Origin of the sequence: Christiangramia sp. OXR-203, assembly GCF_034372165.1 — a bacterium.
Taxonomy (GTDB): Bacteria; Bacteroidota; Bacteroidia; order Flavobacteriales; family Flavobacteriaceae; genus Christiangramia.
In genome coordinates, this window is sequence record NZ_CP139698.1 from 865072 (window position 1) to 922014 (window position 56943).

The following is a 56943-nucleotide window of genomic DNA, read 5'->3' on the forward strand; positions in this document are numbered from 1 at the left end:
TTCCTTTAATTTCCTGCCCTGTAAGAGCCTGAAAACGTTCAATTATCATATTAAAGTAGCGCTCCCTAATTTCATCGGTATCTTCAAGGTCTGGGGCAAGCGGAATTAAGAAAATTCCTGCTTCCATGCCTTCCGGAGCAACTGTAATATCAGTTTTTGAAGGGAAACTGGCATAGAATAGTGGATCTTCTGGCCAGGCAGCTTCATCATAGATGGCTTTAGCATGATCCTTAAAACTACTGTCAAAGAATAAGGTGTGGTGAGATACATTCTTCAGTTTTTTGTCAAAGCCTACATAAAAGAGTAGGGATGAAGGTGCAAAGGTTTTCTTCTTCCAGTACTTTTCAGAATATTGTCTATCGAATTCCGGAAGCAAAGTTTCTGTATGGTGATAATCTGCTCCAGAAAGTATAATATCAGCGGGATAAAGTTTCCCATCTATTTTTAGCGCTTTTGCTGCACGATCTTCAGTAGTAATAGCCTCGACATTAGCATTCAGGTGAAACTTAACGGCTAAGGACTCTGCAAGCTCTGTAATTCCTTCAATAACCTTGTACATGCCTCCGTGAGGATGCCAGGTGCCCAATCCAAAGTCGGCATAATTCATAAAACTATAGAAAGCCGGAGTATCACTAGGCTTTGCTCCCAGGAACAACACCGGGAACTCGAGGATCTGTCTTAATTTCTCATTAGAAAACTCTTTTCGAACATCTCCACTAATATTTGTAAAAAAGCGGCCTAATCTTGTTGCGGTCGCAGTTGTAACGAGTTCCATAGGGGAAACGCCAGGACGATAAACCAGGTCTTTAATGGCTATATCATAATTGTCGCGTGCTTTCGCAATGAACTTTTTTAGTTTTTCTGAGCTTCCTTTTTCAACCTCTTCAAAGGTTTCATAGATTTCTTGCAGGCTACCAGGAATTATAACAGAATCATCTTTACCGAAGTAAACTTCATAAGCTGGATCTAATTTGTTCAATTGGAAATAATCTGAAGCTGATTTTCCGAAGTCAGAAAAGAAACGTTCAAAAACATCTGGCATCCAGTACCAGGTAGGACCAATATCGAAAGTAAATCCGTCACGTTTTAATTGACGGGCTCTACCACCTACAGTATCATTTTTCTCGAATACTTCTACATCATAACCGGCCTGAGCCAGATAACAGGAAGCTGCGAGAGATGAAAAACCAGATCCTATGATATTTATCTTTTTTGGCATTGGGGAATTTTAGAGACTATTTATAAAATCTTTAATTGATGTCTGTACTTTAATATTTTCAGGAAGAGCAGCCTGATCAATTTCTTTCGTTCTTTGTCCAAATAGCAAGAATTCTCTTGGCTTATCCTGGCATAACTTCTCCTGAAAATCATTTACAAATTCTGAAACATCTGTATTCACGGGAGAGATGGTAAGATAACTTACGAATACCGGATCATTATGGATTTTCATGAGGTAGTCCATGTTGTCTAATGGTAAACTTGGACCAACGTAAATAACATTTTTACCTGCGTTTAAAAGCTCATAATTTAGATACAAAATCCCAATGTCATGGATTTCATTGTAAGGGAGAAAAAGGACGTATAATTTGTCATTATTCTCTTCCTCGCCATTGGATTTTAATTCGGCAATATTAATGTAGATCTTTTGTTTAATAAGTTCTATGATATAATGCTCATGAATTGGTTTGATGGTATCAGTCTGCCATAGCAAACCAATTTCTTCAAGCAGCGGAATAAAAACATCGTAGAAAACATCTCTAAAGGATAATTTAGAGACCAGATCATTATAAGTCTTTTGAAACAGCCTGTCATCAAAATTCATCATGGCCAGCTTGAAAGCATTTTTAGCTCTGTTCTCTACACTTGAAGAAGCTGAAATTCTTCTTACAAGCGCATGAACTTCATCTTCTTTCATTTTGGAGATACGTGATATCTTATACCCATGAATATTCAAAAAGGAAATATTAAGGAGCTTCTGTAAGTCTTCACCATCATAAGTACGAATATTGGTATCTGTTCGCTCAGGATCGAGAATTTTATATCTCTTCTCCCAGATTCTAATGGTGTGAGCTTTAATTCCACTTAAGTGCTCCAGGTCCTTGATGCTAAAATTTTGTTTGATATGTTCCATACTTCTTATAAGCTATTAAACAAATCTAAACAAAATTTAGAGTGAAAGTGATAGAGAAAAGTTAAAATGTTTAATAAAACATAAGTTACATTAAACAAAATTGAGATAGGGTATAAAAAAAAGCCTCAGCGGCTAATTGTATATTGTCTTTAAAGTAGTACCCGAGGCGGGACTTGAACCCGCACGCCCTAATGGACACATGGCCCTCAACCATGCCTGTCTACCAATTCCAGCACTCGGGTATGAGTTTATGGAATGTCTCCATAGGGCTGGTCACCAAGTTTCGATTAAAAATCGAATCGAGTAAAATAGTGATCTGGCTGGGGCTCGAACCCAGGACCCTCTCCTTAAAAGGGAGATGCTCTACCAACTGAGCTACCAGATCTTGAACAATAAAATAAGAACTTATTTGTGATCTGGCTGGGGCTCGAACCCAGGACCCTCTCCTTAAAAGGGAGATGCTCTACCAACTGAGCTACCAGATCATTAAAAAGCATCCGTCTTTTTGCGAATGCGGGTGCAAATATACATGCATTAATTTATTTTTCAAGACATAATTGCTATAATTTTACCATAGTTTTGCCTTTTGCTCATTTTAAGTGATTTACAGATGAAATTTTTTTTGATTGGATACATGGGAAGTGGTAAATCCACCGTTGGAAAACTGCTTTCTGAAGAGTTAAACCATAAATTTTATGATCTTGATCAGGAGATCGAAAAAGAATACGGCTTGGCGATCTCAGAAATCTTCGCTAGAAGAGGAGAAATCTTCTTCAGAAAAGCTGAAAGAAAAATGCTGCAGAAATTAATTGCCCTTGATGAAGACGCTATAGTTTCACTTGGTGGTGGAACGCCGTGTTATGGTGACAATATGGAGCTTATAAAAAATGCAGATTCGGTACGATCTATTTATCTTAAGCTGAACATTCAAACTTTATTGCAGAGATTGAAACAAGGGAAAGAAGACAGGCCAATGATAAGTCATTTGGAAACCGAGGAGCTACTGGAAGAGTTTATTAGAAAGCATTTGTTCGAAAGAGGCTTTTATTACAATCAAAGTGAACTAATTTTAGATTGTAATGGTAAAGATCTTTCTGAAATCACACAAGAGTTAATGGAGACTTTAAGATAACTCTACACGTTCATGATCTTTTTCAAATATAACTTTTACCGTTTCGCTTAGAGAGGTCGAAAGAGAGAGGCCTTTAAAATCAGCTTTCACCGGGTATCGTTTGTGATTCCGGTCCACAAGCACGGCAGTCTTGAAATTTTTAATTGGAACATCGAGAAAGTATCGTACTCCATAAATTAGGGTGGAGCCAGAATTCAATACATCGTCCACCAGGATCAAAGATTTATTTTGATATTCTTCAGGCCTTAAGGAAACACTTATAGGATCGAGCGGTGCTTTTTTGTTGATCACTACCTTACCCAAAGTAGTTTTTAAAGGTGAAATTTCATGAAGTTCCTTTTCAAGTTTCTGGGCTAGAATATATCCATTATTGGCGATTCCTGCGATAATGATCTCCTTCTCATCTACATTGCTTTCATAGATCTGGTAGGCTATTCTCCTGATTTTATGCTTGATCTCTTCCTGGTTGAGAATTGAATGCTTGGCTTTCATAGATTACTTTTTTCGGAATTTAAAGAATAGTTCATTCCCTAAACGTGGTTTTATGGAATTGTATGCTTTTTCCAGAATTTCAATATGATAATACGGACGAAAATAAGTTAAATATTCTTCACGACTGCCGCCATAAGGTGGACCGTCTTCCTTTAATTCAAAATCGAATAGTAAACCTGCCAATATACCTCCAGGACTTAGAAGCTCACTGGTTTTATGTGCATACGCATTTCGTTTTGAAACTGGTAAGGCGCAGAAAAAGGTTTGTTCCAGAATTAGATCGAAGGAATTTTCAATTTCAAAAAAATCCTGGTGCAGCATTTGTTGTCCAGGAAATTCAGGATTACGACGTGAAAATGAGTTTAAAGGAATTTCAGCAATATCACAGAGAAACACATTTTTGAAACCACTTTTGAAAAGATATTCAGCTTCATATGCATTGCCTGCGCCGGGAATCAGGATTTTTAGATCCCTGTCTTCAATACCGTCTGTAAATTCCATAATCGGCGGAGAAACAGCTCCAAGGTCCCATCCGGTTTGATTATTTATATATCTATCGTTCCAATAATCTTTAGTCATCTGTTTTCTTCTCTATACCATCATCCTTTTTTTCGCCCAAGCCGTCATTTGTATTTTCAAACCAGTCATCAATATCACGACGGTCTTTCTTAGTAGGTCGGCCAGTACCTTTTTTTCGGTAATAGTCTTTGGAGTATTTTAAAAGATCCAGTTTCTCAAAGGCTTCTTTCGGGGTAATATCATGAACATAAATATTCACAAGTTTCGCACCAACACGACTTTTGGGAAGATCGAGGATCTCCAGCTCATAATTGATCTGATTTTTACGAACTCTTAGTTTATCACCAGGAAATACGTCTTTGCTAGGTTTCAGGATCTCATCGTTCAATCTTACCTTTCCTTGCTTGCAGGCAGTTGTTGCCAGACTTCGGGTTTTAAAATAGCGTACGCACCATAAAAACTTATCAACTCTCATACTTATACCTTCAAATCGCCGTTCAATATTGAACAAAAATACAAGATTATTGTATCTTGCGGCTCCAAAATAAAATTCTGATGAGAATAAACAAATTGATGCTGATTGGTCTTACGGCTTTTCTTGCATTTGCATGTAATAATGATGATGATGGTGGTCTCGCCCAGGTGGAAGTTCGTGACCGTACAGAGGTTGCGGTCGAGGATGACCAGGCACTTTTAGACTACCTTTCGACGCACTTCTATAACTACGAAGATTTCGAAAATCCTTCCGAAGATTTCAACTATCAGATCGTATTCGATACGATCGCTGGGGAAAATGCAGACAAGCAGCCGATTATCAATTCAGATAAATTAATAACAAAAACTGTAAATCATGAAGGTGTAGACCAGAATCTATATGTACTAAAAGTACGTGAAGGCGCTGGAGCGAAACCTACCTTTGCAGATTCTACCTTTGTTACCTATGAAGGAGAACTTCTTACAGGAACTGTTTTTGACTCTAACTTAAGAAACCCTGTTTGGTTTAATCTTTCACCATATTTTGGGATCGTTGATAACCGTGTAACACCTCTTGGCGGAGTTATTAAAGGATTTCAGGCTGGATTAACTGAGTTTGGTGCAGCTACTGGCTTTACAGTCAATGCAGATAATACTGTAGAATGGAATAATGACTACGGGATTGGTGCCATTTTTATGCCTTCCGGGCTGGCTTATTACTTTAATTCACCGGAAACCATACCAGTATACTCACCGCTAGTTTTTCAAATTAGTAGTTATGTGGTGAACCAGGCAGATCATGATAATGATGGTATTCCTTCATTTATGGAAGACCTGGATGGAGATAATGATGTGACTTCAGATGATACAGATGAGGACGGACTTCCAAACTTATCAGATCCGGATGATGATGGTGATGGTACTCCTACAAGGGATGAAATCGAAATTACTGAGGATGGAACTTTGATCTTAACCGACTCAGATAACGACGGAACTCCAGATTACCTGGATCCAGACGTGTTTCAATAGTAGAATAGCTATTACAAATTAAAATGGAAAACCTGGCGATCGCTGGGTTTTTTATTTTCCGCCCGCAGATTGCAGATCCAGAATGCAGGCATCATCAAGCTGAGGAAGATTATTATTATCGATAGTATTGATGACACCGCTACCAAATTCGATACTGGCTTTCATTAGGCATTTATCGGTAATACAGTGTGCGGTGTTATTCGGGTCCTCGTGATCTGTAACTGGCTCGACGCCCAGGTTGACAAGGCCAAATAAGTGTCCGAATTCATGATTCAACGTAGCGGCCTCAATAATTGCTTTACTGGGTGCATTGAACTTGCTTGCAAAGTTTTTGATGGTTTCCCCGTAGAGGATAATCGAAGTATTTCTAAATGCTGTTCCCAGGGTGATCTTAGTTTCGGAATCGTTGATCTTCTTGCCAGCTGCAAAATAGATCCAGACACCAATTTCATCGCCTACCGTATAAACCGTGCGCGTATTGGTTTCTACCGTTCTTAAATCATCTTCATCGAATGGAGTGAGTCCGGAACTTGCAACAGAGCGTAAATTAATGGTAATTCCATCGGGTTTATAGACTCTGCTTTCCAGGAAATTTCTAAAGGCATCGATTGCATCAGTCTCTGGTCTGAAACCTTCAGCATAGACGATCTCAATATTCATTGAAGTAAATTCAGTATCACTTAATAGATCTGAAGCAGATGAACCAGTAACCTTTAAGTTAGCCGCTCTATTATTTCCTTCTTCGGAATCATTATCAGAATCCTTACTACACGATACTGCCAGGCTACTCAAAAACAGGATCAAAAAAGCTTTGTAAATTTTATCCATTCTGTATTAGATCTTGCGCAAAAATATGAAAAATAACGAGTTAGACTTTCTTAAGAATCGCCAGGTAATCATAATGCTCTCCTTCAAGAACGATCTCACAGGAAAAATTGTTGTTGTGTGCTGCCTTCTGAAGAATTTCTTTATCTACATATAACCAGTCAAAAGGATCTGAAGTTTCTCCTTTATAACTTAATTCATAAGTGAGTTCTCCGTAATATTCTTCTGAATCGATAAACTCATCATCGAAAAGATAAATAAGATCTGAAGAATCAAGAATCAGCTGCCCGTCATCATTCAGCAGCTTATGACAGTGCTGAAGGAAATCATCGATATTATCAAGTTTTCCAATGATCCCGGTTCCATTCATTAACATAAGAATGCTATCAAATCTTTCCGAAGAGATATTATAGAAATCCTGAACAACCGCGTGGTTGAGTCCGCGTTCTTTTGCGATCTCTATAGCTCCGGAAGAAGTATCGATAGCCTTAACCTCCAGTTTGAGCTCATTTTGAAGATAAAGGGCATGACTGCCGGCCCCGCAGCCAACATCAAGAATACTGCCTTTACAAAGTTTTAGTGCTTCCTGTTCTGGCTTTGGCATTTCTTCAAAATTCCGAAACAGATAAGCGACGGGTATTTCATCATTATCAAAGTCTGGTGAATGCACCGTGATGGGAGTTTCATCTTTTTCTTTGTAGTAGCCTGCAATGGCTTTGCCGAATATATCCTTATTTTTGTCCAATGGATGAAGAGCTTAAAAGTTTACCTAATCGCGCCAAAGATAAGAAGAAGGAAAATAGAAAATTCTTTTCGCGACTAAAGAAGCGTCCTCCTAAGGATCTCGACAAGCTCATGGTAGAATTGCACGAGGAAGAATTCTCCAGAACCGACTGTTTGCAATGCGCTAATTGCTGTAAGACTACGGGACCTTTATTTACACAAAAAGACATTGGAAGAATCAGTAAACATTTTCGAATGAAGCCCGGAGATTTTATCGATACTTACCTAAGGCTGGATGAGGAGAACGATTATGTGTTGCAGCAGGTGCCATGTCCTTTTTTAGGCGAGGATAATTACTGCGGTATTTATGATCAGCGACCGAAAGCCTGCCGGGAATATCCTCATACAGACCGCAAGGATTTTCATAAAATATCCTCTCTCACTATAAAAAATACTAGCATTTGTCCGGCGGCTTTCAATATAGTCGAGGAAATGAAAAAAAGATTAAAATCGTAACACTTAGGTCTAAAAAAATTATATTTTTGGGAAAACCTTAAGGATGAAAAGTCTTATTCTTCTCCTGCTTTTATGTGGGTCTAATCTCTTTGCAAATAACTGGTATACAGATCTCGAAGCAGCGCAAAATGCAGCTATCGCCAGTAACAAATTAATATTGGTAGACTTCTGGGCTACCTGGTGCGGTCCATGTAAAGCTATGGATCGTGATGTTTGGAGTGATCAGGAGATCCAGGAAGTGATGCAAAACTATATCCCTTTAAGAGTTGATTTCGACACTCAGCGACAATTGAACATGGAGTATGGGGTAAAAGGAATTCCGTATGTGGTGATCATGGATGCCAATGGAAAGGTAATCCATAACAATCTTGGCTATACCAATAAACTGGAGACCATGAGAGTTCTGGAAAAGTTCAAATTAAATACTTCGTTTTTGCAGGTAGAGTTGGCTTATTACAAAAGAAAACCAAGTTATTCTACGGCTCTTAGACTAGCACAGAAATACCTGGATTATAGTTTATATCTGGATAAGGATCTTCGACGACCGATTCTAAATATAACCGAAGAATATCTTAATGAAGCTCAGGATCTGCTGGACGAAAAACAGTCTAATTATAAGATGATTAGTCAGAAACTGGATTTACTTGTGACCAATGTTGATCTCTATCAGGGTAATTACAGAAAGGTTGAAAGGTTTTTAAAGAAGAAAATTGACGAAGAAGAATTGCGTAAATATAACTGGGGGTTATATACTTTTCTAAATTACTGCATGGCCGTAGAAAATGGAGAAGAGGCACAAATTAGTAAGTGGACCGAAGAATTGGAAAAACTAAACAATTCAGATATTTATAAAACCAGGGCTAAAAATCTGCAGGAAACGAGCTGATCATCTAGGGATATATCAAATATTTTACGCGTGTCTTTTGAAATGCTTCCAGTCCTGGCTTCCAGAATGACCGAATTTCTTCAGCAGAGAGACCTTTTGTAATTTGATCTTTCAGTAAAGATGTTCCTGAAAGTTTTACAAAGAAATCATTAAAAAATTGTTCCTGATCTTCAGTGTTTTTATACGCTTCTATCAACCATTCCAGGTTGATGGAATTCAATGTCTCCGCAGTGCTTAAATTGCGCCCGTAACATTCCTTGTTGTCATGCTTTGGATATTTTGCACCCTCCATAGACTTGGGAGTATACGCGTAATCAAAATATTCCTGGTCCAGAAAAGGTGAGCCAAAAACCTGGAATTGAAGCTTAGTACCGCGACCGGCATTCACATTCGTTCCTTCAAAAAAGCAAAGACTTGGGTAAAGATTGATCGATTTAGCATTGGGGAGATTTGGAGATGGCTTTACAGGTAGATTGTAGCTCATCTTACGCTGGTAGGTTTGCATAGCAATTGTTTCCAGTTCACACTGAATTCCGTTCTCAAGCCATTTTTCTCCGTTGATCATTTTTGCATACTCAGCAATGGTCATTCCATGGACTACCGGTACTGGATGCATTCCCACAAAGCTCTGATGTTGTTTTTCGAGAATTGGACCATCGATATAATGTCCATTAGGATTTGGTCGGTCAAGAATTAGAACCGGAATTCCCTGTTCTGCACAGGCCTCCATGACATAATGCATGGTCGAGATATACGTATAAAATCTGGCTCCAACATCCTGGATATCGAAGATCATTAATTCTATATCTTTCAGGTCTTCAGCAGTTGGTTTTTTATGGCTTCCGTAGAGAGAAATAACCGGAAGGCCACTAATTGGGTCCTTACCGCTTTTAACGGTTTCGCCAGCATCTGCAGTTCCGCGAAAACCATGTTCGGGAGCGAAAACCTTTGTTATCTGAACTTGCCTGCTTAATAAAGTGTCTACAAGATGAGTGTATTCTCCGTTCTTTGTTTTTACTACGGAAGTTTGATTTCCTACAATCCCGATAGTCCTGTTTGCTATCTTCGGAAGTATAAGATCCATTCTGTTTGCGGCTGGTAATACTTCAGAAGGAACCGAATCTGAAAGTTTTTCTTGTGAGACAACTTTAGAATTTTCCGAAGAGCTTTCGCTATGAGCGTTTCCACAGGAAAGAATTCCCAAAACAAAGAATAATAATGTACTTTTGACCAACCTCTTAATCATAGCAATTTGAATTTCGAGTACTTTATAGTAAAGCGCCTTATTAGCGCGAAAAAATATAAAAGTAGCATATCTGCTCCTATAATAAAAATAGCGATTACCGCAATTGCTATAGGGGTTGTGATGATGCTCGTGTCTTTTGCGACCGGTCTTGGACTGCAGGAAAAAATAAGGGATAAGATCGCTGCTTTTAACGGTCATATTAGCATCTCCAGCTATGATAACAATAGCTCCAAAGTTTCATTAACACCCGTATCTATAGATCAGGACTTTTATCCTGAGTTCACCAGTGTGGAAGGGATCGATCACGTGCAGGCAGTTGCAAGTACTTTTGGCGTTATACGAACAGAAGAAGATTTTGAAGGGATCGTAGCCAAAGGTGTAGGAGCCGATTACAAATGGGATTATTTCGAGGAATTTCTTACGCAGGGTAGATTACCCAATTATTCTGAAAACCTTAATAACGAAATTCTCATCTCTGAATATCTTGCGAACAGGCTTAAGCTGAAGAATGGAGACCGCGTAGCTACGTATTTTATGCGTGATGATAGTGATCTTCCTCTACAGCGTAGTTTTGAAATTGTAGGTGTTTACGAATCCGGTTTTCAGGAATTTGATGAGCTTTATATGCTTACAGATATCAGGCATATCCAGAGAATAAACCGTTGGGAAGAGGATGAGATCGGTATTTTTGAAGTTTTCGTAGAAGATTTTGATGAACTTGATTCCAAGGGCAACGAAGTTTATGAGAATACAGGATCTTTCCTGGATACTCAAACTATAAGTCAGAAATACTATTCCATTTTTGAGTGGTTGTCCCTGTTTGATTTTAATATGGCTCTTATTCTGGGAATTATGATCCTTGTTTCAGGAATCAATATGATCACCGCATTATTAGTTTTGATACTGGAAAGAACCCAAATGATCGGGATGTTGAAAGGACTTGGAGCAGCGGACTGGAGTATTCGAAAGATCTTTCTATATAACGCTGCTTATCTGATTGTGCTGGGACTTTTCTGGGGAAATTTAATTGGAATTGGTCTGCTGGCGCTTCAGAAGTATTTTAAACTGATTCCGCTGGATCCCCGAACTTATTATGTAACCGAAGTTCCAATTTATCTAAGCTGGGATTATATTCTACTCGTAAATGCCGGAACTTTGATTCTCTGCATGCTTATGCTGCTAATTCCATCAGTGATCATCTCTAAGATCTCTCCGGTTAAGGCGATCAAATTCGATTAATAATTGCAGCTCTCATAGTTGACGTTGTAAAGCTTGGTTTAAGGCCAAAGGTTTTTTTACATTTGCAGACGTTAAAGAAAAATGAAAGCATGGATTACGCTGAGAATATATTAGGAACCATTGGGAATACTCCTATGGTTAAGATGAACAAGATCGTTGAAGAAATCGATGCGCTTGTACTGGCAAAATATGAAACTTTTAATCCCGGGAATTCGGTAAAGGATAGGATGGCTGTGAAAATGGTAGAGGATGCCGAAGCCAAAGGTTTATTAAAGCCAGGAGGAACCATCATTGAAGGAACTTCAGGAAATACAGGAATGGGACTGGCACTTGCAGCGATCGTTAAAGGTTATAAGATGATCTGTGTGATGAGTGACAAGCAGAGTAAGGAAAAAATGGATATTCTTCGCGCAGTTGGAAGTGAAGTGGTTGTATGTCCTACAGATGTGGAGCCAGATGATCCACAATCTTATTATTCTACTTCGCGCAGACTTGCAGAAGAAACTCCAAATAGCTGGTATGTGAATCAATATGATAACCTTGCTAACCGTGAAGCTCATTACGAATCTACAGGACCTGAGATCTGGAAACAAACAGACGGGAAAGTGACCCATTTTGTTGTTGGAGTAGGAACTGGTGGAACTATTTCTGGAGTTGGTAAGTATTTGAAAGAAAAAAATCCCGATATTAAGGTTTGGGGAATAGATACTTACGGTTCAGTATTCAAAAAATATCACGAAACTGGTGAATTCGATGAGAAGGAGATCTATCCTTACGTGACCGAAGGAATTGGAGAGGATATTTTACCTAAGAACGTTGACTTTGATGTGATCGACGGTTTTACGAAGGTAACAGATAAAGATGCAGCAGTCTATACGCAGAAATTGTCTAAGGAAGAAGGGTTTTTCTTAGGTAATAGTGCAGGTGCAGCGGTAAAAGGACTGTTACAATTAAAAGAACATTTTACTAAGGATGATGTTGTGGTAGTGCTTTTCCATGACCACGGAAGCCGATATGTTGGTAAAATGTATAATGATGACTGGATGAGAAAAATGGGTTATATTGACTAACACCAGTTATAGAATGTAGGAACTAATTGATTTTTTATATGACTAAGAATGCGTGGTTTTTAACCAGTTTATTCTTTATGCTGTCGCTTTCCATAAATGCGCAGGATGATGAAAGGAAAGAATCAGATCTTAAAGTGACTTTAGATCTAAACAATCCTACCAGGGAGATCAATGATGGTGTTACCATGGTGAATGTTGAAGGAGGGAAAGCTCCTTACACTTACAAATGGACAAAGCAAAGCACTTCCCTTCAATCTAATAAATCTACAGGTATCACTGAAGGTCAGGAAGAATCGGTAACAGTGACCGATGCAAACGGAGTAAGTGTTACCAAAAAGTTTAAAATACCTGCTGAAGCGATCACAGAAGTCGTTAACAGTAAAGTGCAGCCGGCAGTAGATTTTCTGGGTGGAATATTATTCTGGGATCCATTTGCTGCAGTTGGGATCTACGACCCGGTTGTTTATACCAATGATAGAGAGATACCAATCCCAAACTGGGATGCCACAACTAGTAAAACCTTCAGTTTAAAGCAATGGTTGGTTGAAGATGGTGGCGCGGTAGAAGCAGGTGATAAAATTGCTATTATAGAAAGTGAATCTGGGGAGGAGAAAGAGATCTTTTCCGAAGTTGATGGTACGATGAACTACCTCGTTCTGGAAGGCAACGAGATTTTCGACCCGAATGATCAGGATGATGTTATTGAGCAAAATGCTCATATGATCGCCAAAATTGAATTTGATGAGCCACAGCCTTTGCATCATCCCAATGGTGATGTGATTACCAACTCCATTCCTTTTATAGTGATCTGGCTTATACTCGGAAGTATATTCTTTACTATAAGACTTGGTTTCGTAAATATTCGTGGTTTTTCTCATTCTATTCAATTGGCCAAAGGGAAATACGACGATCCTGATGCTCCGGGTAGAATTACGCATTTCCAGGCAATGGCCACAGCAGTTTCTGCAACCGTTGGTCTTGGAAATATTGCTGGTGTTGCCGTTGCAATTTCACTTGGTGGAGCAGGGGCAACCTTCTGGATGTTTTGTGCCGGATTTTTCGCGATGTCTCTAAAATTTACCGAATGTACATTAGGAGTTAAATACAGGGAGATCAATGAAGACGGTAGAATCTTTGGTGGACCTATGAATTATCTTCGTTACGGTCTTGAGAAAAGAAATATGAAAGGTCTTGGGAAATTCCTTGCCAGTCTCTTTGCAATATTAGGAGTTGGAGCTTCTTTTGGCGGTGGTAATATGATACAGTCTAACCAGGCATTTAAAATAGTTTCTGAGCAATTACCTTTGCTGGAAGGTCAGGGATTCTTATTTGGGGTTGGATTTGCCATCCTGGTTGGAGCGGTGATCCTTGGGGGAATCAATAGTATTGCCCGGGTCACTGGAAAAGTAGTACCTGTTATGGCGATTATCTATATCCTTGGTTGCGCGGTTGTGATCGGGGTGAATATTGAAAATATTGGTGCAGCATTTTCAGCAATTTATAACGGAGCCTTTTCGGCAGATGCTTTAAAAGGTGGTTTTATCGGGGTTTTAATTGTTGGTCTGCAAAGAGCAGCATTTTCCAGTGAAGCCGGGGTTGGTTCAGCAGCTATCGCGCATAGTGCTACCAAAACCAATAATCCTATTGCAGATGGATTTACTTCATTAGTGGAACCTTTTATCGACACCATGGTCGTGTGTACTATGACAGCATTGGTGCTTATTTTTACCGGAATGCATGAAGTAGGCGGTGGAATGAAAGGTGTTGAATTGACTTCAGATGCTTTTGGAAGTGTTATTTCCTGGTTCCCGGCAATCCTGGCACTTGCGGTTTTCTTATTTGCATTTTCCACGATGGTTTCCTGGTCTTATTACGGGATGCGATCCTGGACCTATTTATTCGGGCAAAGCAAGAAATCTGAAATTATCTACAAAGTCTTATTCCTGATATTTGTAGTTGTAGGAGCATCAGTAAGTCTTGGAGCAGTATTGAGCTTCTCAGATATGATGATTCTCGCGATGTCATTCCCTAATATTATTGGATTATATATCATGTCTGAAGAAGTCAGGGCAGATATGGAGATCTACTGGGAGCGACTCAAAAATGGAGAATTATTTATCAATCCTAAATTCAGAGATGCCTGATAAGGTTTTTACTGAAAGATCTATAAAAACTCTTCCTTCTACGGAAGAGTTTTTTGTTTCAAATCATCAGAGGTTTGCAGAAAGAGAAATAGAATGGCTCCAATAAAATAGAGCAGAACATCAATAAGATCTGCAGTATATCTATCTACGAACTGCGGAAGTATTAATTCAAAATAAATGGCATAGAAAAAAGTAAGTGTGAGCGCTTGAGCAATACTTATTTTGATCAATCTATCCTTAGTGAGGTAATGCACCGTTTTCAGACATATAGTCAGAATGATAGGCATGCATAAAAAGTCATTGAGGTATGATGTAGTCCATACTGGGAAGGTCACTCCATTTAATTTCAGAGCTTCAAAAAGTATAAATATCAGGAGGAATAGTATAAAAATGATGTTCAGTAATCTCATAGGAGCGCAACAGATACTATGAAGGCAATTACAATACCTATTCCAAGTACAATGAGCCAGACCGTGTACCCGGTTTTGGCAAGGAAGCGTACAATAGGATTTTTATGTTCCTCAGCAGGTTCCGGGGCTGACTTCCGTTTGTATTCTCCGGGTCTTCGACTGGATTTTAGTTTAGTTTTCTTCGGATTTTTCTCCATGTTGTACTGCTCTTTGATCGAATTGTTCAGTTGTGTGAACTGTACTGCTGAAAATCAATTGATCTGTTAATTGAATTCTAAGATAAAAAAACTGGTCATCCAGCCATTCCAATTAATGAAGCTTTATGAAAACTTGAGTCTTCAGAATTATACTGAATTCTATTTCAGAATAAATTTATATAAAGTATTTTCATTGCTGAAATTGAACTTATGAAAAATCTATACTTTTTACTTTTAGCAATACTCATGGTATCCTGCAATGCTACCATGGATACTACCAGCAACGAAACTCCAGATAATCCAAAATATACCTACTTGGCACTCGGTGATTCATATACAATAGGGGAGAGCGTTCGGGAAACTGATAGATGGCCGGTACAATTAACGGAGCAACTTCGAAATAGAAATTATGAGATGGCGGCGCCTATGATCATTGCAAAAACGGGATGGACGACTTCAGATCTATTGCGGGGAATGGACCAGAACCTGGAAGTGCAACGCGATTTTGACCTGGTTTCTATTTTGATTGGGGTTAACAACCAGTATCAGGGAAAGCTTATTACAGAATACGAGGAAGAACTGCGCCAGATCTTCAGGCGCGCGATCAATCATTCTAAAACTCTGGAAAAAGGAGTTTTTGCCGTAAGTATTCCGGATTATGGTTATACACCTTTTGGATCTTCAAACCAGGAGAAAATAAGTGCTGAAATCGACAGGTTCAACCAGGTTTTTAAAAGAGTTGCAGATGAATTTGGAGTAGTGTTCTATAACATTACCCCAATTTCAAGAGATAGTAGCAACCCTGAATTGGTAGCAAGTGATGGTTTGCATCCAAGTGCTTTACAGTATCAACTTTGGGTAGAATCATTTGTGTCTCAGGTAGCAGAAAAATTGCCTAATTAAATTTTTTAGCACTTCATTTTCAAATGAATAATTTGATAAATTCGGAGAGTGAAGGAAGACTTTCTTTATTATCTCTGGAAGTTTCAGAAATTTGATTCCGAATGTCTTAGAACTTCGGAAGGAGAATCTTTACAAATCATTTCGACAGGTTCTCAAAACGACTTATCCGGCCCGGATTTCTTCAATGCTCACTTAATAATCTCAGGAATCAAATGGGCTGGCAATGTTGAAATGCATCTAAAGTCATCAGACTGGTACCTACATCACCATGAAACAGATCCTGCCTACGAAAATGTGATCCTGCATGTGGTATGGGAACACGATGAGAACATCTTCCGAAGAGATGGTAGCCTTATACCAGTATTAGAATTGAAAAATATTATAGCTTTTTCGCTGATCTCAAATTACCGGCACCTGCTGGAAAGTCGTCATAATAGTATCAATTGTGAAGACAGTTTTTCTGAATTTTCCACTTTTGAGATCGAACATTGGCTCGAAAGACTATATTTTGAAAGACTTGAAAGAAAATCAGAACTGATATTTGAAGTATTACAACGTTCCAACAATGATTGGAATACAGCCTGCATGATCCTAATCTTTCGAGCTTTCGGTTTAAATATCAATGGCGATTATTTTTCAAACCTGGCAGAAAATCTGGACTATTCTCTAGTTGCAAAATTAGGAAGAGATCAGTTTTCCCTCGAAGCACTATTTATGGGGTATTCTAATTTGATCCATGGAGCAGATCAGTATTCAGAAGAACTACTGACAGAATTCCAGTTTCTACAACATAAGTTCTGTATACCTTTGATCGATTCTAAACCAGAATTTTTCAGATTAAGACCAGATAACTTTCCTACAATCAGGTTGGCCCAGCTCGCTAGTTTGTATGCTCAGCGACCATCATTCTTTTCAGATATTATTGCTGCGAAAGATTTGAATGAAATAAGATCCCTTTTTACTATTGAAGTTTCTGTTTACTGGAAGACTCACTACAATTTCGATAAATCCCATAAATCTAGATCAAAAAAGTTGAGCAACTCTTTTTTAGAACTATTGTTGATCAATTTTGTAATCCCATTGAAATTCGCATTCTCAAAAAGTTCCGGAGAACCAGCGTCCAGTCTCTATGAAATAGTAACAAGCCTAAAAGCCGAAAAGAACTCGATAGTGAATATGTTCAATAATTTAAGACAGGGTACAGTCAGGAATGCACTGGAATCGCAGGCGGCGCTTGAGCTCAAGAAGAATTATTGTAGTAAGGGTAGATGTTTGCAGTGTGAATTAGGCGCTAGATTATTGAGAAAATCTGTTAAATACGTTTAAATTTGTAATATGGCAGGCATGGTATCAAATATGAGACATTACCTTGAAAAGCACGGATTCTACGTATCCACCAGGATGGCAGATAAGATGGGAATTCGCGCAAAGAATGTTCGGTTGTTCTTTATATATGCAAGCTTTTTTACCATGGGTGCAGGTTTTATTGTATACCTGATCCTTGCTTTCTGGCTCAAACTTAAAGACCTAATCTACACGAAGAGAACCTCTGTATTTGATTTATGAGACAATTGATAGATTCCAGGATCAGGCTGGCCGTAGTCTTGATTATTATGGTGTTCGTTACCGGAATCGTTGGTTTCAGGTTCTTATATGATTATACATGGATTGATGCGCTCTATATGACCATCATTACCGTAAGTACTGTAGGATATGGGGAAGTCCAGCCTATGGGGGGCCTACGGAAAGTTATTTACTTCCTTTTTTATTATTTCCGGACTGTTCATCTTTGGTTTCGGTCTCTCTACGATCACAGAACATATTCTGAATAAGAACAATATTGGTAATCTAAAACGTAATAAAATGAAGAAGAGGATAGACTCCCTGAACGATCATATCATTGTTTGCGGTTACGGTCAGAACGGGAAACAGGCAGTTCAGAAATTACTGGACTATCGAAAGGATTTTGTTATCATAGATGATCATGAGGAAGTCTTTCAGAATCTGGAAAATGACAGACTGAATTATATTGTAGGAAATGCTACCGAAGATGAGGTGCTTAGCCTTGCTGGTGTGGAAAGAGCATCCACTTTGATCTGTGCTCTTCCCAGGGATGCAGATAACCTGTTCATCGTACTTTCAGCAAGACAGTTAAAAAAGGATCTGAAGATTATTAGCAGGGCTACGGAAGAAAACAGTTATAAAAAGTTGAAACTGGCCGGTGCAGATAACGTCATTATGCCCGATAGAATAGGGGGGAGTCATATGGCTTCCCTTGTAGTGGTTCCAGATCTGGTCGAATTTCTGGATAATCTTTCTGTTTCTGGAGAGCAGGACAGTATTAATGTAGAACAGATCTCATTTTCTAAAATTTGCACAGATGGAGTGGAAAGGTCAATTTCTGAAACCGATATTCGAAAAAAAACCGGTTGCTCTGTTATTGGCTATAAATCACCGTCTGGAACCTATGTGGTAAACCCGGAACCATCTCAACGTATCGAGCGTGATTCTAAGTTGATTATGATTGGCAGGCCTGATCAAATTGAGTATTTAAAAAAGTATTATTCGGTTTAGAAATCGGACTCATATTTTAATAAACATCTAGTTTTCTTTAACATGACATTCACAATTTAACTCCCAAAAGTTTGTTTTAGCCCAATTTTTTAGCATATTCACGCGCTGAAAATTTAACTTCATTATAAATAACCAAATTTCCATATGAGAAAGTATTTGCTTTCAATGTTCTTTTTATTTTCGATTGTAGGACTATCTGCACAGGAACTAGACGTAAAAGCCCAGGTAGGAAACCCCTCCAAAGTAATAAATAATGGATTCATTGAACTGGATGTAACAGGAGGGACTCCTCCTTACCAGTATAAATGGTCCAACCAGGGAACCAGCCTGGAATCTAATAAGACCGCTGGTCTTACAGAAGGTGTTCCATATACTGTAGTAGTTACTGATGCTGCTGGAAACAAATTTGAAGGTGAGTACCAGGTAGAGGCAGAAGCAATTACCGAACACTTCAACGGAACTTTTTCTCCTATTGTAGCCAGTATGGGAAGCGTACTTTTTTGGGATCCATTTACGGCTATGGGAGTTTACGATCCTGTTATTTATGCTGATATAAAAAGAATTGAAGCTCCAACCTGGAGTGCTTCTGAAGATGCTAAATTTGTTCTTGAAGAATGGCTGGTCGAAGATGGCGAGCATGTGAATGAAGGAGATCCTATTGCGGTTGTTACCAAGAATGGTGAAAGCATCGAAGTGCTTGCGAACGCTGATGGTACACTAGATCAGTTTCAAGCGGAAGGTGAAGTAATCTACAACTCGGAAAATAAGCAACATGTTATTGAGCAGGGAGCTCAGTATTTTGGTAGCATTATATATGATGAGCCGGTAGCGCTTCTTCATCCAAATGGAGACCCTCAAACTAAAAACATCCCATTTATTGTGGTTTGGCTTGTACTGGGAGCATTGTTCTTCACGATCAGGTTAGGTTTTATTAATATTAGAGGTTTTAAACACTCTTTACAATTAGCTAAGGGTAAATATGACGATCCAAACGCTCCTGGACAGGTAACTCACTTCCAGGCACTGGCTACTGCCGTTTCTGGTACTGTAGGTCTTGGTAACATTGCTGGTGTGGCAGTGGCGATCTCATTAGGAGGTGCCGGTGCGACGATGTGGATGATCCTTGCGGGACTTCTTGGAATGTCTTCCAAATTTGTGGAATGTACTCTAGGTGTGAAATATAGATTTATAAATGCTGATGGTCGTGTTTTTGGTGGTCCAATGAACTACTTGAGATATGGACTCGAAAAAAGAAACAAAAGAGGTCTTGGTAAATTCCTTGCCGCGTTTTTCGCGATACTTGCGATCGGTGCATCTTTTGGTGGTGGAAACATGTTCCAGGCTAACCAGTCTTTCTCTATTCTTGCTGGAGAATTTCCAATGCTGGAAGGAAACGGATTTATCTTTGGGATAGTTGTAGCAGTACTGGTAGGTATTGTAATTATTGGTGGTATTAGCAGTATTGCTAAGGTAACTGGTAAGATCGTTCCAATCATGGCAGCAGTTTATGTGCTGGGTGCATTAGTTGTAATAGGTGTAAATATTGAAAATATTGGTCCTGCATTTACTGCAATCTGGGATGGAGCTTTTAATCCGAGTGCTTTAAAAGGTGGAGTTATTGGTGTTCTAATCGTAGGATTCCAGCGTGCAGCTTTCTCTAATGAGGCTGGTGTTGGTTCTGCAGCGATTGCGCATAGTGCAGCGAAAACGAATCACCCGCCTTCTGAAGGTTTTGTGGCTCTGTTAGAGCCATTTATTGATACCGTAGTAGTTTGTACGCTAACTGCTTTAGTATTGATCTTTACAGGGATGCACGAAGTAGAAGGTGTTGGAGGTGTAGAATTAACTTCAAGTGCTTTTGGAAGTGTTATTTCATGGTTCCCATATGTTCTGGCAACAGCAGTATTCTTATTCGCATTTTCCACGATGATCTCCTGGTCTTACTACGGAATGAGAGCCTGGACTTACCTGTTTGGAAAAAGTAAAACGAACGAAATTATTTATAAGGTTTTATTTCTAATTTTCGTGGTAGTTGGAGCCTCTGTTAGTTTAGGAGCAGTGCTGGATTTCTCAGATATGATGATCCTGGCCATGTCCTTCCCTAATATTATAGGTCTTTATATTATGATTGGCGAGGTTAGTAAGGATCTTAAGGATTACTCAAGGAAGCTTAAGGCCGGAGAGTTGTTCCATAAAACTGAAGAGCCAGCCGCATAGGCTCTCTCTAATATGAAATTTTTAAAATCCCATTTTGCGCTTTCAAGAAGTCAGCAGAATGGGATTTTTGTTTTGGTACTGGTTATAATTATCCTGCAATTGATTCTCTTCGGAATTGATTATATCTCTAAAGATAGCGAGCCTGTTAATGATGAAAAACTTCAGAATTTCCAGAATCAGCTGGATTCTATCCGTAAGCTGAAGCCTATAGTGAAGGATACCATCTACCCTTTCAATCCAAATTATTTGTCAGATTTCGAAGCATATCAAATAGGATTGAGCGTAGAAGAGATCGATAAATTATTGAAGTACCGTGCTACCAATAAATGGATTAACTCTGCTGAAGAATTCCAGGCGGTGACCGGAGTAAGTGATAGTTTGATGACTATAATAAAACCTTCTTTTCGGTTTCCCGACTGGGTGAAGAACTCCTGGAAGCTTCAGAAACCCGTAATAGGAACGGCTGTTGATATTTCGATCGCCGACCTTAATACTGTCTCAGCTGAAGATCTTCAGGTGGTAAATGGCATTGGTGAAAAACTTTCAGAAAGGATCGTAAAATACAGAAACAGTATTGGCGGTTTTCTTTCCGAAGAACAATTGAAGGATGTGTACGGACTAAGTCCTGAGGTGATCGCCAGAATTAATGAGAAGTTCCAGGTTATCAATAAACCACAGATAATCCTCCAGAATATAAATTCTATCACAGAAGCTGCACTGGCAGAATTGCCTTATTTTAACCCGGCTCTAGCCAGGAAAATTATAAATTATAGAACCATCAATGAAGGGATTCGGTCTTTTGAAGAATTGACAAAAATCAGTGGGTTTCCTTCCGATAAAATCGACAGAATTAAATTATATTTGTCAGTACAGTGATTTTTGTTAGAAAATCGATCTGAAATTGTAAATATAATAATTGCTAATACGGCCTTTTAGCCGGGAAAAAATATATAAAAATGAGTAGATATTTTACAGAGGAACATGAACTTTTCAGGAAGAGTTTCCAGGAATTTCTTCAGAAAGAAGTAGTACCTCACGTAGATAAATGGGAAGAAACCGGTACCATTGAAAGGTTTATATGGAAGAAGTTTGGAGAAATGGGTTATTTCGGTCTTCATCAACCGGAAGAGTACGGAGGAATGGCTTTAGACCTTTTCTATACGATTATATTTCTTGAGGAACTTCAGAAAGTAAATTCAGGTGGTTTTGCAGCAGCTATGTGGGCGCATGCTTATCTTGCTATGACGCACTTAAAAGTGGAAGCCAGTCATGAACTCAAAGAGAAATACCTTACGCCTGCAATTGAAGGTGAAATGATTGGTTGTCTTGGAATTTCAGAACCATTCGGAGGATCTGATGTTGCTGGTATGAAAACTACGGCTGTTAAGAAGGGGGATCATTATGTGATCAATGGTTCAAAGACTTTCATCACCAATGGAGTATATGCAGATTTTTATGTGGTAGCTGCTAAAACAGATCCTGAAAAAGGGAATAAAGGAATGAGTATGTTCCTATTGGATAAAGAGTTTGCAGGAATTTCAGCAAATAAACTGAATAAACTAGGCTGGAGAGCATCAGATACTGCAGAACTTGCATTTGACAATGTGAAAGTACCTGTTGAAAATTTACTTGGTGAAGAGGGAATGGGCTTCAATTACATCATGCAACATTTCGCTCTGGAGCGTTTGATCATGGGTGTAAATGCGCACGCACGCTCAGAATTTGCACTAAAATACACGATGGGTTATATGCAGGAGCGGGAAGCTTTTGGGCGTTCGCTGGATAAATTTCAGGCTTTGAGACATACCATTGCTGAAATGGTGAGTGAAGTTGAGGTGATCAAAGAATTTAACTATGCCACGACTCAACGTTTGAATGATGGAGAATATGTAGTAAAAGAGGCTAGTATGTCTAAACTGCTTGCGACTAAAATTTCAGATGAGGTAATGTATAAATGCTTGCAAATGCTAGGTGGATATGGATATATGGAAGATTACCCAATGGCAAGAATGTTTCGTGACAGTAGGTTGGGACCAATTGGCGGTGGAACTTCTGAAATTCTAAAAGAGATTATCGCAAAAATGGTAATTGATAAGAAGGAATACAAGCCTGCAGCTAAATAGCATTTTTGCGAAAATTCATTTTTCGCGCAAAAATGGTAATTGATGAGAAAGAATATATGCCTGCAGCTAAATAGCATTCTTGTGAAAATTCATTCTTCGTCCGAAAATCGTAATAGAAAAGAAGGATTATAAGCAGCTGCTAAGTAAGCGAATTACTGAAATTTAGGAAAATAGCCCTGGAATTTCCGGGGCTATTTTATTAAACTCTTATAAAAGGTTCTCCTGATCTTTTCTCCGTCAATAAAAAATTCACTGGCTTCTTTATCTGTATAAAATTGATAAGTTAGCGATTCATTAAGTGCGACTTCCTCTTCAGTAGCCCCCTGATCAATCTTCTGGAGAACACTTTCCCTGATGCTTTTCAGCATAGCCAAATAGTTTAAATAATCCTTATAGGTTGCCAGGTTACCATGCCCGGGAATTATTTGTGTGTTCTCATTGATGATGGACAAGCCCTTTTCCGCAGCCTCAATGTCGCCATCTACACTACCGCCGCTACTCAAATCTATGTAAGGAAACATTCTATTGAAAAAAGTATCTCCAGTGTGCAATACATTGCTTTGAGGTAGGTATACGAGCGCATCACCATCTGTATGAGCATTATGTACATGCAATACCATCACATCATTTGCATTTATATGCAGATTCAACTGGTCATTAAAGGTAATAACTGGAATGCCTGCAGTACTGTCTGTCGCTTTCTCTTTCAATCGCTCGCGAACATTTTCATGTGCTAGAATAAGCGCTCCCTGATCATCAAAGTTTTCATTTCCACCGGTATGATCTCCATGATGATGTGTGTTCACCAGAAATCGAACAGGCTGTTCGCTAATTTTGGCAATAGCCGTGATCAATTTATCTGATAGTGCAGCGAATTGATCATCTATCATGAACACCCCATCCGGTCCTGTAAGTATGCCAATATTTCCGCCAGCACCCTTTAAGAGGTACACTTCTTCGGTAATCTGTTGCGTTTTAATTTCTACCTGATCCATATTCTGGAAGGCAAAACTGCTAAAACTGCATGCTAAACCGAATACTATTGATGTTGTAAGTTTTTTCATGAGATATTCATTATCGACGGAAGTTAGGTAAAATAGGCGTAGATCATATTCATACTGAAATAAATCGCTAAAACATTGGAGGTTGAAATAAATGATTTATCTTTGCAGCCGATTCCAAAAGAGAGGAGGTTATGACACTATGTTAATTATACCAGTTAAAGACGGAGAAAATATAGATAGAGCTCTTAAGCGTTTCAAGCGAAAGTTCGACAAGACAGGAACTATGCGCCAGCTAAGAAGCCGCCAGCATTTTACGAAGCCATCTGTAGAGCGTAGAGCTCAGATTCAAAAAGCGGAGTACATCCAGCATTTGAGAGACGCAGAAGATATCTAGAGATATCCAGGCTTTTGCAAAGCTTAAAATTATAAGAACTGTTGCTAGTTTAAAGTTTACTAACTTTGACTATCAACAGTTTTTTTATGCCTTTTAAATCCTTTCTTGAGTATCTTCAGTTAGAAAAAAATTATGCCGAAACTACGATCAGGGCATATAGGGCAGATCTTACACAATTTCAGAAATTTATCAACCAGGAATTTTCCGAAGATAAGATTGAGAAAATAGCATACAACCAGATTCGAAACTGGATTGTGGAACTTTCAGATTCTGGTATTTCAAACCAGAGTATCAATCGCAAAATGTCTTCTCTCAAAGCCTACTATAAATTTCTTCTGAAAACTTCGGCGATAGAAAGTTCTCCACTCGCAAAACATCGATCTTTAAAAGCTTCAAAGAAAATCCAGGTTCCGTTCTCTGAAAAAGAAGTGGTCGCTGTACTGGAAGATTTTAATGATGATACTTTTGAAGGGCTGAGAGATAAATTGATAATCGAGCTATTTTACTCTACAGGTATAAGAAGGGCAGAATTGATCAACATAAAAGAGCAGGATCTTGATTTAGGGAGTAATATGCTAAAAGTCCTGGGAAAAAGAAATAAGGAGCGATATATACCGTTACTGCAACAGGTGGTTCACACGGCAGAACGATATTTGACAATCAAGCGCTCAAGCCCATTATTGCGAGATTGCCCTTACTTGTTCGTTACGGCGAAGGGACACAAAAGCTATGAAAGCCTTGTTTATAGAATTATAAATAATTATTTTAGTAAGGTGTCTGGTAAGGTAAAGAAGAGTCCGCATATACTGCGTCACACTTTTGCCACGCATTTATTGAACCAGGGAGCAAATATGAATGCTGTAAAAGAATTGCTGGGACATTCAAGTCTGGCATCTACGCAAGTTTACACGCATAATAGTATTGCTGAATTGAGTAAGATTCATAAGAGTGCTCATCCCAGGAACAATAATAACTAACCGCTCTTTATTTGTTTAATTAAATTCAACCTGATTATGAAAATGAATCTGCAGTCTGTGAACTTTAATGCTGATCCAAAGCTAATTGACTTCACTCAGAAAAAACTAGATAAACTGGAAAATTATTTTGATAAAATTATCCATGCGGATGTATTTTTTAAAGTTGAAAATACCAGTGGAAAGGATAACAAAATAACTGAAATCTTATTGAGTATTCCAGGGGGTGAGCTCATGGTTAAAAAGACCTGTAATAAATTCGAAGCCTGTGTGGATGAATGTGTTAGTTCATTACAAAGGCAGCTCATCAAGAAAAAAGAAAAAATGAGTACTCATGTTTAGGAGATTTTTTTTCTAATAATGTTTTGATAAAGAAATAATTTATATACATTTGCAGTCCGTTAGAAATAGCGGACTTTTTTATGCGGAATTTTAAGCATAAAAGGCCGATGTAGCTCAGCTGGCTAGAGCAGCTGATTTGTAATCAGCAGGTCGTGGGTTCGAGTCCCTCCATCGGCTCTTGAAATACTGAAAACACCGAAGTTTCTGAAGAACTTTCAAGTTTAAATCATTGTTGATGAATAGCTTGTAAAATATTTGACAGAAATTTTAAAAAATGCTTTGGATGGTGCTGTAAAATTACTTTAATTTGCAGCCGTTAAAAAAACCATTGTAAGCTAAGCTGTTTCAGTAATGGTTCTATGAAATAGTGGTAATTTTTGGGGAGATACTCAAGCGGCCAACGAGGGCAGACTGTAAATCTGCTGACTACGTCTTCGCAGGTTCGAATCCTGCTCTCCCCACAAAGCTTTTTATGAAGATCGCGTAGAAAATTCATTTTCTAAAGCGATTGAATAAAAAGCTTAGTAAGGGGTCACCCTTACGGATCATCAAATTTATTTGATAATCCTTTAAATATATGTAATGCGGGAGTAGCTCAGTTGGTAGAGCGTCAGCCTTCCAAGCTGAATGTCGCCGGTTCGAACCCGGTCTCCCGCTCTAAATTTAATTGAATCAGGATTTATCCGGTCACTATAACCGACTTTTATCGGTTTGCTCTTTAAGGGTTAAAATGACTGAAGTACCTCGAGCCTGATCTTTTCCATAAGCCTGATAGGTTTATGGATATCGCTGTTTAAAACAGTCAATTGTCTGGCCGACGTAGCTCAGGGGTAGAGCGTTTCCTTGGTAAGGAAGAGGTCACGGGTTCAATTCCCGTCGTTGGCTCTAGTTTTGTATAAAATTGAACACTAATATATAACTAAGATTAAATAAGTATTAATTATGGCAAAGGAAACTTACGATCGTTCCAAACCGCACCTAAATATTGGTACAATTGGACACGTAGATCACGGAAAAACTACTTTAACTGCAGCTATTACTAAAGTAATGGCTGATGCTGGATATTCAGAAGCTAGTGCGTTTGATCAAATTGACAACGCTCCTGAAGAAAAAGAAAGAGGTATTACAATTAACTCTTCTCACGTTGAGTACTCAACAGCTAACCGTCACTACGCTCACGTTGACTGTCCTGGTCACGCCGATTACGTAAAGAACATGGTAACTGGTGCTGCTCAAATGGACGGTGCTATTCTTGTTGTGGCTGCGACTGATGGTCCTATGCCTCAAACTCGTGAGCACATCCTTCTTGGACGCCAGGTAGGTATTCCAAGAATCGTTGTATTCTTAAATAAAGTTGACCTTGTAGATGATGAGGAGCTTCTTGAGTTAGTTGAAATGGAAGTAAGAGATCTTCTTTCTTTCTACGAGTACGATGGTGATAATGGTCCTGTAATTTCAGGTTCTGCGCTTGGAGCACTAGAAGGAGATGAGAAATGGTCTAAGACTGTTCTTGATCTTATGGAAGCAGTTGATAACTGGATTGAACTTCCAGAACGTGATGTTGATAAGCCTTTCTTGATGCCTATCGAAGATGTGTTCTCTATTACAGGTCGTGGTACAGTAGCGACTGGACGTATCGAAACTGGTGTTGCAAACACTGGAGATCCTGTAGAGATCATTGGTATGGGAGCTGGAAAACTTACTTCTACTATTACTGGAGTTGAAATGTTCCGTAAGATTCTTGATAGAGGTGAAGCTGGTGATAACGTAGGTATCCTACTAAGAGGTATTGAGAAGTCTCAGATCTCTAGAGGTATGGTAATTACTAAGCCAGGATCTGTAACTCCACACGCTAAATTCAAAGCTGAAGTTTATATCCTTAAGAAAGAAGAAGGTGGACGTCACACTCCATTCCATAACAACTACCGTCCACAGTTCTACGTACGTACAACTGATGTAACTGGAACAATCAATCTTCCTGATGGTGTAGAAATGGTAATGCCAGGTGATAACCTTACAATTACTGTTGAGCTTATTCAGCCAATCGCAATGAATACTGGTCTACGTTTCGCAATTCGTGAAGGTGGTAGAACTGTAGGTGCTGGACAGGTAACTGAAATTCTAGACTAAGAATTTTCTATATATAAAAAGGTATCCCGTGACAAGCGGGGTACCTTCACTTATATTTACGGGTTTAGCTCAGTTGGTAGAGCACTGGTCTCCAAAACCAGGTGTCGGGAGTTCGAGCCTCTCAACCCGTGCAAATATTTTTTTAGAACATGGCAGGATTTGTTAATTACATTTCAGAATCATATAACGAGTTAAAAAACCACGTTACCTGGACAAGCTGGTCTGAAGCTCAGAGGCTAACAGTGATTGTTGCTGTATTCTCGATTGTTTTTTCATTGGCAATTTGGGGTGTTGATACGCTTTTTAGTGGAGCGATTGAGCAATACTTCGAATGGGTTAAATCTTAAAACAAAAGAGTAATGGCTGAAGCAAAGGAGAAAAAGTGGTATGTGGTTCGCGCTGTAAGTGGACAGGAAAATAAAGTTAAGGACTATATAGAGAAAGAAATTGCTCATATGGGTCTTGAAGATTTCGTGGACCAGGTTCTTGTGCCTACTGAAAAAGTAATACAAATTCGTAACGGGAAAAAAGTAAACAAAGAAAGAGTTTATTTTCCTGGTTATGTAATGATTCAAGCTAATATCAGCGGTGAGATTCCTCACATTATCAAAGGAATTAATGGCGTTATTGGTTTTCTAGGTGAAACTAAAGGGGGAGACCCGGTGCCACTTAGGAAATCTGAAGTGAATAGAATGCTAGGAAAGGTAGATGAGCTATCTGTGAAGACAGATAATGTTGCAATTCCATTCACAATAGGAGAAACAATCAAAGTTATCGATGGTCCGTTTAATGGTTTCAATGGAACTGTTGAAAAGATCAACGAAGAAAAGCGTAAGCTTGAGGTGATGGTTAAGATTTTCGGAAGAAAAACACCATTAGAGTTAAGTTATATGCAAGTAGAGAAAGTATAAAAAATTACTGTTACATATATTTTTTGATAGTTTTTTCAGCTTCCACTCAATAAACTATCATTTAAAAATTTGAAAAATGGCAAAAGAAGTAAGTAAAGTTGTAAAACTACAAGTTCGCGGAGGTGCTGCTAACCCATCACCACCAGTTGGACCTGCTTTAGGTGCTGCCGGAGTGAACATCATGGAATTCTGTAAGCAATTCAATGGTAGAACTCAGGATAAGCAAGGAAAGGTACTTCCAGTAGCAATTACTGTTTATAAGGATAAGTCTTTTGATTTTGTGATCAAAACACCACCTGCAGCAGTGCAATTGATGGAAGCGGCAAAGACTAAAAAAGGTTCAGGTGAGCCGAACAGAAAAAAAGTAGCTAGTGTTTCTTGGGATCAGGTTAAAGCGATTGCAGAAGACAAAATGCAGGATCTTAACGCATTTACTGTAGAATCTGCAATGAAAATGGTTGCCGGAACAGCTCGTTCGATGGGAATAACTGTAAAAGGTGAAGCACCGTTTTAATCCAAAAAGAAATTAGAAAATGGCAAAATTAACTAAAAAGCAAAAAGAAGCTCAGGGAAAAATCGAGAACGGTAAAACGTACACGGTTGCTGAAGCGTCTGCTTTGATAAAAGATGTTACCAACGCAAATTTCGATCCTTCTGTAGATCTTGCAGTTCGTTTAAACGTAGATCCACGTAAAGCTAACCAAATGGTTAGAGGTGTTGTAACTCTTCCGCATGGAACAGGTAAGGACGTTAAAGTTCTTGCGCTTGTCACTCCAGATAAGGAAGAAGAAGCAAAAGAAGCTGGTGCAGATTTCGTTGGATTAGATGAATACCTTGAAAAAATCAAAGGTGGTTGGACAGATGTTGATGTGATCATCACTATGCCTAGCGTTATGGGGAAACTTGGACCACTAGGACGTGTCCTTGGACCAAGAGGGCTTATGCCTAACCCAAAGACCGGTACAGTAACTATGGATATTGCTAAGGCAGTATCTGATGTGAAGGCCGGTAAGATCGACTTTAAAGTTGACAAAACAGGAATTGTACACGCTGCAATTGGAAAAGCGTCTTTCGATGCTGAGAAGATCGCAGGTAATGCAAGAGAATTATTAACTACGCTGGTAAAATTGAAGCCTCAGGCATCTAAAGGTCTTTATATAAAGAGTATTTATATGACTAGTACCATGAGCCCGAGTGTAGAGATAGATACTAAAAGGTTTACTGAGCAATAATTTACGATTATGACAAGAGAAGAAAAATCACAAGTTATAGAAGACTTAACTGCCCAGCTAGCCGGATTCCAAACTATCTATTTAGCTGACATTTCTGGCCTTGACGCTGGAAGTACTTCTAACTTACGTAGAGCTTGTTTCAAAGCAGACGTTAAGTTATCGGTAGTTAAAAATACGTTGCTTGCTAAAGCTATGGAGGCATCCGATAAAGATTTCGGAGAACTTCCTACAGTTTTAAAAGGTAACACATCAATTTTGCTTTCGGAAACTGGAAATGCTCCAGCGAAAGTAATTAAGGATTTCAGAAAGAAATCTGATAAGCCTCTACTTAAAGGTGCTTTTGTTGAAGAAGCTATCTACGTAGGTGATGATTATCTTGAGACATTGGTTAACATCAAGTCTAAAGAAGAAGTTATCGGGGATATCATTGGATTACTTCAGTCTCCTGCTAAAAATGTTGTTTCTGCACTTAAATCAGGTGGTGGAAAGATCGCAGGAATCCTTAAGACCCTTTCAGAAAAGGAAGGATAATATAGTACGCACTTTTTAACAATTATAATTAAAGAACTTTTTAAAAACGATAGAAAATGGCAGATTTAAAAGATTTCGCAGAACAACTAGTTAACCTTACTGTAAAAGAAGTAAACGAGTTAGCTGATATTTTGAAAGAAGAATACGGTATCGAGCCTGCAGCTGCTGCTGTAGCTGTTGCTGGTGGTGCTGCTGCTGGTGGTGAAGAAGCTGAAGAGCAAACAGAATTCGACGTAATTCTTACAGCTCCAGGTGGGTCTAAGCTTGCTGTAGTTAAACTTGTAAAAGAACTCACAGGTCTTGGTCTTAAAGACGCTAAAGCATTAGTAGATGGTGCTCCAGCTCCAGTAAAAGAAGGAGTAGCTAAAGACGAAGCAGAAGCTCTAAAATCACAATTAGAAGAAGCAGGAGCTGAGGTTGAGCTTAAATAAGCTTAGCACAAGCAATATTATTTAGGTTTAGACCTCAGGAATTACTCCTGGAGGTCTAAACCATTTTGCGTATATAGAACTCAACGTTTAACAAGCGCACTATTTTTTATATAATAAATTATAATCCCGTCCATTGATGTTAGCAAAGCAAACTGAAAGATTGAGTTTCTCTTCTGTTAAGAACAAGCCTGCTTATCCGGACTTTCTGGATCTGCAGATTAAGTCTTTTCAGGACTTCTTTCAATTAGAGACAAAATCAGAAGCGCGGGGAAATGAAGGTCTTTACAACACCTTCCTAGAAAACTTCCCCATTACGGACACCCGTAATCAATTTGTACTAGAATTCTTAGATTATTTTGTGGACCCACCAAGATACTCCATACAGGAATGTATCGAACGTGGATTGACCTACAGTGTACCACTTAAGGCTAGACTTAAGTTATACTGTACCGACCCTGAACACGAAGATTTTGAAACAATCGTACAGGACGTATACTTGGGAACTATCCCATATATGACACCTAGTGGAACTTTCTGCATTAACGGTGCTGAACGAGTAGTAGTTTCTCAGCTACACCGTTCTCCAGGGGTTTTCTTTGGACAATCTTTCCATGCAAATGGAACAAAACTTTATTCTGCTCGTGTAATTCCTTTCAAAGGATCATGGATAGAATTTGCGACCGATATCAATAGCGTTATGTACGCTTATATTGATCGTAAGAAAAAATTACCTGTAACAACTCTTTTCCGTGCAATTGGATTTGAGCGCGATAAGGATATTCTTGAGATCTTCGACCTTGCGGAAGAAGTGAAGGTGTCTAAAACAGGACTAAAAAAATACCTTGGTCGTAAATTAGCGGCTAGAGTACTTAATACATGGTACGAAGATTTCGTAGATGAAGATACTGGTGAAGTTGTTTCTATCGAGCGTAACGAAATTGTTCTTGACCGTGATACTGAACTTGAAAAAGATCACATAGAAGAAATACTTGAAACCGGATCTAAAACTATCCTACTTCACAAGGAGGATAACCAGACTGGTGATTATGCGATCATTCACAATACATTACAAAAGGATCCTACTAACTCTGAAAAAGAGGCAGTAGAACATATCTACCGTCAGCTACGTAATGCTGAGCCGCCAGATGAGGAAACTGCTCGTGGAATTATCGACAAGCTTTTCTTCTCAGATCAGCGTTACAGCCTTGGAGAAGTTGGTAGATATAGAATGAACAAAAAACTTGGTCTAGAAGTTGAAATGGATAAGCAAGTGCTTACCAAATTAGACATCATTACCATCGTAAAATATCTTATCGAGCTTATTAATTCTAAAGCTGAGATTGATGATATTGATCACTTATCTAACCGTCGTGTTAGAACTGTAGGTGAGCAGTTATCTCAGCAGTTCGGTGTTGGTCTTGCACGTATGGCAAGGACAATCCGTGAGAGAATGAACGTTCGTGATAACGAGGTGTTTACTCCAATCGATTTGATCAATGCGAAGACATTATCTTCTGTGATCAACTCATTCTTTGGAACAAACCAGTTATCTCAGTTCATGGACCAGACGAACCCTCTTGCAGAAATCACGCACAAGCGTAGACTTTCAGCATTAGGACCAGGCGGTTTATCAAGGGAAAGAGCAGGGTTTGAGGTACGTGATGTTCACTATACTCACTACGGAAGACTTTGTCCGATTGAAACTCCTGAGGGTCCAAACATTGGTCTTATTTCATCACTTTCGGTTTATGCTAAAGTAAACGGAATGGGATTCATCGAGACACCATATAGAAGTGTTACTGATGGTAAGATAAATATTTCCGAAGAGCCTATTTATTTAAGTGCTGAAGAGGAAGAAGGTAAAAAGATTGCTCAGGCCAACATTCCTTTAAAGGATGATGGTACTATAAATACAGATCGTGTAATTGCACGAATGGAAGGTGACTTCCCGGTTGTAGATCCAAATGAGATCCACTATACCGATGTTGCACCAAACCAGATATCCTCCATATCTGCATCTCTAATTCCATTTTTGGAACATGATGATGCCAACCGTGCGTTGATGGGATCAAACATGATGCGTCAGGCTGTACCATTGTTAAGAACAGATTCTCCTATCGTTGGAACTGGACTTGAAAGACAGGTTGCAACAGACTCTCGTGTATTGATAAATGCCGAAGGTGAAGGAGAGGTTGAGTATGTTGATGCAAACAAAATTGTGATCAAGTACGATCGTACGGACGAAGCAAGAATGGTAAGTTTTGATGATGATTCAAAATCTTACAATCTTATCAAATTCCGTAAAACTAACCAGGGATCCTGTATCAACCTGAAACCAATCGTTAGTGTTGGGGACAGAGTTACTAAAGGACAGGTTCTTTGCCAGGGTTATGCAACCGAAGAAGGTGAGCTGGCACTTGGTAGAAACATGAAGGTTGCCTTCATGCCTTGGAAAGGTTATAACTTTGAGGATGCGATCGTAATTTCAGAAAAAGTGGTAAGAGATGATATTTTCACCTCTATCCATATTGATGAGTACTCTCTTGAAGTTAGAGATACAAAACTGGGTAACGAAGAATTGACTAATGATATTCCTAATGTTTCTGAGGAGGCTACTAAAGACCTTGATGAGCACGGAATGATTAGAGTTGGTGCTGAAGTAAAGCCTGGTGATATTCTTATTGGTAAGATCACTCCTAAAGGAGAAAGTGATCCTACTCCAGAAGAAAAATTATTACGTGCGATCTTTGGTGACAAAGCTGGTGATGTAAAAGATGCTTCTCTTAAAGCTTCTCCATCGCTAAGTGGTGTTGTTATCAATAAGAAATTGTTCGCAAGAGCGATTAAGGACAAACGTAAGAGAGCTCAGGATAAAGAAGATGTTGCTGCATTAGAGAAAAAGTATGATGCTAAATTCGCTAATTTAAAAGCTGAACTTATTGAGAAGCTATTCGCTATTATTGGTGGAAAGACTGCTCAGGGAGTACAGAATGATCTTGGTGAAGAAGTAATGCCGAAAGGTAAGAAGTACACTCTTAAGATGCTTAACGCTGTAGACGATTATGCTCACTTAACTACGGGTACATGGACTACAGATGATCATCTTAATGAACTTGTAGCTGATCTTTTACATAATTATAAAATCAAGGAGAACGATCTTCAGGGTAACCTTAGAAGAGAGAAATTTACCATATCTGTTGGAGATGAACTTCCATCAGGAATTCTTAAACTGGCTAAAGTTTATATCGCTAAGAAGCGTAAACTTAAAGTAGGGGATAAGATGGCAGGACGTCACGGTAACAAAGGTATTGTTGCAAGAATCGTTCGTCAGGAAGATATGCCATTCCTTGAGGACGGGACACCAGTAGACATCGTGTTGAACCCGCTTGGGGTACCATCGCGTATGAACATTGGACAGATCTACGAAACAGTTCTTGGATGGGCTGGACAGAAGAACGGGAAGAAGTACGCAACACCAATTTTTGATGGTGCTACTATTGAAGAGATCAATGATCTAACCGACAAAGCCGGAATACCTAGATATGGTCATACTTATCTTTATGATGGTGGAACCGGGGAAAGATTTGATCAGCGTGCAACTGTTGGTGTGATCTACATGCTTAAACTTGGTCATATGATCGACGATAAAATGCATGCTCGTTCTATTGGACCATACTCACTTATTACTCAGCAACCGCTTGGTGGTAAGGCACAATTTGGTGGTCAGAGATTTGGAGAGATGGAGGTTTGGGCTCTTGAAGCTTACGGAGCATCTAGTACTCTAAGAGAAATTCTAACAGTGAAGTCTGATGACGTTATTGGAAGAGCTAAGACTTACGAGGCTATTGTGAAGGGTGAGCCAATGCCGGAACCAGGATTGCCGGAATCTTTCAACGTACTTATGCACGAATTGAAAGGTCTAGGTTTGGATATTAAACTTGAAGAATAACATTCTGTTTTTACCGGGACGTTACGGCGTCCCGTTTAAACTGAATATTCACAATAATTAGCAGCAGTTATTATGGCTAGAAATAATGATAAAAATACAGTACAGAGGTTTAACCAGATCTCTATAGGTTTAGCTTCTCCAGAGTCCATCCTTGCGGAATCTCGTGGTGAAGTTCTTAAGCCTGAAACGATCAATTACCGTACGCACAAACCAGAGCGTGACGGTTTGTTCTGTGAGCGTATTTTTGGTCCTGTAAAGGATTATGAGTGTGCCTGTGGAAAATACAAAAGAATCCGATACAAAGGAATCGTTTGTGACCGTTGTGGTGTGGAAGTTACAGAGAAAAAGGTTCGTAGAGATCGTGTAGGTCACATCAACCTTGTAGTACCTGTAGCACATATCTGGTATTTCCGTTCTTTACCTAACAAAATTGGTTATTTGCTAGGTCTGCCGTCTAAAAAACTTGACATGATCATCTACTACGAAAGATACGTAGTGATCCAGGCAGGTAATGCGACAGATGAAGAAGGAAAAGCTCTACAAAAAATGGATTTCCTTACTGAAGAAGAATATCTGAATATTTTAGATGAACTTCCTCAGGAGAACCAATACCTGGACGATAGCGATCCAAATAAATTTATCGCTAAGATGGGAGCTGAATGCCTTATCGAGATCCTTAAGAGAATCGATCTTGACGAGCTTTCATATGAACTAAGACACAAAGCGAACAACGAAACTTCGAAGCAACGTAAAACTGAAGCACTTAAACGTCTTCAGGTTGTGGAAGCTTTCCGTGATGCGAATAAGAACAGAGAGAACAATCCAGAGTGGATGATCATGAAAGTTGTGCCGGTAATTCCGCCAGAACTTAGACCTTTGGTGCCTCTTGACGGTGGTCGTTTTGCGACTTCAGATTTAAATGATCTTTACCGTCGTGTAATTATTCGTAACAATCGTTTGAAGAGATTAATGGAGATCAAAGCTCCTGAAGTGATCTTACGTAATGAGAAACGTATGCTTCAGGAATCTGTAGATTCATTATTCGATAATACAAGAAAATCTTCAGCAGTAAAAACTGACTCTAACCGTCCTCTTAAATCACTTTCAGATTCATTGAAAGGTAAGCAGGGACGTTTCCGTCAGAACTTACTTGGTAAGCGTGTGGATTATTCAGCACGTTCTGTAATCGTTGTAGGACCAGAACTTAAAATGTTTGAGTGTGGTCTTCCGAAGAATATGGCAGCTGAGCTTTACAAGCCTTTTATCATCAGAAAACTGATAGAAAGAGGAATTGTAAAAACAGTGAAGTCTGCGAAGAAAATCATAGATAAAAAAGAACCTGTAGTTTGGGATATTCTGGAAAATGTGCTTAAAGGGCATCCGGTACTATTAAACCGTGCTCCTACGCTTCACCGTCTGGGAATCCAGGCATTCCAGCCTAAACTTATTGAAGGTAAGGCAATTCAGCTTCACCCACTTGCATGTACTGCATTCAACGCCGATTTCGATGGTGACCAGATGGCAGTTCATTTACCACTTGGGCCAGAGGCTATTCTGGAAGCACAGTTATTAATGCTTGCTTCTCATAACATATTGAACCCTGCAAATGGTTCTCCAATTACAGTACCTTCTCAGGATATGGTCTTGGGTCTTTACTACATGACCAAACATAAGATTGGTACGAAAGAGGAGCCAGTAAAAGGTGAAGGACTTACGTTCTATTCTGCGGAAGAGCTAGTTATTGCTTACAACCAGAAGCGTGTAGACCTTAATGCAGGTATTAAGATTAGAACCAAAGATTTCAACGAAGCAGGAGAATTGGTCATGATGATCAAGGAAACTACCGTTGGTAGAGTATTATTTAATGAAGCAGTGCCTGAAAAGGCTGGTTACATAAATGAAGTACTTACTAAGAAATCACTTCGTGAGATTATTGGGAATATTCTAAGAATTACTAGTGTTCCTGAAACTTCAGAATTCCTTGACGAGATCAAAGGTCTTGGATATGGATTCGCTTTCCGTGGTGGACTTTCCTTCAGTTTAGGTGATATTATTATCCCTGAAGAGAAGCAATCCATGATTGATGAAGCTAACGAACAGGTTGAAGGTATTATAGGAAACTATAATATGGGTCTTATTACCAACAACGAACGTTACAACCAGGTAATTGATATCTGGACTTCTACCAACGCAGGTCTTACAGATCTTGCAATGAAGCGTATTCGTGAAGACAAGCAAGGGTTTAACTCTGTGTATATGATGCTTGATTCTGGTGCGCGTGGTTCGAAGGAACAGATTCGTCAGTTAACCGGTATGCGTGGATTGATGGCTAAGCCTAAGAAATCTAACTCTGGTGGTGGTGAAATTATTGAAAACCCGATTCTTTCTAACTTTAAGGAAGGACTTTCAATTCTTGAATACTTTATCTCGACTCACGGTGCTCGTAAAGGTCTTGCCGATACAGCATTAAAAACTGCCGATGCTGGTTACTTAACCCGTCGTCTGGTAGATGTTTCACAAGACGTAATTGTTAATGAAGATGATTGTGGAACTTTAAGAGGTGTAGAAGTTAAGCCACTTAAAAAGAATGAAGAGATTGTAGAATCATTAGGAGAGAGAATCCTTGGACGTATTTCTCTACATGATGTGGTAAATCCTTCAACAGAAGAACTTATCGTTGGAACGAACGAAGAGATTACTGAAGAAATTGTAGCTAAGATCGAAGCTGCGCCAATCGAAGGTGTTGAAGTACGTTCACCACTTACCTGTGAGGCGAAGAAAGGGATCTGTATCAAGTGTTACGGTAGAAACCTTGCAACTAACAAGATCGTACAAACAGGTGAAGCTGTTGGTGTTGTTGCTGCACAATCTATTGGAGAACCTGGTACACAGCTTACACTACGTACATTCCACGTTGGAGGTATTGCAGGTAACATTTCTGAAGACAATAAGCTTGAAGCAAGATTTGATGGTGTTGCAGAGATCGAAGATCTAAAAGTTGTTAAAGGTGAAGCCCCTGATGGTGGAACTGCAGACATCGTGATCTCTCGTACTGCTGAACTTAAGATTAAGGATAAGAAAACAGGTGTTGTATTAAGTAATAACAACATCCCTTACGGTTCTCAGATCAATATCGAGAATGGCGCCAAGGTAACTAAAGGTGATGTCATCTGTACCTGGGATCCATATAACGGTGTGATTATTTCTGAATTTGCCGGTAAAATCAAATACGAAAATGTAGACCAGGGTGTTACTTACCAGGTTGAGATCGATGAGCAGACAGGATTCCAGGAGAAAGTGATCTCTGAATCCAGAAACAAGAAATTGATCCCAACACTACATATCTTAGGGAAGAAGGATGAAGTGATTCGTTCTTATAACCTACCAGTAGGAGCTCACCTTATGGTGGACAACGCTGAAAAGATTGGTGTAGGTAAAATTTTGGTGAAGATTCCACGTAAATCATCTAAAGCAGGTGATATTACCGGAGGTCTTCCAAGAGTTACTGAACTTTTCGAAGCACGTAACCCGTCTAATCCAGCTGTAGTATCTGAGATTGATGGTGTTGTTTCCTTCGGAAAAATCAAAAGAGGTAATCGTGAGATCATCGTAGAATCTAAACTTGGAGAGGTTAAGAAATACTTGGTTAAATTATCTAACCAGATCCTCGTACAGGAGAATGACTACGTGAGAGCAGGAATGCCACTTTCTGATGGATCTATTACTCCTGAAGATATCTTGAATATTAAAGGACCAAATGCGGTACAACAGTATCTTGTAAACGAAGTTCAGGAAGTTTACCGACTACAGGGTGTGAAGATTAATGATAAGCACTTTGAAGTTGTTGTAAGACAAATGATGCGTAAAGTAAGAATTGTTGATCCAGGTGATACGATCTTCCTTGAAAATCAACTAGTTCATAAAGCTGATTTCATTGACGAAAACAATAAGTTATTCGGAATGAAAGTAGTTGAAGAAGCTGGTGATTCAGAAAGACTGAAAGCTGGACAGATCATTACTCCAAGAGATCTAAGAGATGAGAATTCAATTCTTAGAAGAGAGGATAAGAATCTTGCAACTGCAAGAGACGTGATCACTGCAACTGCTAATCCGGTACTTCAGGGTATTACGAGAGCATCACTACAGACTAAGTCATTCATCTCGGCTGCTTCCTTCCAGGAAACAACTAAGGTGTTGAACGAAGCTGCAGTAAACGGTAAGATCGACAAACTTGAAGGATTGAAGGAAAATGTAATTGTTGGACATAGAATTCCAGCAGGTACAGGTATGAGAAAGTACGATAGTATTATCGTTGGTTCTAAAGAAGAATTTGACGAAATGCTTGAGAAGAAACAGGAAGTTAATTATAACTAATTCCCTGATAAGTTTATCTTAAAAGGCTCCGCTCACCGCGGGGCCTTTTTTATTTATACTCATCTTTGTAATATGAAGAAATTTATGAAAGAGATACTGCAGTATTCTCATGAAACTAACCTTGAAATCATTTCGAAATTTAACGATGGAGATCTACACTATGTGATCGCGGAAAGCTCAAAAAAACTCATTTCCCATATATTAAATTCTCAGACCTTATGGAATAATAGAATTACTGATGGTGAAGTGATTGATATCTGGAAAGTTTGGGAACCTGAGAAATTAAAAGAGATCGAAGAGCGTAATTATCAGACAGCCGTCGAAATCCTGGACGATAGAGAACTGGACGAAAATATATCATTCTCAGATACTAAAAATGAATCCCATCAGAATTCAATCAGCGATATTATATTTCACGTTGTGAACCGTGCTACTTATTATCGTGGACAGATCGCTGCAGAATTCAGGGAAAAGAAGATCGAGCCTGTAAGTGCCGATTTTGTTAGCTACAAAAGAAAAGCCTAAGCATTATTTTATATCTTATGAGCTTAAAATTTAAATTATGAGTGACGACAATAAAAAGAATCAGGATAAAGGTAAGATCAATATAGAATTAGACGAGGCAGTTGCAGAAGGAACATATTCCAATCTCGCAATTATCAATCATTCAGTATCAGAATTTGTTGTTGATTTCGTAAATATCATGCCGGGTAGGCCTAAAAGCAAAGTGAAATCAAGGATTATCCTGACTCCGCAGCACGCTAAGCGTTTATTAAAAGCTCTTGGAGACAATATCCAACGCTTTGAGAAAGCTCATGGAGAGATCAAGGATTACGATAAAGCACCAGTGCCGCTAAATTTTGGACCAACTGGTCAGGCATAATTCAGCAGAAATACTTCAGTAAAAAGATTTCGATGGTATGGTTTATTTTCCAGACTCTAGAAATCTTTTTATTTATACGTCTCAAAATATATTTTAGCAGCTTTCATCACACGTGGAGCCATAATTAGGGTAGCAATCATTGTAGGAATCGCCATCAATGCGAAAAACCCGTCAATAAGATTCAGAATAAAGCTTAAAGATGTGGTAGCTCCTACGAGAATACTAAGAACATAGACGTAGTTGTAATACTTCTTATTTTCAGCACCGGCCAGGAATGATAAACATTTTGTTCCGTAGTAAGAATAAGAGAATAATGAGGACACGCTAAAAGCGAGTATACAAAGCAGTAATAGATAATTTCCTACATATGGTATTGCTTCGTCAAAAGCGGCCGCCGTCAGGCTGACTCCGTTGACATCTTCAGTTTGCCAGACGCCAGTGACCAGAATAGCCATTGCTGTGAGTGTACAAACCACCAGCGTGTCAATTGCCGGGCCCAGCATAGCTATAAGACCTTCACGAACAGGTTCCGATGTTTTACTGGCTCCATGCGCCATCGTAGCAGTTCCAATTCCAGCTTCATTGGAAAATGCACCTCTACGTATCCCAAGTAAGATCAAGCCTCCCAGGACGCCTCCTAGCAAAGGATCTCCTTTATAATTTTCCGCAGCAAAAGCGTCGGTAAATATCATACCAAAATAGCTGAGTACCACATCATAATGCACGAAAAGTATGGCGACCACTGAAACGAAATATAGAAGGACCATTGCTGGTACCAGTTTCGAAACCGTTTTACTAATACGGTCCAGTCCGCCTATGATAACAATGGTGGTGATGATAGTCAGCATAATTCCTATGACCAGACTTGTTCCAAAGCCTGTTTGCACCCCATTAGGCTCAAGCAGAATATAATTAATAGCCTGAGTTAACTGATTTACATTAAAAACTGGCAGTGCACCTACCAGACCAGCGACCGCAAAAAATGCAGCCATTGGCTTCCATTTTTTACCGAGCCCTTCCACGATAAAATACATTACACCTCCCTGAATCTTTCCTTCAGAATCTTTTCCACGATACATGACCGCAAGAGTATTGGTGAAAAACTTCGTAGCCATACCAACGATCGCACTTATCCATAACCAGAATATAGCGCCAGGTCCACCAACGGCAATAGCAACGGCCACACCGGCAATGTTTCCCATTCCAACGGTGGAGGAAAGCGCCGTGGACAAAGCCTGAAAATGGTTGATATCTCCCGGATCTTCAGGATTATTATATTTCCCTCGAAGTATTTCTACAGAATGCCCTAAATAGCGAAAAGGTAAAAAACGTGAATAGATCAGGAGATAAATTCCGCCACCTATTAATAGTATTACAAGTGGTATTCCCCAAACGAGGGAAGCGAAATCTGCAATGAACTGATCTATCTGGGACATAGTAAAGATTTGTCCCGAAAATAGTGAATATTATAAGTCTATTTTCAGGATGTTTTAGTTTCTATAATTATAAAAACTTCTACTAATTCTAAAATTCAGATGTACTATGGAATTTGATAGAAGGATATTTTTGCTGAGTCATTTGTAGTGAGAACTGAGAATCTGCAAGAAATACCAATTGTCCAGATTTGTCTTTCGCAAGGTATTTTGCTTTCACACGCTTGAATTCCTTGAACTCTTCAGACTTCTCATTTTCTGCTTCAACCCAGGTAGCTTTATGCACATTGAGGTTTTCATAGGTACACTTTGCTCCGTATTCATGTTCCAGTCTGTATTGAATAACCTCGAACTGTAAGGCACCAACGGTTCCGATAACTTTCCTACCATTAAGTTCCAGGGTAAACAACTGCGCAACACCTTCATCCATCAACTGGTCAATCCCTTTTTCCAATTGCTTGGATTTCATAGGATCGGCATTATTTATATATCTAAAGTGTTCTGGTGAAAAGCTAGGAATACCTTTGTACATGAGGTTCTCACCTTCAGTTAATGTATCACCAATTTTAAAACTACCGGTATCGTGAAGTCCAACGATATCGCCAGGATAGGAAGTATCGACAATTTCTTTCTTTTCAGCAAAAAATGCGTTTGGAGAAGAAAACTTCATGTTCTTATTATTCCGAACATGTAGATAATTTTTATTACGTTCGAACTTACCTGAAACAATTTTTATGAACGCTAATCGATCCCTATGTTTCGGATCCATATTCGCGTGAATTTTAAATACAAAACCTGTAAACTTTTCTTCTTCCGGTCTTACAAGTCGGGTATCACTTTCTTTTGGGCGGGGAGGCGGTGCTATTGTTATAAAACAGTCCAGTAGTTCACGCACTCCGAAATTATTCAAAGCAGATCCAAAAAATACAGGTTGCAATTTACCATCCAGGTAATCCTGCCTGTCAAAATCTGGATAAACCCCTTGAGCTAATTCCAGCTCTTCACGTAAGTCATTAGCAGCTTTATCACCAATCAACTGATCAAGTTCTTCATTCTGGAGATCGTCGATCTCAATAGTTTCTTCAATATCTCTTCTAGGATCACCTGTGAAAAGGTTTACATTTTTTTCCCAGATATTATAGATTCCTTTAAAGTCATAACCCATCCCAATTGGAAAACTAAGAGGAGTTACTTTTAGATTTAATTTTTGTTCAATTTCATCCAGGAGTTCAAAAGCATCTTTTCCTTCACGATCCATTTTATTGATAAAAACGATCATGGGAATATTTCGCATACGGCAAACTTCCACAAGTTTTTCAGTTTGCTCTTCTACACCTTTAGCAACATCGATCACAACGATCACACTATCTACAGCAGTTAGCGTTCGAAATGTATCTTCAGCAAAATCCTTATGCCCGGGAGTATCCAGGATATTGATCTTGATATCTCTGTATTCAAAAGCAAGTACAGATGTTGCTACCGAGATCCCACGTTGACGTTCGATCTCCATAAAGTCACTCGTAGCTCCTTTTTTTATCTTGTTAGATTTTACAGCCCCAGCTTCCTGGATGGCTCCTCCAAACAAGAGTAGTTTTTCAGTTAAGGTAGTTTTACCGGCATCTGGGTGAGATATGATCCCGAATGTTCTTCTTTTATTAATCTCTTTCTGGTACTGCTTCATAACGGATATTTGCAGCTGCAAAAGTAAGATTATTTTAAGGATTTATGCGCGTGCTAATTATTTTGAATGATTGCATAACTTGAAGTTTAATGAAATGAAAAAGGAGTCCCCCAAAGACTCCATTTTTTTCATAGCGATCGTTTCCCCAACAATTCGCAAAGATATATACGTAAACACGGGATTGATGGTTTTGGAAGATCTGATTGGAATAAAGTTTAGACTGGCTATATTCTTCGGAAAACTTTAGGAATTGCTTAATCGGCATCCTTATGAAACAAAACCCTGATTTTGTACATTTGAGCTTCAAATTTAATAATGGCGCAGGAAAAAGTAATATTAGTTAACGAAAAAGATGAGCAAATAGGGCTGATGGAGAAGATCGAGGCCCACGAAAAGGCATTGCTTCACAGAGCCTTTTCAGTATTTGTTTTTAATGATAAGAATGAATTGATGATTCAACAAAGAGCTTTGTCGAAATATCATTCACCTGGTCTCTGGACAAACACCTGTTGTAGTCATCAGCGTGAGGGGGAATCCAATATTGAAGCTGGAAAGCGTAGATTGCAGGAAGAGATGGGTTTCTCAACAGAACTTAAAGACACCATTTCTTTTATTTATAAAGCGCCATTTGATAATGGTCTTACGGAGCATGAATTCGACCATATTCTCGTGGGATATTTTGAAGGTAAGCCAGATTTGAATCCAGATGAGGTAGCAGAGTGGAAGTGGATGTCTCTGGAAGCTATAGAAAAGGATATGCAAGCGAACCCTTCTATTTATACCGAATGGTTTAAGATCATCTTTGATAAATATTATTCACACATTCAGCAATGAGAGTAACCGTTCACAGAAAAGCTCATTTTAATGCAGCTCATCGATTGTATAGAAAAGACTGGGATGATGCCAGGAACCTTGAGGTTTTTGGAAAATGCAGTAATCCAAACTATCATGGGCATAATTATGAACTCATAGTATCTGTGACTGGAAATATTGATCCGGAAACTGGTTTTGTGATGGATTTAAAAATCCTGAAGGATCTTATTCGCACTGAAGTTGAAGATGCTTTTGATCATAAGAACCTGAATGTAGAGGTGGAAGAGTTTAAGAATCTGAATCCTACGGCTGAAAATATTTCAATAGTCATATGGAATAAACTTCGAAAACAAATTCAGGAAACACACGACCTGGAAGTTACGCTGTATGAGACTCCGCGTAATTATGTTACTTATAAAGGAGAATAATGAAAAAGGGAGATTTAGTACCAGATTTAAGGTTAAAGGATCAGAATCGTAAAGAATTTAATTTTAGAGATCTTGTGGGTGAAAAAGCATTTGTAGTTTATTTTTATCCAAAGGATTTTACTCCGGGGTGTACCAAGGAAGCCTGCAGCTTTCGTGATAGTTACCAGAAATTTCAGGATCTGGGTGCTGAGGTTATTGGGATTAGTGCAGATACTACTGCCTCCCATGCGAAATTCAGTGAAAAGTATAATTTGCCATACATTTTCCTGTCTGATAGAGATAAAAAAGCAAGAAATGCTTTCAATGTAAAAGCCAGTCTTTTAGGACTTCTTCCCGGAAGAGAAACCTTTGTTTTTGGTAAGGATGGCAAACTACTGCACAGGTTCAATAGTATGAACGCTTCTAGACATATGCCGGAAGCACTTGAAATCCTGAAAAAATATCAGAATTAAATTTTAATAAAATCATTTTCGTTTCGAAAAATAGTTTAAATTCGCAGCCGAAATTAAATGATAATGGCTAGTAAAAGACTGCTTAAGAAAAACGTGAATTATGTAATGGGAGACATCATCGATGCTGCCTATATTCACCAAATGGCTAACCCGAAGAAAGATGACAATAAGTCTGAAGCTATCGTGGACGAAGCTATCAGCGACTACGATGAATTGATCAGAGAGATCAATCGACGTGATGTTGAAAACAAACAAAGACACTTTAGAGATATAGAGAAGGATCTTGAGAAGAAGGCGAAAGACCTTGTCGAGAAATTGAATGCACTTTAATAAGTTGCCGATGTAGCTCAGCTGGCTAGAGCAGCTGATTTGTAATCAGCAGGTCGTGGGTTCGAGTCCCTCCATCGGCTCTTAATGAAAAGCTTCTCCGAAAGGGGGAGCTTTTTTGTTTTAAGAATATTCGGTTAACGCCAGTTCTAAGGGAGAATCGGAAGCCAATTTCCTTTGACTTAAAAAAACCTCTCATTTGAGAGGCTTTTTTTTGTGATCAAAATTTTGTTCTTAGTGCAGGGCGTCAAGTTGCAACAACTTACTGGTGCGCTCCTGAACAGCTTTAAAGCCTTCTTTATCCTCACGAACATCTCTGTTCCAAAATGGGATCATTTTATCCAATTGTTTACGAAATTCTTTAGTTCTTACTTTCTCTGGAAATGCAATCTGCATCACTTCAAGCATAATGTGAACAGCAGTAGATGCACCCGGAGAAGCTCCAAGCAAAGCCGTTATTTTACCATCTTTGCTATGTACTACATCTGTACCAAATTCCAGTACACCTCCTTGTTCTTCATCTCGTTTAATGATCTGAACTCGCTGGCCAGCCACTTTTAATTCCCAATCCTCCGGTTTAGCATCCTTAAGAAAAACCCTTAATTCATCTACCCGGTCTTCGTGATTCATTCTTACCTGGTCAATGAGATAGGTAGTAAGCGGAAGGTTGTGCCAGAAAACACCCCACATAGATGGAATATTGTCAAAACGTAAAGATTTAGGCAGGTCAAGAATAGATCCTTCTTTTAAAAATTTTGTGCTGAAACCTGCAAATGGGCCAAACAGTAATTCTTTTTTACCATCAATGAACCTCGAATCCAGATGAGGTACCGACATTGGTGGTGCATCCACACCAGCCTTACTATAAACTTTGGCATCATGTTTTTCGATAACATCTCTGTTCGTACAAGAAAGCCATTGTCCGCTTACTGGAAAGCCTCCATACCCATCTTTTTCAGGGATCTCGACCTTTTGTAACAGAGGCAAAGCGCCTCCTCCAGCACCAATAAAAATATGTTCCGCGTCGTAATAGGATTTTTCGCCGGTATTCAGATCTTTTACTATAGCCGACCAGTCATCGGGTCCATCAGGATCAATGTCCAGAACCTCCGTGTTTCTTATAACCGGAACTTTAAAATGATTTTCTAATAGATCAAAATATTGTTCAGTAAGAGAACCAAAATTTACACCAGTTCCCAGTTCCATTCGGGTTGCCGCCATTTTTTCATCAGGTTCACGGTCTTTCATAATAAGTGGAAACCACTTTTTCATCGTCTCATGATCTTTGGTGAATTCCATTTCCTTAAACATAAATTCAGAATTCATACGCTCAAACCTCTTCTTCAGAAATTCTACATTATCTTCCCCGCGAACCCATGCATGATGCGGAATACTATGAATAAAACTCTGGGGGTTTTTTATTAATTCCTGACTGGTCAAATGAGCCCAGAACTGTTTTGATTTCTCGAATTGCTGGAAAGTATCAATCGCTTTGGAAATATCTATAGAGCCATCTTCCTGCTCTGGAGTATAGTTAAGTTCACAGAATGCTGAATGCCCTGTACCTGCATTATTCCATGCTTTGGTACTTTCCTGGGCAATCTTATCCAATCGTTCAAAGATGATGATCTTAACTTCCGGATCTATTAATTTCAGCATTAGAGCAAGGCTTGCACTCATGATACCTCCACCGGCACAGATCAGGTCATATTCTGTATTCGTCTTATTCATAGTTGTTTTTTCTACAAAATATGGAACACTGTTCTTCTTTTGACCCAAAGAAATATTAAGAAATAAAAAAAGGAGCCATTAGGCTCCTTTTTCATATTATTTTCTGCTAAACTAGGAATTTTCAACTTCCTGCGCCTGCACTTTATCTTCCAGTTTTTCCTCTTTTCTGCGTTCCTTCAAAAAGCTTTTCAATTCCTCACCATACTTAGACTTTTTGATCTTTGGTTCCAGGGAATTATAAATAGTATCAAGGTACTTGATGTTTGCATCAAAAACTTCAGAAAGTGCAAGATAAGGTGCTATTTCATGTTGCTTGTTATTCAGTGCAAAATTTACAGTATAGAGATATTTTCTACGTAGCAATTTATCATACTTCTGGTCGATCTCCATAAGTTTCTCTTCGTCCTGATCTTTTTCTGCTTCGAAACTTGCTTTGATCAAATCGAGGTTTTGATCATTAAATCTACTTATCATTTTCCTGTATTCAACCAGTTTCTCCTGGTTCACAGATCCAATTATTTCTGCACTGGTTTCAAACTTATCCAGTTTAGTGTTGATAGTGATCTGCCCTTTGTCTGCGAAGAAATCTATACGATCATCATACTGATTATTATCTACTTTTTCAAGATACAGGTACATGATTTGTGGACTCTCAAGATAGGTTTCCATAGAAAAATTTGGATCACCGGTTACCTGAACTGAGTCTACATTTACCAATGCAGTGTCTTCAATTTTTTGAAGGTACAAAGTTCCTTTTTTCAGGCCTTTGATCTCTCCATTTACAATCAGGTTGCTTTCTTTTTCGGAACAGGCGCTAATGCTGATCAGGATAACTAAAAGAAGAGCTAATTTTTTCATTGTGGGATGCAGTTTTAAAGTGCGCAAATATCTTATATTTTTCTGTTTATTACTAACTGGTAGCTGCTAATTGCATTAAAATTGTACACAAAATAGCGCCATAAGTACCCACTACATAACCAAACACTGCCAGTAGCACACCTACGGTAGCAAGAGATGGGTGAAAGGCTGCTGCAACTACCGGAGCTGATGCTGCCCCGCCTACATTGGCCTGGCTTCCTACCGCAAGGAAAAAGTACGGCGCCTTTATAAGTTTCGCAGTTATAACCAGTACGATCACATGAATTAGAATCCATACGAGACCTATCGCCAGAAGTCCGGGATTATCAAATACCGATGTCAAGTCCATTTTCATCCCGATGGTAGCAACAAGAATATAAATAAATATGCTTCCAATTTTACTGGCGCCAGCACCTTCGTATTTTTTAAATTTCGTAAACGAGAACATGATACCCAGGGCAGTAGCAATCGTGATCATCCAGAAAAACTGGGAAGAGAAGGAGGAAAGTGCGCTTTTGCCATCATTGAAAATGTCAAAATTCGCGGTTAGGTATGTAGAAATTCCATCTGCGCCCCAATGTGCTATACCAACTGCTCCAAATGCCAGCGCCAGCATGATCATAAAATCCGGTAACATTGGAATCCTGTTAACACTTTCAGCGTAACTGCTAACTTTAACTTTCAATTCTTCAATGGCTGAATTGTCTGCCTGCAGCCATCTATCTATTGCTTCATTTTTTCCAATTCCCATTAATACTATTGCCATCCAGAGGTTGGCAACTATAATGTCGACAAGAACCATCCCGCCGTAAAGATCCTGATTATACTCATATATCTCAAGCATCGCGGCCTGGTTTGCACCACCACCAATCCAGCTACCAGCAATTGTAGAGAGCCCTCGCCAAACTGCATCTGGACCAACACCGCCTACAGTTTCCGGAGAAAATGCAGAGATGAGTAAAATTGCGAGCGGTCCCCCAAGGACGATACCCAGAGTTCCGGCAAAGAACATAATAAGAGCTTTAGGTCCAAGGTTGAATACTGCCTTCAGGTCTATACTTAAAGTCATTAATACCAGAGCCGCAGGTAAAAGGTATCGACTGGCTACAAAATAAAGTTGTGAAATGTTATCATCTATGAGTCCTACCGAATTAAATATCGCCGGGATAAGGTAGCACATGAGTAGTGCGGGAACGACTTTATAAAATTTACTCCAGAATCCTTCTTTTTGAGAAGAGGTGTAAAACACAAAACCCAGAGCGATCATTAATAGTCCAAAGACGATCGCATCGTTGGTGAATAAGGCAGTTGTTTCCATAGAATTTTTAAAAGTTGATCGGCAAAATACAATTTTTAAAATTTCTGCCGGTCTCCTTTTCAGTTATTGCAACAGGATCTCACGAATACTTTGCGCTACACCATCTTCCTTTCCTGGTGCGGTAACCATGTGAGCTATTTCAAGTACTTCGGGCTTGGCATTTCCTACGGCGATTCCTAAACCAACACCCTGCAGCATTTCACGATCATTATAGTTGTCTCCAAAAGCCATACTTTGTGAGAGCGGTAAACGAAAATGCTCTTTTAGCAAATGCTCCACCGCAGTAAGCTTTGATATCTTTCGGGGTGCGATCTCGAGATAACTTGGTTTGCTTCGGTACAAATGAAGATCCTCACCGTGATTTTCAATAAGAAAGTCCCTGATGCTATCGATCTTTTCTTCTTCGCCCATTGCCATGATCTTATGTGCGCCCTTCCCAGCAGCTTTCCAGCTTTCTAATACTTCGGCATTACTACTTAATTGCGGTTGTACCTTGGTATTATTAATTTCCCTACGTGTCCAGAAATCTTCTCTGGGAACATACCACTCATCAGCATGGAAAAGACTTAGATGTACATCATGTGCGATATTAAATTGATGTAAGCTTTCCAGAGTACTAATTGGAATCTCCGTAGAACTTACGGCTTTTCCATCTACGAGGATGAGTCCGCCATTGTAGGAGATTATTGGGTGATGCTCTATCCCAAGCTTTTGCTGAAGATGGCGCATGGCTGCCGGCATTCTGGAGCTTATTAAAATGAATGGTATATCTCTTTCTTCCAGCGATTTAATGGTTTGTATGGTAAGTGGTGATAGGTCACGATCTACATTCAGTAAGGTGCCGTCAATATCTGAAAATACTATTTTGAACATTATTCCTGGTCGTTTTTTGGTTTGGGATGTCGCTTTGCGTCTTTCAGGGCTTTGTTAAGCATCCACTCGATCTGTCCATTGGTACTTCTGAATTCATCAGCTGCCCATTTCTCGATCGCTTTTAGCATATCTTCATCTACCCGAAGTGCGAATGCCTTTTTCTTACCCATAATTTAGTCAAGTTCCTTTACAAATTCAGTTAAAATTGAAACTAGCTCGGGGTGCAAAGGTAAGTTTGGCTCATTGTATGATTTTGAATTCACCAATCGATCCTTTGTTTCAATTTTTCTGAAAATGTGATTCATTTGATCCAGAATCGCTAATTCTGAATTCTCATTTGCCTCTGCCAGTTTTTGAGCCTGCTCTTCACTCACCTGAATATCTGAAGTGCCATTTACTACAAGAACCGGGATCTTAAGTTTACTGATTTCTTCTGAAGGGTTATATTTCATCCAGCTTGCCATGAATGGCTGAACTGAAGGTCTGAACACTGCTTCCAGCATTGGACTATAGTTAGAAGTTCTTCCATTCTCTGCCATTTCATCAAAAGCGGTACGTGCACTCGCACCTAATTCTGGAGCCATGTTCGTGACCTGCTCCGTAATGATCTCGTCAATAGGATCTGCAGCGCCGGCTAGTGAAATAAATGCGTCAGCGTTTTCCTGAGCGACCAGCATCCCAATGAGGCTCCCTTCGCTGTGGCCTGCTATGATAATGTTGCTGAATTTTTCTTCTTTTCTGAAATGCTTTACTGCATTGTTAGCATCCTTGACAAAATCCTCAAAGATCATGTCCTCTTCGCTAAGCTGAAGTTTTTGTGCTTTAAAGATTCGTTTATCATATCTAAAGGAAGCAATACCATTGCCCGCCAGTTCCCGGGCTATTTTCTTTATGCCATCGTTCTGCAACATAGGCTGGTTCCCATTTCTATCTGTTGGGCCAGATCCCTGAATAAAAATGATGAGGTGTTTCATATTTCCCTCAGCAGGGATTGTAATCGTACCATCTGTAAATTCATCTATACTTAATTCAGTTTCTGTAAATGTGGTATCCTGCGCTACTGTGATTAGCGAAGAAATGATCATCAAAACAAAACAGATTGACTTCTTCATTCTTTATGATTTTTAAAATTCTTGTTGATCGCTCTTCTTGCCAAGTCAGGTTTTTCTGTACCAATTAAAAAGCGTTCATTATTTTTTGTGATGATGTGTATGCCTTTGTTACCTGAAACGTTATAGGCTTTCGCTCTTCCGAAGCCTCGAATTCCCCATCCTCCATATTCAGAAACAGGTGCATAGGTTCTTACATAACATTCCTGAATCTCGTCCCAGTTATAATTTCTTCTGAAGAAAGGTAAAGGTTCAAAACCTGCGCTAATTCCTTTGCTGTTAATCCTTGTTTCAAGGTTCAGAATAAATATCAGGATAAAAATCACCAAACTAATTATTGGCGCAATCAGACTTTTAAGCCGTACCTTATTTATGGATATTTCAGAAAAAAGCGGGAGTGCACTGGCAATTATAATGGTAATCAAAAGAATAATAAGCCACCACTGTCTGAATCTCTGGTTCTCCGTGAATATGCGCATTCTAGTGATTCAAAGTTCCGGCATTTACTACGGGTGTCGCATCCCGATCTCCGCATAAAACCACCATAAGATTACTAACCATAGCGGCTCTGCGTTCTCCATCCAGTTCAACTACTTGCTTTCTGCTAAGTTCTTCAAGTGCCATTTCTACCATACTTACTGCACCTTCTACAATCTTGTGCCTTGCAGCCACAATTGCCGTAGCCTGCTGTCTTTTCAACATGGCGCTGGCAATTTCATTTGCATAGGCAAGATATCCAATACGAGCTTCGAGAACTTCAATTCCAGCAATATTCAAACGCTCCTCCAGCTCTTTCTCCAAAGCATCACTTACTTCATTTACACTGGACCTCAAAGTGATATCCTCATCCAAACCTTCATCGGCAAAGTTATCATATGGATATAAACTGGCTAATTTCCGAACGGCTGCATCAGTCTGTACCACTACGAAATTCTCAAAATTATCTACATCAAATGAAGCTTTAAAAGTATCCTGAACCCTCCAAACCAGAATGGTACTTATCATTACTGGATTTCCAAGCTTATCATTCACTTTTAATCTTTCACTGTCAAAATTTCTCGCTCTTAGTGAGATTTTCTTTTTGGTGTAGAACGGATTCACCCAGAAAAGTCCGTTTTCCTTAACCGTTCCCTTATAATCACCAAAAAGAAGAAGTACTCTCGACTCGTTTGGATTCACCAGGATAAGTCCGGGAACTATAAGAAAAGCGATGAGTACACCCAATGCCCATACAGGACTACCGGTATTGAAAATGGCGATAATACTTCCAAACAAAAGGATCAAAAATGCAAACAGCATAATGTATCCATTAAATCCAGTGATAGTTTTTTCTTCAGTCATGTGAAATATGATATTAAAATGATATCATAAATATACTATATTAAATTTAATGAATTTCAATTCTTAACACTAAAATTTTATTGGGAGCCTTATATTTGGATTCTATAAAATACTACTATGAAAAAAATACTATTTCTTTTCGCTGTTTTGCTGATGTGTGCTAAAGGTCAGGCTGCCGATTCAGAATGGGGGAGAACAGGTCATCGTGCAACTGCAGAGATCGCGCAAAGTCATTTATCTAAAGAAGCCCAGAAAGCAATCAAAGATCTACTGGATGGCCATGGACTTGCATTTGTGGCTAATTACGCAGATGACATCAAAAGCGATGCTGCATACAGAAAATATGGACCTTGGCACTATGTGAACATTGATCCAGGTCAGGATACTTATATCGAAGCTGAAGCAAGTGAAGATGGTGACCTGGTTCAAGCCATCAGAAAATGTGTAAAAGTTCTTAAGGATAAGTCGGCTTCCAGGGATGAGAAGCAATTTCATTTAAAAATGCTGGTACATTTTGTTGGAGATCTGCATCAGCCATTTCATACCGGACATTCTGAAGATAAAGGCGGAAACGATATACAGGTGAGATGGTTCAATGATGGTTCTAACATTCACCGGGTGTGGGATAGTGAGATGATCAATTTTTACCAGATGAGCTATACCGAATTAGCGATGAATACAGGAAAGCTTACTAAGAAGCAAAAGGCGACAATACAGAAAGGTGAATTGCTGGACTGGGTTTATGAATCTAGAGATATGGCAGATGATCTTTATAATGGAGTAGAGAATGGTGAAAAGCTAGGATATAGATATATGTATGATCATATGCCGCAGGTACTGGCGCAATTACAAAAAGGCGGACTTAGACTTGCGAAGGTATTGAATGATATCTACTCTTAATATATTTTTCGAAACGTGAGATTTATTCTGGGTCCAATCTGCTTCTTTGTTTTAGGCAATTGATGCTTCCAGAATTTCTGAGTTTCACCTCGCATTACTAAAAGGCTGCCGTGTTGCAGCCTTTTTTTGTAGGTTAGGTTTTTATTTTTTCGGTTCTTTAGATGAAACATGCGAGGCTCACCAACACTTACTGAGGCAATAACAGGATTGGTTCCAAGCTCCTTTTCATCATCGGCATGCCAGCCCATACTATCCTGACCATCGCGATAGAGATTCGCCAGGCAGGCATTAAAAGACTGTTCACAGATCTCTTCACAGCGTTCCTTAACACCTGTCAAATAGGAAGGGAATATCTCTGGATGCATAGTAAGACCAGAGTAGGTATATGCGTTGTTATTATTACTGAATAAAGCGGTAAGTCTTGGCTGAAGTATGTCTTTGCCAAACATTTTAATATGATCCTGCCTCCATTGCTCGTAATGCAGCAATTTTTCAAAGAGTTTATCCGCTTGTTCACGACTTAGAAAATCTTCAATATAGAGCAGACTTGCACCTTGTAATTCTATACTTTCCATAAGCCTAGATCAGGTAAAAAAGTGCCCACCATATAAGAACGAGCTGTAGGGGAATTCGCGCAATTAAAATCCAGCGTGAAATTCCTGCTGCGGCCTTTTTTGAGGACAGCATATAAAAGTGTACCAGTAAAAATATAAGCAGCATAATCGCAATACCATAGATGGAAGCGTTTCGTGTTGAAGTGAATAATAATCCGATTCCAAGAAGTATCTCAGCGAGACCACTGAGTAAAACCAGCTGTTTATGGGACGGAAGGTATCTTGGCATAATTCGCATATACATTTTCGGTTTTACAAAATGCATAATACCTGCGAAAATGTACATAAAGGACATTAAATATAGATGCCACGGATTTTCCATAATTAAGATTTTTGATGAAGATAATGCAAATAAATACATGGCTAAAATGCTAATAGTTAGATGTTTTTTGAAAATTTTAGTTGTGTAAGTACTTTAAATGGAGTAATTTCAGCGTCCAAAATCTATCGATAACCTAATATAAATTAATTGAAAACAAACGTTTCAGTTTATTTTCTCTTGTTTTTTTTATGCTTCAGCGTTACTAATGCGCAGCATAGCCTTGAAAAACCGAAAGATACACTTCAAACTCTGCTTGACAAAGTCAACGAGGATATTCTAAAATACCAGTATCAGCAAGCGGTAGATAAGGCTTATGATCTTGTCACTTTAGCCAAAGAAAAGGATAATAATCTATATGTTTCTAGAGCTTATCACTCCCTGGGACATATATATTCTGATACTAAAGATCTAGACCGTGCCCGGCAGAATTATGCTTTTGGTCTGGAATACGCCGAAAAGACTGGAAATGATTCCATACTTCTAACATCTTACAATAATCTTGGGAACGCCCTTTCTGAGAATCCAGCATACAGGGATGAAGGGATCGATTATTATAATAAAGCTATAAAGCTCGCAAGGGACCTAAATAAGAGGGAAGAGCTTATTGCGCCAACCACCAACATTGGCTGGACCTACCTTGATGCAAATCAATATGATAGAGCATTTCCATTCCTGGATCGTGCACTCGAACTAATGCTGGATGAAGTTAAAGAAAACGATTCGCGTTATAATGCCTGGTTATCTCAAATGTATATGCTGCATGGAAGGTATTATGTGCATAAAAAAGCATTTGATTCTGCACACGTATATTACGATAAGTCTCTACAGTTAGCAGAAAAGGATAGTCTGTATATTCAAGCGGCTGAGGCTTATAAATATTATGCTGCGTTTCTCGAAAAGGAAGGAGATTATCAGGGAGCCTTCAATGCACAAAGAAAGTTTACCGAATTCAATGATCTCATATTCGAGAATGAAAAAGTACGGGAGATGGAGATCGCTGATGCGAAATTCAAACTATCAGAATATGAAAAGGATCTTGAAATTGCCCAGAGAGAACAGAGTCTTCAGGATGAATTGATAGACCGTTCTAAGGAAAAAGTGATCATTATGGTCATTTCTTCAGTAGTACTGGTTTTTATATTGGTGTTTCTTTTCAAAATAAACCGCGACAGAAGAAACCTTATTTCTGAGCTTCAGAAGAAAAATAAGCAGTATAAATCTGCACGGGACCAGGCTGAAAATTTATCCAGGATGAAAACCAGGTTTTTCAGTACGGTGAGTCACGAGATTCGAACGCCTTTATACGGAGTGATTGGGCTTACCTCTCTACTGCTGGAGGATAAAAGGCTGAAGAAACACAAAACCGATCTTAAATCATTAAAATTTTCTGCAGATTATCTTCTGGCCCTCATCAACGATGTTCTGCAAATGAATAAGATGGAAAGCAATGAAGTTAAACTGGAGAGTGTATCGTTCAACATTCGGGAACTTCTAAGTAGTATTGTAAACAGTTTTGAATTTACGAGAGTACAGAATAAGAATGAGATCATTCTGGATATTGACGATCAAATTCCATCATACCTTATCGGCGATTCAGTTCGTTTGTCGCAGGTTCTTATGAATCTGGTTGGTAATGCCATGAAGTTCACCGAGCGAGGACTCATCAAAATTAGTATCAATCATCTGGAGGAGAATACTGATACTGCGAAGATCCATTTTGTAATTGAGGATAATGGTCCAGGGATACCTGAAAGTAAGAAGAAGATGATCTTTGAGGAATTCTCGCAATTAGAGAATAGCAATTATAATTACCAGGGAACAGGACTAGGTTTACCTATTGTAAAAAAATTACTAAAACTCTTTGGTTCTAAGATCAAACTGGACACTAAAGAAGGGGAGGGATCGTCATTTAGTTTTACTATAGACTTCGGAATTGATCATACTAAAGCTGAAGTTCCGGTTATAGAAGATGATCTGGATCAACTTGCTTTGCATGGTAAAAAACGTATTCTGATCGTAGATGATAACCGAATCAATCAGGTAGTTACCAAAAGAATTCTCGAGAAGAAGGATTTTGAATGTGAAGTTGCAGGCGATGGTACTACAGCTATAGAAATGGTCCGGGAATCTAATTACGACCTTGTACTCATGGATGTGAATATGCCTGGTATTAGCGGACTGGAAGCTACCAGTGAAATTCGTACCTTTAATAAATATCTTCCTATTGTAGCTTTAACGGCTGTGGAGGTAGAAGAAATTCGTGAGGAGATCCAATCCGCAGGGATGAGCGACATCATCATAAAACCATATGATGTGCAACAATTTTACCAGATCATTTATAAGAACTTAAGCATGTCTGCTATTCCAGAGAAGGTTTAGCTTATTTCTTAACCTCTTTTGAATTTTCGGGAATCTGAAAATAATTCTCTTCAGGTTGAAAGAACTGGATATTCGAGATCTTTGCCTCTCCAATCTTATCACCTAAACCGCTTTCTTCATTCCAGTTGTGGAAACTCCAGGTAGTGGCGAAACTCACATCTTCGACAGTTTTATAATCGCTATAAACGATCGCATGTGGATTTTCTTCAGCTTTAGACTTATCTGTACCAAAAGTTACAATATAGGCAGCGGCCTTAAGTAACTTGGTATCATCGTCCTGATACACAACATACCAGTCATCTGGTGAATCTCCCGTGTCACCCTTAAAAGTTAATTTTGAGGATGGATATTCCAGGCTA

Annotated in this window: 59 protein-coding genes and 9 tRNA genes (2 of these 68 cut by a window edge); 42 read left to right on the top strand and 26 right to left on the bottom strand. The window is 39.0% G+C overall.

The features are described 5' to 3' along the window. The 5 genes from T8I65_RS03970 to T8I65_RS03990 form a co-directional block, all read right to left on the bottom strand. A protein-coding gene (locus T8I65_RS03970; protein ID WP_322302137.1) for a phytoene desaturase family protein crosses the window boundary here: on the bottom strand, window positions 1-1219 show its 5' portion. The gene continues 248 nt to the left of window position 1, outside the view; the window shows 1219 of its 1467 coding nt (coding positions 1-1219); its start codon is at window positions 1217-1219; its stop codon lies off the left edge, out of view. Window positions 1220-1228: 9 nt separating this feature from the next. Beyond that, on the bottom strand, window positions 1229-2131 hold the full coding sequence (locus T8I65_RS03975) for a MerR family transcriptional regulator (RefSeq protein WP_322302138.1): 903 nt from the start codon (window positions 2129-2131) through the stop codon (window positions 1229-1231). A 158-nt stretch (window positions 2132-2289) separates the two neighbouring features. Beyond that, window positions 2290-2373 (bottom strand) — tRNA-Leu (locus T8I65_RS03980). Window positions 2374-2443: 70 nt separating this feature from the next. Continuing rightward, window positions 2444-2516: transfer RNA gene (locus tag T8I65_RS03985), tRNA-Lys, on the bottom strand. Between the two features lie 27 nt (window positions 2517-2543). Further along, a tRNA-Lys gene (locus T8I65_RS03990) sits at window positions 2544-2616 on the bottom strand. A gap of 125 nt (window positions 2617-2741) precedes the next feature. On the opposite strand from T8I65_RS03990, the gene T8I65_RS03995 reads away from it, so the two are divergent. Next, window positions 2742-3263, top strand: a complete 522-nt coding sequence (locus T8I65_RS03995) for a shikimate kinase (RefSeq protein WP_322302139.1) — start codon at window positions 2742-2744, stop codon at window positions 3261-3263. On the opposite strand, the gene T8I65_RS04000 is transcribed toward T8I65_RS03995, so the two are convergent. The 3 genes from T8I65_RS04000 to T8I65_RS04010 are packed head-to-tail and all read right to left on the bottom strand — an operon-like array spanning window position 3255 to window position 4749. After that, a complete protein-coding gene (locus T8I65_RS04000) occupies window positions 3255-3755 on the bottom strand; it encodes a phosphoribosyltransferase family protein (RefSeq protein ID WP_322302140.1) in 501 nt (166 codons plus the stop codon). The two genes, T8I65_RS03995 and T8I65_RS04000, sit on opposite strands and share 9 nt — an antisense overlap. Before the next feature lie 3 nt (window positions 3756-3758). Continuing rightward, window positions 3759-4334, bottom strand: coding sequence for a methyltransferase domain-containing protein (locus T8I65_RS04005; RefSeq protein ID WP_322302141.1), 576 nt, complete (start codon window positions 4332-4334; stop codon window positions 3759-3761). Further along, window positions 4327-4749: an RNA-binding S4 domain-containing protein gene (locus T8I65_RS04010; RefSeq protein ID WP_322302142.1), complete on the bottom strand. Its 423-nt coding sequence runs from the start codon at window positions 4747-4749 to the stop codon at window positions 4327-4329. The genes T8I65_RS04005 and T8I65_RS04010 overlap by 8 nt, the downstream gene beginning before the upstream one ends. Window positions 4750-4829: 80 nt before the next feature. On the opposite strand from T8I65_RS04010, the gene T8I65_RS04015 reads away from it, so the two are divergent. Continuing rightward, window positions 4830-5777: a hypothetical protein gene (locus T8I65_RS04015; RefSeq protein WP_322302143.1), complete on the top strand. Its 948-nt coding sequence runs from the start codon at window positions 4830-4832 to the stop codon at window positions 5775-5777. Window positions 5778-5828: 51 nt separating this feature from the next. Here the strand turns inward: T8I65_RS04015 and T8I65_RS04020 are convergent, their stop codons facing one another. Further along, window positions 5829-6605, bottom strand: a complete 777-nt coding sequence (locus tag T8I65_RS04020; RefSeq protein ID WP_322302144.1) for a hypothetical protein — start codon at window positions 6603-6605, stop codon at window positions 5829-5831. A gap of 40 nt (window positions 6606-6645) precedes the next feature. Continuing rightward, on the bottom strand, window positions 6646-7347 hold the full coding sequence (locus tag T8I65_RS04025) for a class I SAM-dependent methyltransferase (RefSeq protein WP_322302145.1): 702 nt from the start codon (window positions 7345-7347) through the stop codon (window positions 6646-6648). Between T8I65_RS04025 and T8I65_RS04030 the strand changes: the two genes are divergently transcribed. Next, on the top strand, window positions 7347-7841 hold the full coding sequence (locus T8I65_RS04030; RefSeq protein ID WP_322302146.1) for a YkgJ family cysteine cluster protein: 495 nt from the start codon (window positions 7347-7349) through the stop codon (window positions 7839-7841). The two genes, T8I65_RS04025 and T8I65_RS04030, sit on opposite strands and share 1 nt — an antisense overlap. 43 nt (window positions 7842-7884) lie before the next feature. Further along, complete coding sequence (locus tag T8I65_RS04035; RefSeq protein WP_322302147.1) at window positions 7885-8727, top strand: thioredoxin family protein; 843 nt, start codon at window positions 7885-7887, stop codon at window positions 8725-8727. A 4-nt stretch (window positions 8728-8731) separates the two neighbouring features. Here T8I65_RS04035 and T8I65_RS04040 read toward each other — a convergent pair whose 3' ends face one another. Then, on the bottom strand, window positions 8732-9973 hold the full coding sequence (locus T8I65_RS04040; protein WP_322302148.1) for a DUF1343 domain-containing protein: 1242 nt from the start codon (window positions 9971-9973) through the stop codon (window positions 8732-8734). A gap of 6 nt (window positions 9974-9979) precedes the next feature. On the opposite strand from T8I65_RS04040, the gene T8I65_RS04045 reads away from it, so the two are divergent. The 3 genes from T8I65_RS04045 (at window position 9980) to T8I65_RS04055 (ending at window position 14426) form a co-directional block, all read left to right on the top strand. Next, window positions 9980-11212: an ABC transporter permease gene (locus tag T8I65_RS04045; protein ID WP_322302149.1), complete on the top strand. Its 1233-nt coding sequence runs from the start codon at window positions 9980-9982 to the stop codon at window positions 11210-11212. An 89-nt stretch (window positions 11213-11301) separates the two neighbouring features. Further along, complete coding sequence (locus T8I65_RS04050) at window positions 11302-12282, top strand: PLP-dependent cysteine synthase family protein (protein WP_026915396.1); 981 nt, start codon at window positions 11302-11304, stop codon at window positions 12280-12282. Window positions 12283-12320: 38 nt separating this feature from the next. Continuing rightward, on the top strand, window positions 12321-14426 hold the full coding sequence (locus tag T8I65_RS04055; protein WP_322302150.1) for an amino acid carrier protein: 2106 nt from the start codon (window positions 12321-12323) through the stop codon (window positions 14424-14426). Window positions 14427-14464: 38 nt separating this feature from the next. On the opposite strand, the gene T8I65_RS04060 is transcribed toward T8I65_RS04055, so the two are convergent. Next, on the bottom strand, window positions 14465-14836 hold the full coding sequence (locus tag T8I65_RS04060; protein WP_322302151.1) for a hypothetical protein: 372 nt from the start codon (window positions 14834-14836) through the stop codon (window positions 14465-14467). A gap of 407 nt (window positions 14837-15243) precedes the next feature. Between T8I65_RS04060 and T8I65_RS04065 the strand changes: the two genes are divergently transcribed. The 8 genes from T8I65_RS04065 (at window position 15244) to T8I65_RS04100 (ending at window position 22850) form a co-directional block, all read left to right on the top strand. After that, the gene (locus T8I65_RS04065) at window positions 15244-15936 is read left to right on the top strand and encodes an SGNH/GDSL hydrolase family protein (RefSeq protein ID WP_322302152.1); all 693 of its coding nucleotides are present in this window, start codon (window positions 15244-15246) and stop codon (window positions 15934-15936) included. A 48-nt stretch (window positions 15937-15984) separates the two neighbouring features. After that, window positions 15985-17262, top strand: a complete 1278-nt coding sequence (locus T8I65_RS04070) for a DUF2851 family protein (protein WP_322302153.1) — start codon at window positions 15985-15987, stop codon at window positions 17260-17262. Between the two features lie 30 nt (window positions 17263-17292). Continuing rightward, window positions 17293-17502 (top strand): PspC domain-containing protein, encoded by a 210-nt coding sequence (locus T8I65_RS04075; RefSeq protein WP_416173206.1) that lies wholly within the window; start codon window positions 17293-17295, stop codon window positions 17500-17502. After that, the gene (locus T8I65_RS04080) at window positions 17499-17768 is read left to right on the top strand and encodes an ion channel (RefSeq protein WP_322302154.1); all 270 of its coding nucleotides are present in this window, start codon (window positions 17499-17501) and stop codon (window positions 17766-17768) included. The genes T8I65_RS04075 and T8I65_RS04080 overlap by 4 nt, the downstream gene beginning before the upstream one ends. Before the next feature lie 31 nt (window positions 17769-17799). After that, window positions 17800-18510, top strand: coding sequence for an NAD-binding protein (locus T8I65_RS04085; protein ID WP_322302155.1), 711 nt, complete (start codon window positions 17800-17802; stop codon window positions 18508-18510). Between the two features lie 144 nt (window positions 18511-18654). Next, window positions 18655-20727 carry an amino acid carrier protein gene (locus tag T8I65_RS04090; RefSeq protein WP_322302156.1) on the top strand — a complete coding sequence of 691 codons (2073 nt, stop codon included), beginning with the start codon at window positions 18655-18657 and terminating at the stop codon, window positions 20725-20727. A 12-nt stretch (window positions 20728-20739) separates the two neighbouring features. Beyond that, on the top strand, window positions 20740-21603 hold the full coding sequence (locus T8I65_RS04095) for a helix-hairpin-helix domain-containing protein (RefSeq protein ID WP_322302157.1): 864 nt from the start codon (window positions 20740-20742) through the stop codon (window positions 21601-21603). Between the two features lie 80 nt (window positions 21604-21683). After that, a complete protein-coding gene (locus T8I65_RS04100) occupies window positions 21684-22850 on the top strand; it encodes an acyl-CoA dehydrogenase family protein (RefSeq protein WP_322302158.1) in 1167 nt (388 codons plus the stop codon). A gap of 191 nt (window positions 22851-23041) precedes the next feature. On the opposite strand, the gene T8I65_RS04105 is transcribed toward T8I65_RS04100, so the two are convergent. Next, complete coding sequence (locus T8I65_RS04105) at window positions 23042-23914, bottom strand: MBL fold metallo-hydrolase (protein ID WP_322302159.1); 873 nt, start codon at window positions 23912-23914, stop codon at window positions 23042-23044. 139 nt (window positions 23915-24053) lie between these two features. Between T8I65_RS04105 and rpsU the strand changes: the two genes are divergently transcribed. The 19 genes from rpsU (at window position 24054) to T8I65_RS04200 (ending at window position 40005) form a co-directional block, all read left to right on the top strand. Beyond that, window positions 24054-24248, top strand: a complete 195-nt coding sequence (gene rpsU, locus T8I65_RS04110; protein WP_026915408.1) for a 30S ribosomal protein S21 — start codon at window positions 24054-24056, stop codon at window positions 24246-24248. An 86-nt stretch (window positions 24249-24334) separates the two neighbouring features. Next, window positions 24335-25225, top strand: coding sequence for a tyrosine-type recombinase/integrase (locus T8I65_RS04115; RefSeq protein ID WP_322302160.1), 891 nt, complete (start codon window positions 24335-24337; stop codon window positions 25223-25225). Window positions 25226-25261: 36 nt separating this feature from the next. Continuing rightward, window positions 25262-25564, top strand: a complete 303-nt coding sequence (hpf, locus tag T8I65_RS04120) for a ribosome hibernation-promoting factor, HPF/YfiA family (protein ID WP_141877086.1) — start codon at window positions 25262-25264, stop codon at window positions 25562-25564. A gap of 103 nt (window positions 25565-25667) precedes the next feature. Further along, window positions 25668-25741: transfer RNA gene (locus tag T8I65_RS04125), tRNA-Thr, on the top strand. A gap of 202 nt (window positions 25742-25943) precedes the next feature. Next, window positions 25944-26025: transfer RNA gene (locus T8I65_RS04130), tRNA-Tyr, on the top strand. A 123-nt stretch (window positions 26026-26148) separates the two neighbouring features. Next, window positions 26149-26221: transfer RNA gene (locus T8I65_RS04135), tRNA-Gly, on the top strand. Window positions 26222-26377: 156 nt separating this feature from the next. After that, window positions 26378-26449, top strand: a tRNA-Thr gene (locus T8I65_RS04140). Between the two features lie 57 nt (window positions 26450-26506). Continuing rightward, window positions 26507-27694 (top strand): elongation factor Tu, encoded by a 1188-nt coding sequence (gene tuf / locus T8I65_RS04145; RefSeq protein WP_322302161.1) that lies wholly within the window; start codon window positions 26507-26509, stop codon window positions 27692-27694. Between the two features lie 58 nt (window positions 27695-27752). After that, a tRNA-Trp gene (locus T8I65_RS04150) sits at window positions 27753-27825 on the top strand. Window positions 27826-27843: 18 nt separating this feature from the next. Continuing rightward, window positions 27844-28041 (top strand): preprotein translocase subunit SecE, encoded by a 198-nt coding sequence (gene secE, locus T8I65_RS04155; protein ID WP_026915412.1) that lies wholly within the window; start codon window positions 27844-27846, stop codon window positions 28039-28041. A gap of 12 nt (window positions 28042-28053) precedes the next feature. After that, complete coding sequence (gene nusG / locus T8I65_RS04160; RefSeq protein WP_141877088.1) at window positions 28054-28605, top strand: transcription termination/antitermination protein NusG; 552 nt, start codon at window positions 28054-28056, stop codon at window positions 28603-28605. Window positions 28606-28681: 76 nt separating this feature from the next. After that, window positions 28682-29119, top strand: a complete 438-nt coding sequence (rplK, locus tag T8I65_RS04165) for a 50S ribosomal protein L11 (protein ID WP_026915414.1) — start codon at window positions 28682-28684, stop codon at window positions 29117-29119. Window positions 29120-29138: 19 nt separating this feature from the next. Beyond that, on the top strand, window positions 29139-29837 hold the full coding sequence (rplA, locus tag T8I65_RS04170; RefSeq protein WP_141877089.1) for a 50S ribosomal protein L1: 699 nt from the start codon (window positions 29139-29141) through the stop codon (window positions 29835-29837). Window positions 29838-29846: 9 nt separating this feature from the next. Further along, entirely contained in the window at window positions 29847-30368 is a 522-nt protein-coding gene (gene rplJ / locus T8I65_RS04175) for a 50S ribosomal protein L10 (protein ID WP_141877090.1), read from the top strand. Between the two features lie 56 nt (window positions 30369-30424). Beyond that, window positions 30425-30799, top strand: coding sequence for a 50S ribosomal protein L7/L12 (gene rplL / locus T8I65_RS04180; RefSeq protein WP_141877091.1), 375 nt, complete (start codon window positions 30425-30427; stop codon window positions 30797-30799). Window positions 30800-30935: 136 nt separating this feature from the next. Further along, a complete protein-coding gene (rpoB, locus tag T8I65_RS04185) occupies window positions 30936-34748 on the top strand; it encodes a DNA-directed RNA polymerase subunit beta (protein ID WP_141879179.1) in 3813 nt (1270 codons plus the stop codon). A 72-nt stretch (window positions 34749-34820) separates the two neighbouring features. After that, window positions 34821-39122 (top strand): DNA-directed RNA polymerase subunit beta', encoded by a 4302-nt coding sequence (rpoC, locus tag T8I65_RS04190; RefSeq protein WP_322302162.1) that lies wholly within the window; start codon window positions 34821-34823, stop codon window positions 39120-39122. Window positions 39123-39206: 84 nt separating this feature from the next. Further along, the gene (locus T8I65_RS04195) at window positions 39207-39647 is read left to right on the top strand and encodes a DinB family protein (protein WP_322302163.1); all 441 of its coding nucleotides are present in this window, start codon (window positions 39207-39209) and stop codon (window positions 39645-39647) included. Between the two features lie 37 nt (window positions 39648-39684). After that, window positions 39685-40005, top strand: coding sequence for a DUF3467 domain-containing protein (locus T8I65_RS04200; RefSeq protein WP_141877094.1), 321 nt, complete (start codon window positions 39685-39687; stop codon window positions 40003-40005). Window positions 40006-40073: 68 nt separating this feature from the next. Here T8I65_RS04200 and T8I65_RS04205 read toward each other — a convergent pair whose 3' ends face one another. Both T8I65_RS04205 and T8I65_RS04210 read right to left on the bottom strand, forming a co-directional pair. Further along, window positions 40074-41441: an amino acid carrier protein gene (locus tag T8I65_RS04205; RefSeq protein ID WP_322302164.1), complete on the bottom strand. Its 1368-nt coding sequence runs from the start codon at window positions 41439-41441 to the stop codon at window positions 40074-40076. Between the two features lie 88 nt (window positions 41442-41529). Continuing rightward, the gene (locus T8I65_RS04210; protein WP_322302165.1) at window positions 41530-43119 is read right to left on the bottom strand and encodes a peptide chain release factor 3; all 1590 of its coding nucleotides are present in this window, start codon (window positions 43117-43119) and stop codon (window positions 41530-41532) included. Between the two features lie 94 nt (window positions 43120-43213). Between T8I65_RS04210 and T8I65_RS04215 the strand changes: the two genes are divergently transcribed. The 6 genes from T8I65_RS04215 to T8I65_RS04240 all read left to right on the top strand — a co-directional run bounded on the left by T8I65_RS04215 (window position 43214) and on the right by T8I65_RS04240 (window position 45222). Then, window positions 43214-43366 carry a hypothetical protein gene (locus T8I65_RS04215; RefSeq protein WP_322302166.1) on the top strand — a complete coding sequence of 51 codons (153 nt, stop codon included), beginning with the start codon at window positions 43214-43216 and terminating at the stop codon, window positions 43364-43366. Window positions 43367-43434: 68 nt separating this feature from the next. After that, window positions 43435-43953 carry an isopentenyl-diphosphate Delta-isomerase gene (gene idi, locus T8I65_RS04220; protein WP_298524870.1) on the top strand — a complete coding sequence of 173 codons (519 nt, stop codon included), beginning with the start codon at window positions 43435-43437 and terminating at the stop codon, window positions 43951-43953. Next, on the top strand, window positions 43950-44360 hold the full coding sequence (locus T8I65_RS04225) for a 6-carboxytetrahydropterin synthase (protein WP_322302167.1): 411 nt from the start codon (window positions 43950-43952) through the stop codon (window positions 44358-44360). The genes idi and T8I65_RS04225 overlap by 4 nt, the downstream gene beginning before the upstream one ends. After that, on the top strand, window positions 44360-44812 hold the full coding sequence (locus tag T8I65_RS04230; protein WP_322302168.1) for a peroxiredoxin: 453 nt from the start codon (window positions 44360-44362) through the stop codon (window positions 44810-44812). Before T8I65_RS04225 ends, T8I65_RS04230 begins: the two co-directional genes overlap by 1 nt. Window positions 44813-44875: 63 nt before the next feature. Continuing rightward, window positions 44876-45142 (top strand): hypothetical protein, encoded by a 267-nt coding sequence (locus tag T8I65_RS04235; RefSeq protein ID WP_322302169.1) that lies wholly within the window; start codon window positions 44876-44878, stop codon window positions 45140-45142. A gap of 6 nt (window positions 45143-45148) precedes the next feature. Continuing rightward, window positions 45149-45222: transfer RNA gene (locus T8I65_RS04240), tRNA-Thr, on the top strand. 151 nt (window positions 45223-45373) lie between these two features. Here T8I65_RS04240 and mqo read toward each other — a convergent pair. The 8 genes from mqo to T8I65_RS04280 all read right to left on the bottom strand — a co-directional run bounded on the left by mqo (window position 45374) and on the right by T8I65_RS04280 (window position 52369). Further along, window positions 45374-46870, bottom strand: a complete 1497-nt coding sequence (mqo, locus tag T8I65_RS04245) for a malate dehydrogenase (quinone) (protein WP_322302170.1) — start codon at window positions 46868-46870, stop codon at window positions 45374-45376. A 111-nt stretch (window positions 46871-46981) separates the two neighbouring features. Further along, window positions 46982-47728 (bottom strand): DUF4369 domain-containing protein, encoded by a 747-nt coding sequence (locus T8I65_RS04250; RefSeq protein WP_322302171.1) that lies wholly within the window; start codon window positions 47726-47728, stop codon window positions 46982-46984. A gap of 52 nt (window positions 47729-47780) precedes the next feature. Then, the gene (locus T8I65_RS04255) at window positions 47781-49046 is read right to left on the bottom strand and encodes a DUF819 domain-containing protein (protein ID WP_322302172.1); all 1266 of its coding nucleotides are present in this window, start codon (window positions 49044-49046) and stop codon (window positions 47781-47783) included. 63 nt (window positions 49047-49109) lie between these two features. Beyond that, complete coding sequence (locus T8I65_RS04260; protein WP_322302173.1) at window positions 49110-49919, bottom strand: HAD family hydrolase; 810 nt, start codon at window positions 49917-49919, stop codon at window positions 49110-49112. Beyond that, window positions 49919-50089 (bottom strand): Arc family DNA binding domain-containing protein, encoded by a 171-nt coding sequence (locus tag T8I65_RS04265; RefSeq protein WP_141877105.1) that lies wholly within the window; start codon window positions 50087-50089, stop codon window positions 49919-49921. Before T8I65_RS04265 ends, T8I65_RS04260 begins: the two co-directional genes overlap by 1 nt. Before the next feature lie 3 nt (window positions 50090-50092). Then, a complete protein-coding gene (locus T8I65_RS04270; protein WP_322302174.1) occupies window positions 50093-51031 on the bottom strand; it encodes an alpha/beta hydrolase family protein in 939 nt (312 codons plus the stop codon). Further along, window positions 51028-51507: a hypothetical protein gene (locus T8I65_RS04275; RefSeq protein WP_322302175.1), complete on the bottom strand. Its 480-nt coding sequence runs from the start codon at window positions 51505-51507 to the stop codon at window positions 51028-51030. Before T8I65_RS04275 ends, T8I65_RS04270 begins: the two co-directional genes overlap by 4 nt. A gap of 1 nt (window position 51508) precedes the next feature. Continuing rightward, window positions 51509-52369 carry an SPFH domain-containing protein gene (locus T8I65_RS04280; RefSeq protein WP_322302176.1) on the bottom strand — a complete coding sequence of 287 codons (861 nt, stop codon included), beginning with the start codon at window positions 52367-52369 and terminating at the stop codon, window positions 51509-51511. 117 nt (window positions 52370-52486) lie between these two features. On the opposite strand from T8I65_RS04280, the gene T8I65_RS04285 reads away from it, so the two are divergent. Further along, window positions 52487-53269: a S1/P1 nuclease gene (locus tag T8I65_RS04285; protein ID WP_322302177.1), complete on the top strand. Its 783-nt coding sequence runs from the start codon at window positions 52487-52489 to the stop codon at window positions 53267-53269. Here T8I65_RS04285 and T8I65_RS04290 read toward each other — a convergent pair. Both T8I65_RS04290 and T8I65_RS04295 read right to left on the bottom strand, forming a co-directional pair. Beyond that, window positions 53266-53844 carry an alpha-ketoglutarate-dependent dioxygenase AlkB gene (locus T8I65_RS04290; protein ID WP_322302178.1) on the bottom strand — a complete coding sequence of 193 codons (579 nt, stop codon included), beginning with the start codon at window positions 53842-53844 and terminating at the stop codon, window positions 53266-53268. The two genes, T8I65_RS04285 and T8I65_RS04290, sit on opposite strands and share 4 nt — an antisense overlap. A gap of 4 nt (window positions 53845-53848) precedes the next feature. Next, entirely contained in the window at window positions 53849-54205 is a 357-nt protein-coding gene (locus tag T8I65_RS04295) for a hypothetical protein (RefSeq protein ID WP_322302179.1), read from the bottom strand. 147 nt (window positions 54206-54352) lie between these two features. Here T8I65_RS04295 and T8I65_RS04300 point away from each other — a divergent pair, with 147 nt between their 5' ends. Continuing rightward, window positions 54353-56584, top strand: a complete 2232-nt coding sequence (locus T8I65_RS04300; protein ID WP_322302180.1) for a response regulator — start codon at window positions 54353-54355, stop codon at window positions 56582-56584. 1 nt (window position 56585) lies between these two features. On the opposite strand, the gene T8I65_RS04305 is transcribed toward T8I65_RS04300, so the two are convergent. Next, on the bottom strand, window positions 56586-56943 hold the end of the coding sequence (locus tag T8I65_RS04305; RefSeq protein ID WP_322302181.1) for a DUF6503 family protein. Its footprint extends 455 nt past the window's final position; the window shows 358 of its 813 coding nt (coding positions 456-813); its start codon lies beyond the right edge, outside the window — the gene reads right to left on this strand; the stop codon is at window positions 56586-56588.

Excerpts from the sequence above, each read along its gene's own strand:
- T8I65_RS03975 (WP_322302138.1), bottom strand. The coding sequence starts at position 2,131 with ATGGAACATATCAAACAAAATTTTAGCATCAAGGACCTGGAGCACTTA.
- T8I65_RS03995 (WP_322302139.1), top strand. The coding sequence starts at position 2,742 with ATGAAATTTTTTTTGATTGGATACATGGGAAGTGGTAAATCCACCGTT.
- T8I65_RS04000 (WP_322302140.1), bottom strand. The coding sequence starts at position 3,755 with ATGAAAGCCAAGCATTCAATTCTCAACCAGGAAGAGATCAAGCATAAA.
- T8I65_RS04005 (WP_322302141.1), bottom strand. The coding sequence starts at position 4,334 with ATGACTAAAGATTATTGGAACGATAGATATATAAATAATCAAACCGGA.
- T8I65_RS04010 (WP_322302142.1), bottom strand. The coding sequence starts at position 4,749 with ATGAGAGTTGATAAGTTTTTATGGTGCGTACGCTATTTTAAAACCCGA.
- T8I65_RS04015 (WP_322302143.1), top strand. The coding sequence starts at position 4,830 with ATGAGAATAAACAAATTGATGCTGATTGGTCTTACGGCTTTTCTTGCA.
- T8I65_RS04020 (WP_322302144.1), bottom strand. The coding sequence starts at position 6,605 with ATGGATAAAATTTACAAAGCTTTTTTGATCCTGTTTTTGAGTAGCCTG.
- T8I65_RS04030 (WP_322302146.1), top strand. The coding sequence starts at position 7,347 with ATGGATGAAGAGCTTAAAAGTTTACCTAATCGCGCCAAAGATAAGAAG.
- T8I65_RS04035 (WP_322302147.1), top strand. The coding sequence starts at position 7,885 with ATGAAAAGTCTTATTCTTCTCCTGCTTTTATGTGGGTCTAATCTCTTT.
- T8I65_RS04040 (WP_322302148.1), bottom strand. The coding sequence starts at position 9,973 with ATGATTAAGAGGTTGGTCAAAAGTACATTATTATTCTTTGTTTTGGGA.
- T8I65_RS04050 (WP_026915396.1), top strand. The coding sequence starts at position 11,302 with ATGGATTACGCTGAGAATATATTAGGAACCATTGGGAATACTCCTATG.
- T8I65_RS04055 (WP_322302150.1), top strand. The coding sequence starts at position 12,321 with ATGACTAAGAATGCGTGGTTTTTAACCAGTTTATTCTTTATGCTGTCG.
- T8I65_RS04060 (WP_322302151.1), bottom strand. The coding sequence starts at position 14,836 with ATGAGATTACTGAACATCATTTTTATACTATTCCTCCTGATATTTATA.
- T8I65_RS04065 (WP_322302152.1), top strand. The coding sequence starts at position 15,244 with ATGAAAAATCTATACTTTTTACTTTTAGCAATACTCATGGTATCCTGC.
- T8I65_RS04075 (WP_416173206.1), top strand. The coding sequence starts at position 17,293 with ATGAGACATTACCTTGAAAAGCACGGATTCTACGTATCCACCAGGATG.
- T8I65_RS04080 (WP_322302154.1), top strand. The coding sequence starts at position 17,499 with ATGAGACAATTGATAGATTCCAGGATCAGGCTGGCCGTAGTCTTGATT.
- T8I65_RS04085 (WP_322302155.1), top strand. The coding sequence starts at position 17,800 with ATGAAGAAGAGGATAGACTCCCTGAACGATCATATCATTGTTTGCGGT.
- T8I65_RS04090 (WP_322302156.1), top strand. The coding sequence starts at position 18,655 with ATGAGAAAGTATTTGCTTTCAATGTTCTTTTTATTTTCGATTGTAGGA.
- T8I65_RS04095 (WP_322302157.1), top strand. The coding sequence starts at position 20,740 with ATGAAATTTTTAAAATCCCATTTTGCGCTTTCAAGAAGTCAGCAGAAT.
- T8I65_RS04100 (WP_322302158.1), top strand. The coding sequence starts at position 21,684 with ATGAGTAGATATTTTACAGAGGAACATGAACTTTTCAGGAAGAGTTTC.
- T8I65_RS04105 (WP_322302159.1), bottom strand. The coding sequence starts at position 23,914 with ATGAAAAAACTTACAACATCAATAGTATTCGGTTTAGCATGCAGTTTT.
- rpsU (WP_026915408.1), top strand. The coding sequence starts at position 24,054 with ATGTTAATTATACCAGTTAAAGACGGAGAAAATATAGATAGAGCTCTT.
- T8I65_RS04115 (WP_322302160.1), top strand. The coding sequence starts at position 24,335 with ATGCCTTTTAAATCCTTTCTTGAGTATCTTCAGTTAGAAAAAAATTAT.
- hpf (WP_141877086.1), top strand. The coding sequence starts at position 25,262 with ATGAAAATGAATCTGCAGTCTGTGAACTTTAATGCTGATCCAAAGCTA.
- tuf (WP_322302161.1), top strand. The coding sequence starts at position 26,507 with ATGGCAAAGGAAACTTACGATCGTTCCAAACCGCACCTAAATATTGGT.
- secE (WP_026915412.1), top strand. The coding sequence starts at position 27,844 with ATGGCAGGATTTGTTAATTACATTTCAGAATCATATAACGAGTTAAAA.
- nusG (WP_141877088.1), top strand. The coding sequence starts at position 28,054 with ATGGCTGAAGCAAAGGAGAAAAAGTGGTATGTGGTTCGCGCTGTAAGT.
- rplK (WP_026915414.1), top strand. The coding sequence starts at position 28,682 with ATGGCAAAAGAAGTAAGTAAAGTTGTAAAACTACAAGTTCGCGGAGGT.
- rplA (WP_141877089.1), top strand. The coding sequence starts at position 29,139 with ATGGCAAAATTAACTAAAAAGCAAAAAGAAGCTCAGGGAAAAATCGAG.
- rplJ (WP_141877090.1), top strand. The coding sequence starts at position 29,847 with ATGACAAGAGAAGAAAAATCACAAGTTATAGAAGACTTAACTGCCCAG.
- rplL (WP_141877091.1), top strand. The coding sequence starts at position 30,425 with ATGGCAGATTTAAAAGATTTCGCAGAACAACTAGTTAACCTTACTGTA.
- rpoB (WP_141879179.1), top strand. The coding sequence starts at position 30,936 with ATGTTAGCAAAGCAAACTGAAAGATTGAGTTTCTCTTCTGTTAAGAAC.
- rpoC (WP_322302162.1), top strand. The coding sequence starts at position 34,821 with ATGGCTAGAAATAATGATAAAAATACAGTACAGAGGTTTAACCAGATC.
- T8I65_RS04195 (WP_322302163.1), top strand. The coding sequence starts at position 39,207 with ATGAAAGAGATACTGCAGTATTCTCATGAAACTAACCTTGAAATCATT.
- T8I65_RS04200 (WP_141877094.1), top strand. The coding sequence starts at position 39,685 with ATGAGTGACGACAATAAAAAGAATCAGGATAAAGGTAAGATCAATATA.
- T8I65_RS04205 (WP_322302164.1), bottom strand. The coding sequence starts at position 41,441 with ATGTCCCAGATAGATCAGTTCATTGCAGATTTCGCTTCCCTCGTTTGG.
- T8I65_RS04210 (WP_322302165.1), bottom strand. The coding sequence starts at position 43,119 with ATGAAGCAGTACCAGAAAGAGATTAATAAAAGAAGAACATTCGGGATC.
- T8I65_RS04215 (WP_322302166.1), top strand. The coding sequence starts at position 43,214 with ATGAAAAAGGAGTCCCCCAAAGACTCCATTTTTTTCATAGCGATCGTT.
- idi (WP_298524870.1), top strand. The coding sequence starts at position 43,435 with ATGGCGCAGGAAAAAGTAATATTAGTTAACGAAAAAGATGAGCAAATA.
- T8I65_RS04225 (WP_322302167.1), top strand. The coding sequence starts at position 43,950 with ATGAGAGTAACCGTTCACAGAAAAGCTCATTTTAATGCAGCTCATCGA.
- T8I65_RS04230 (WP_322302168.1), top strand. The coding sequence starts at position 44,360 with ATGAAAAAGGGAGATTTAGTACCAGATTTAAGGTTAAAGGATCAGAAT.
- T8I65_RS04235 (WP_322302169.1), top strand. The coding sequence starts at position 44,876 with ATGGCTAGTAAAAGACTGCTTAAGAAAAACGTGAATTATGTAATGGGA.
- mqo (WP_322302170.1), bottom strand. The coding sequence starts at position 46,870 with ATGAATAAGACGAATACAGAATATGACCTGATCTGTGCCGGTGGAGGT.
- T8I65_RS04250 (WP_322302171.1), bottom strand. The coding sequence starts at position 47,728 with ATGAAAAAATTAGCTCTTCTTTTAGTTATCCTGATCAGCATTAGCGCC.
- T8I65_RS04255 (WP_322302172.1), bottom strand. The coding sequence starts at position 49,046 with ATGGAAACAACTGCCTTATTCACCAACGATGCGATCGTCTTTGGACTA.
- T8I65_RS04260 (WP_322302173.1), bottom strand. The coding sequence starts at position 49,919 with ATGTTCAAAATAGTATTTTCAGATATTGACGGCACCTTACTGAATGTA.
- T8I65_RS04265 (WP_141877105.1), bottom strand. The coding sequence starts at position 50,089 with ATGGGTAAGAAAAAGGCATTCGCACTTCGGGTAGATGAAGATATGCTA.
- T8I65_RS04270 (WP_322302174.1), bottom strand. The coding sequence starts at position 51,031 with ATGAAGAAGTCAATCTGTTTTGTTTTGATGATCATTTCTTCGCTAATC.
- T8I65_RS04275 (WP_322302175.1), bottom strand. The coding sequence starts at position 51,507 with ATGCGCATATTCACGGAGAACCAGAGATTCAGACAGTGGTGGCTTATT.
- T8I65_RS04280 (WP_322302176.1), bottom strand. The coding sequence starts at position 52,369 with ATGACTGAAGAAAAAACTATCACTGGATTTAATGGATACATTATGCTG.
- T8I65_RS04285 (WP_322302177.1), top strand. The coding sequence starts at position 52,487 with ATGAAAAAAATACTATTTCTTTTCGCTGTTTTGCTGATGTGTGCTAAA.
- T8I65_RS04290 (WP_322302178.1), bottom strand. The coding sequence starts at position 53,844 with ATGGAAAGTATAGAATTACAAGGTGCAAGTCTGCTCTATATTGAAGAT.
- T8I65_RS04295 (WP_322302179.1), bottom strand. The coding sequence starts at position 54,205 with ATGGAAAATCCGTGGCATCTATATTTAATGTCCTTTATGTACATTTTC.